Source organism: Rhodococcus rhodochrous (assembly GCF_900187265.1).
Classification (GTDB): Bacteria; Actinomycetota; Actinomycetes; order Mycobacteriales; family Mycobacteriaceae; genus Rhodococcus; species Rhodococcus rhodochrous.
In genome coordinates, this window is sequence record NZ_LT906450.1 from 1 (window position 1) to 57,671 (window position 57,671).

At 67.7% G+C, this 57,671-nt stretch carries 51 protein-coding genes, 3 tRNA genes and 1 pseudogene (1 of these 55 running past the window's edge); 31 read left to right on the plus strand and 24 right to left on the minus strand.

The window, feature by feature from the left end; translation table 11 throughout:
* From CKW34_RS00005 to CKW34_RS00020, 4 genes are all read left to right on the plus strand, one after another.
* Nucleotides 1–1,200: an NADH:flavin oxidoreductase gene (locus tag CKW34_RS00005; RefSeq protein ID WP_059381942.1), complete on the plus strand. Its 1,200-nt coding sequence runs from the start codon at nt 1–3 to the stop codon at nt 1,198–1,200.
* A 200-nt stretch (nt 1,201–1,400) separates the two neighbouring features.
* On the plus strand, nt 1,401–2,366 hold the full coding sequence (trxB, locus tag CKW34_RS00010; RefSeq protein WP_059381943.1) for a thioredoxin-disulfide reductase: 966 nt from the start codon (nt 1,401–1,403) through the stop codon (nt 2,364–2,366).
* Nucleotides 2,367–2,412: 46 nt separating this feature from the next.
* Nucleotides 2,413–2,742, plus strand: a complete 330-nt coding sequence (gene trxA / locus CKW34_RS00015) for a thioredoxin (RefSeq protein WP_006550900.1) — start codon at nt 2,413–2,415, stop codon at nt 2,740–2,742.
* Nucleotides 2,743–2,877: 135 nt separating this feature from the next.
* Nucleotides 2,878–4,056: an N-acetylmuramoyl-L-alanine amidase gene (locus tag CKW34_RS00020; RefSeq protein WP_059381944.1), complete on the plus strand. Its 1,179-nt coding sequence runs from the start codon at nt 2,878–2,880 to the stop codon at nt 4,054–4,056.
* A gap of 105 nt (nt 4,057–4,161) precedes the next feature.
* Here CKW34_RS00020 and CKW34_RS00025 read toward each other — a convergent pair whose 3' ends face one another.
* The 9 genes from CKW34_RS00025 to rpmH form a co-directional block, all read right to left on the minus strand.
* Nucleotides 4,162–4,851: a hypothetical protein gene (locus tag CKW34_RS00025; RefSeq protein WP_059381985.1), complete on the minus strand. Its 690-nt coding sequence runs from the start codon at nt 4,849–4,851 to the stop codon at nt 4,162–4,164.
* Between the two features lie 58 nt (nt 4,852–4,909).
* Nucleotides 4,910–6,118, minus strand: coding sequence for a ParB/RepB/Spo0J family partition protein (locus CKW34_RS00030; protein ID WP_095091996.1), 1,209 nt, complete (start codon nt 6,116–6,118; stop codon nt 4,910–4,912).
* Nucleotides 6,115–7,086: a ParA family protein gene (locus CKW34_RS00035; RefSeq protein WP_059381945.1), complete on the minus strand. Its 972-nt coding sequence runs from the start codon at nt 7,084–7,086 to the stop codon at nt 6,115–6,117. The genes CKW34_RS00030 and CKW34_RS00035 overlap by 4 nt, the downstream gene beginning before the upstream one ends.
* A 625-nt stretch (nt 7,087–7,711) precedes the next feature.
* Nucleotides 7,712–8,392: a 16S rRNA (guanine(527)-N(7))-methyltransferase RsmG gene (gene rsmG / locus CKW34_RS00040; protein ID WP_059381946.1), complete on the minus strand. Its 681-nt coding sequence runs from the start codon at nt 8,390–8,392 to the stop codon at nt 7,712–7,714.
* Nucleotides 8,393–8,501: 109 nt separating this feature from the next.
* Entirely contained in the window at nt 8,502–9,050 is a 549-nt protein-coding gene (locus tag CKW34_RS00045) for a Jag family protein (protein WP_059381947.1), read from the minus strand.
* Nucleotides 9,051–9,073: 23 nt separating this feature from the next.
* Nucleotides 9,074–10,162: a membrane protein insertase YidC gene (yidC, locus tag CKW34_RS00050; protein ID WP_059381948.1), complete on the minus strand. Its 1,089-nt coding sequence runs from the start codon at nt 10,160–10,162 to the stop codon at nt 9,074–9,076.
* Between the two features lie 69 nt (nt 10,163–10,231).
* Nucleotides 10,232–10,522, minus strand: coding sequence for a membrane protein insertion efficiency factor YidD (gene yidD / locus CKW34_RS00055; protein WP_080968210.1), 291 nt, complete (start codon nt 10,520–10,522; stop codon nt 10,232–10,234).
* The gene (rnpA, locus tag CKW34_RS00060; RefSeq protein ID WP_080968211.1) at nt 10,519–10,914 is read right to left on the minus strand and encodes a ribonuclease P protein component; all 396 of its coding nucleotides are present in this window, start codon (nt 10,912–10,914) and stop codon (nt 10,519–10,521) included. The genes yidD and rnpA overlap by 4 nt, the downstream gene beginning before the upstream one ends.
* 20 nt (nt 10,915–10,934) lie before the next feature.
* Entirely contained in the window at nt 10,935–11,078 is a 144-nt protein-coding gene (gene rpmH, locus CKW34_RS00065; protein ID WP_006550910.1) for a 50S ribosomal protein L34, read from the minus strand.
* A gap of 639 nt (nt 11,079–11,717) precedes the next feature.
* Between rpmH and dnaA the strand changes: the two genes are divergently transcribed.
* The 17 genes from dnaA (at nt 11,718) to CKW34_RS00155 (ending at nt 32,132) form a co-directional block, all read left to right on the plus strand.
* On the plus strand, nt 11,718–13,397 hold the full coding sequence (dnaA, locus tag CKW34_RS00075; RefSeq protein ID WP_410458054.1) for a chromosomal replication initiator protein DnaA: 1,680 nt from the start codon (nt 11,718–11,720) through the stop codon (nt 13,395–13,397).
* Between the two features lie 501 nt (nt 13,398–13,898).
* Nucleotides 13,899–15,083, plus strand: coding sequence for a DNA polymerase III subunit beta (gene dnaN / locus CKW34_RS00080; RefSeq protein ID WP_059381952.1), 1,185 nt, complete (start codon nt 13,899–13,901; stop codon nt 15,081–15,083).
* 22 nt (nt 15,084–15,105) lie between these two features.
* A complete protein-coding gene (gene recF / locus CKW34_RS00085) occupies nt 15,106–16,338 on the plus strand; it encodes a DNA replication/repair protein RecF (RefSeq protein WP_059381953.1) in 1,233 nt (410 codons plus the stop codon).
* Complete coding sequence (locus CKW34_RS00090; RefSeq protein WP_059381954.1) at nt 16,335–16,907, plus strand: DUF721 family protein; 573 nt, start codon at nt 16,335–16,337, stop codon at nt 16,905–16,907. The genes recF and CKW34_RS00090 overlap by 4 nt, the downstream gene beginning before the upstream one ends.
* Before the next feature lie 215 nt (nt 16,908–17,122).
* Nucleotides 17,123–19,159, plus strand: coding sequence for a DNA topoisomerase (ATP-hydrolyzing) subunit B (gene gyrB, locus CKW34_RS00095; protein ID WP_059381955.1), 2,037 nt, complete (start codon nt 17,123–17,125; stop codon nt 19,157–19,159).
* A 361-nt stretch (nt 19,160–19,520) separates the two neighbouring features.
* Complete coding sequence (locus CKW34_RS00100; RefSeq protein WP_064059883.1) at nt 19,521–23,180, plus strand: ATP-binding protein; 3,660 nt, start codon at nt 19,521–19,523, stop codon at nt 23,178–23,180.
* On the plus strand, nt 23,177–23,593 hold the full coding sequence (locus CKW34_RS00105) for a roadblock/LC7 domain-containing protein (RefSeq protein WP_006550917.1): 417 nt from the start codon (nt 23,177–23,179) through the stop codon (nt 23,591–23,593). Before CKW34_RS00100 ends, CKW34_RS00105 begins: the two co-directional genes overlap by 4 nt.
* Nucleotides 23,594–23,606: 13 nt before the next feature.
* Complete coding sequence (locus tag CKW34_RS00110; protein WP_006550918.1) at nt 23,607–23,981, plus strand: DUF742 domain-containing protein; 375 nt, start codon at nt 23,607–23,609, stop codon at nt 23,979–23,981.
* A gap of 13 nt (nt 23,982–23,994) precedes the next feature.
* Entirely contained in the window at nt 23,995–24,549 is a 555-nt protein-coding gene (locus tag CKW34_RS00115) for a GTP-binding protein (protein ID WP_016691076.1), read from the plus strand.
* Nucleotides 24,549–25,361, plus strand: a complete 813-nt coding sequence (locus CKW34_RS00120) for an MHYT domain-containing protein (RefSeq protein ID WP_059381956.1) — start codon at nt 24,549–24,551, stop codon at nt 25,359–25,361. The genes CKW34_RS00115 and CKW34_RS00120 overlap by 1 nt, the downstream gene beginning before the upstream one ends.
* Nucleotides 25,362–25,507: 146 nt before the next feature.
* Entirely contained in the window at nt 25,508–26,347 is an 840-nt protein-coding gene (locus tag CKW34_RS00125; RefSeq protein ID WP_059381988.1) for an MHYT domain-containing protein, read from the plus strand.
* 166 nt (nt 26,348–26,513) lie between these two features.
* A complete protein-coding gene (locus CKW34_RS00130; RefSeq protein ID WP_059381957.1) occupies nt 26,514–27,314 on the plus strand; it encodes an MHYT domain-containing protein in 801 nt (266 codons plus the stop codon).
* 148 nt (nt 27,315–27,462) lie between these two features.
* Complete coding sequence (gyrA, locus tag CKW34_RS00135; RefSeq protein WP_059381958.1) at nt 27,463–29,967, plus strand: DNA gyrase subunit A; 2,505 nt, start codon at nt 27,463–27,465, stop codon at nt 29,965–29,967.
* A complete protein-coding gene (locus tag CKW34_RS00140; protein WP_059381959.1) occupies nt 29,968–31,236 on the plus strand; it encodes a DUF3566 domain-containing protein in 1,269 nt (422 codons plus the stop codon). It abuts the gene before it with no gap.
* A gap of 75 nt (nt 31,237–31,311) precedes the next feature.
* A tRNA-Ile gene (locus CKW34_RS00145) sits at nt 31,312–31,385 on the plus strand.
* Between the two features lie 137 nt (nt 31,386–31,522).
* Nucleotides 31,523–31,595, plus strand: a tRNA-Ala gene (locus CKW34_RS00150).
* 99 nt (nt 31,596–31,694) lie between these two features.
* Complete coding sequence (locus tag CKW34_RS00155) at nt 31,695–32,132, plus strand: class I SAM-dependent methyltransferase (RefSeq protein ID WP_059381960.1); 438 nt, start codon at nt 31,695–31,697, stop codon at nt 32,130–32,132.
* Nucleotides 32,133–32,168: 36 nt separating this feature from the next.
* On the opposite strand, the gene CKW34_RS00160 is transcribed toward CKW34_RS00155, so the two are convergent.
* The 3 genes from CKW34_RS00160 to CKW34_RS00170 are packed head-to-tail and all read right to left on the minus strand — an operon-like array spanning nt 32,169 to nt 34,580.
* Nucleotides 32,169–32,741 (minus strand): TetR/AcrR family transcriptional regulator, encoded by a 573-nt coding sequence (locus tag CKW34_RS00160; RefSeq protein WP_059381961.1) that lies wholly within the window; start codon nt 32,739–32,741, stop codon nt 32,169–32,171.
* A gap of 31 nt (nt 32,742–32,772) precedes the next feature.
* On the minus strand, nt 32,773–33,453 hold the full coding sequence (locus CKW34_RS00165) for an ABC transporter ATP-binding protein (RefSeq protein WP_059381962.1): 681 nt from the start codon (nt 33,451–33,453) through the stop codon (nt 32,773–32,775).
* Nucleotides 33,450–34,580: an ABC transporter permease gene (locus CKW34_RS00170; protein ID WP_059381963.1), complete on the minus strand. Its 1,131-nt coding sequence runs from the start codon at nt 34,578–34,580 to the stop codon at nt 33,450–33,452. The genes CKW34_RS00165 and CKW34_RS00170 overlap by 4 nt, the downstream gene beginning before the upstream one ends.
* Before the next feature lie 145 nt (nt 34,581–34,725).
* On the opposite strand from CKW34_RS00170, the gene CKW34_RS00175 reads away from it, so the two are divergent.
* The 4 genes and pseudogenes from CKW34_RS00175 to CKW34_RS00190 all read left to right on the plus strand — a co-directional run bounded on the left by CKW34_RS00175 (nt 34,726) and on the right by CKW34_RS00190 (nt 38,012).
* Nucleotides 34,726–35,229, plus strand: coding sequence for a hypothetical protein (locus tag CKW34_RS00175; RefSeq protein WP_059381964.1), 504 nt, complete (start codon nt 34,726–34,728; stop codon nt 35,227–35,229).
* A gap of 74 nt (nt 35,230–35,303) precedes the next feature.
* A pseudogene (locus tag CKW34_RS00180) lies at nt 35,304–35,809 on the plus strand (copper chaperone PCu(A)C).
* Nucleotides 35,802–36,977: a Dyp-type peroxidase gene (locus CKW34_RS00185; protein WP_059381965.1), complete on the plus strand. Its 1,176-nt coding sequence runs from the start codon at nt 35,802–35,804 to the stop codon at nt 36,975–36,977. The pseudogene CKW34_RS00180 and the gene CKW34_RS00185 overlap by 8 nt, the downstream one beginning before the upstream one ends.
* A gap of 45 nt (nt 36,978–37,022) precedes the next feature.
* The gene (locus CKW34_RS00190; RefSeq protein WP_059381966.1) at nt 37,023–38,012 is read left to right on the plus strand and encodes a R2-like ligand-binding oxidase; all 990 of its coding nucleotides are present in this window, start codon (nt 37,023–37,025) and stop codon (nt 38,010–38,012) included.
* Here the strand turns inward: CKW34_RS00190 and CKW34_RS00195 are convergent, their stop codons facing one another.
* On the minus strand, nt 38,013–39,116 hold the full coding sequence (locus CKW34_RS00195) for a hypothetical protein (RefSeq protein ID WP_059381967.1): 1,104 nt from the start codon (nt 39,114–39,116) through the stop codon (nt 38,013–38,015). It lies immediately after the preceding gene.
* A 218-nt stretch (nt 39,117–39,334) separates the two neighbouring features.
* Between CKW34_RS00195 and CKW34_RS00200 the strand changes: the two genes are divergently transcribed.
* Nucleotides 39,335–40,624, plus strand: a complete 1,290-nt coding sequence (locus tag CKW34_RS00200) for a lipase family protein (protein WP_059381968.1) — start codon at nt 39,335–39,337, stop codon at nt 40,622–40,624.
* 72 nt (nt 40,625–40,696) lie between these two features.
* On the opposite strand, the gene CKW34_RS00205 is transcribed toward CKW34_RS00200, so the two are convergent.
* Entirely contained in the window at nt 40,697–42,676 is a 1,980-nt protein-coding gene (locus CKW34_RS00205; RefSeq protein WP_059381969.1) for an acyl-CoA dehydrogenase family protein, read from the minus strand.
* A 354-nt stretch (nt 42,677–43,030) separates the two neighbouring features.
* Complete coding sequence (locus CKW34_RS00210) at nt 43,031–43,495, minus strand: hypothetical protein (protein ID WP_059381970.1); 465 nt, start codon at nt 43,493–43,495, stop codon at nt 43,031–43,033.
* Between the two features lie 102 nt (nt 43,496–43,597).
* Here CKW34_RS00210 and CKW34_RS00215 point away from each other — a divergent pair, with 102 nt between their 5' ends.
* Both CKW34_RS00215 and CKW34_RS00220 read left to right on the plus strand, forming a co-directional pair.
* Complete coding sequence (locus tag CKW34_RS00215; protein WP_059381971.1) at nt 43,598–44,125, plus strand: peptidylprolyl isomerase; 528 nt, start codon at nt 43,598–43,600, stop codon at nt 44,123–44,125.
* 10 nt (nt 44,126–44,135) lie between these two features.
* The gene (locus tag CKW34_RS00220) at nt 44,136–45,062 is read left to right on the plus strand and encodes a rhomboid family intramembrane serine protease (RefSeq protein ID WP_059381972.1); all 927 of its coding nucleotides are present in this window, start codon (nt 44,136–44,138) and stop codon (nt 45,060–45,062) included.
* Here CKW34_RS00220 and CKW34_RS00225 read toward each other — a convergent pair.
* Nucleotides 45,047–45,505 (minus strand): PH domain-containing protein, encoded by a 459-nt coding sequence (locus tag CKW34_RS00225; RefSeq protein WP_059381973.1) that lies wholly within the window; start codon nt 45,503–45,505, stop codon nt 45,047–45,049. The two genes, CKW34_RS00220 and CKW34_RS00225, sit on opposite strands and share 16 nt — an antisense overlap.
* A 108-nt stretch (nt 45,506–45,613) precedes the next feature.
* Nucleotides 45,614–45,877 (minus strand): cell division protein CrgA, encoded by a 264-nt coding sequence (gene crgA, locus CKW34_RS00230; protein WP_006550938.1) that lies wholly within the window; start codon nt 45,875–45,877, stop codon nt 45,614–45,616.
* Nucleotides 45,878–45,980: 103 nt separating this feature from the next.
* On the opposite strand from crgA, the gene CKW34_RS00235 reads away from it, so the two are divergent.
* Complete coding sequence (locus CKW34_RS00235; protein ID WP_059381974.1) at nt 45,981–46,706, plus strand: DUF881 domain-containing protein; 726 nt, start codon at nt 45,981–45,983, stop codon at nt 46,704–46,706.
* Between the two features lie 102 nt (nt 46,707–46,808).
* Nucleotides 46,809–47,471 (plus strand): aminodeoxychorismate/anthranilate synthase component II, encoded by a 663-nt coding sequence (locus CKW34_RS00240; RefSeq protein WP_059381975.1) that lies wholly within the window; start codon nt 46,809–46,811, stop codon nt 47,469–47,471.
* Between the two features lie 69 nt (nt 47,472–47,540).
* On the opposite strand, the gene pknB is transcribed toward CKW34_RS00240, so the two are convergent.
* From pknB to CKW34_RS00275, 7 genes are all read right to left on the minus strand, one after another.
* The gene (gene pknB, locus CKW34_RS00245) at nt 47,541–49,445 is read right to left on the minus strand and encodes a Stk1 family PASTA domain-containing Ser/Thr kinase (protein ID WP_064059963.1); all 1,905 of its coding nucleotides are present in this window, start codon (nt 49,443–49,445) and stop codon (nt 47,541–47,543) included.
* Nucleotides 49,442–51,010: a serine/threonine-protein kinase gene (locus CKW34_RS00250; protein WP_059381990.1), complete on the minus strand. Its 1,569-nt coding sequence runs from the start codon at nt 51,008–51,010 to the stop codon at nt 49,442–49,444. The genes pknB and CKW34_RS00250 overlap by 4 nt, the downstream gene beginning before the upstream one ends.
* 1 nt (nt 51,011) lies before the next feature.
* Nucleotides 51,012–52,496: a peptidoglycan D,D-transpeptidase FtsI family protein gene (locus tag CKW34_RS00255; protein WP_059381991.1), complete on the minus strand. Its 1,485-nt coding sequence runs from the start codon at nt 52,494–52,496 to the stop codon at nt 51,012–51,014.
* On the minus strand, nt 52,493–53,941 hold the full coding sequence (locus CKW34_RS00260; protein WP_059381992.1) for an FtsW/RodA/SpoVE family cell cycle protein: 1,449 nt from the start codon (nt 53,939–53,941) through the stop codon (nt 52,493–52,495). The genes CKW34_RS00255 and CKW34_RS00260 overlap by 4 nt, the downstream gene beginning before the upstream one ends.
* The gene (locus CKW34_RS00265) at nt 53,941–55,497 is read right to left on the minus strand and encodes a PP2C family protein-serine/threonine phosphatase (RefSeq protein ID WP_059381993.1); all 1,557 of its coding nucleotides are present in this window, start codon (nt 55,495–55,497) and stop codon (nt 53,941–53,943) included. Before CKW34_RS00265 ends, CKW34_RS00260 begins: the two co-directional genes overlap by 1 nt.
* Nucleotides 55,494–55,955, minus strand: coding sequence for an FHA domain-containing protein FhaB/FipA (locus tag CKW34_RS00270; RefSeq protein ID WP_006550946.1), 462 nt, complete (start codon nt 55,953–55,955; stop codon nt 55,494–55,496). Before CKW34_RS00270 ends, CKW34_RS00265 begins: the two co-directional genes overlap by 4 nt.
* 154 nt (nt 55,956–56,109) lie before the next feature.
* Nucleotides 56,110–57,423, minus strand: coding sequence for a DUF3662 and FHA domain-containing protein (locus tag CKW34_RS00275; RefSeq protein ID WP_059381994.1), 1,314 nt, complete (start codon nt 57,421–57,423; stop codon nt 56,110–56,112).
* A gap of 202 nt (nt 57,424–57,625) precedes the next feature.
* Between CKW34_RS00275 and CKW34_RS00280 the strand changes: the two genes are divergently transcribed.
* Nucleotides 57,626–57,671: transfer RNA gene (locus CKW34_RS00280), tRNA-Leu, on the plus strand (it continues 37 nt past the right edge of the window).

The window sequence follows — 57,671 nt, forward strand, 5'->3', positions numbered from 1 at the left end:
ATGTCTTCGCCGCGACCCACCGTGTTCGAGCCGGCCCGACTCGGGCCGCTCACCCTCCGCAACCGCATCGTCAAGGCGGCGACCTTCGAAGGCGTCATGCCCCGGGGCGCAGTCAGCGACGAACTCGTCGAATTCCACGCCGAGGTCGCCCGCGGCGGCACCGCCCTCACGACCGTCGCATACTGCTCGGTCTCCCACGACGGCCGCGTCCACCGCGACACCCTCGTGCTCGACGCCGACTCCGTCCCCGGCCTGACCCGGCTCACCGATGCCGTGCACACCGCCGGCGGTCTGGCGTCCGCGCAGATCGGCCACGCCGGACTCGTCGCCAACCAGATCTCCAACAAGATGAAGACGCTCGCGCCGTCCACACGCATCAGCGCCCCCGCCATGGGGCTCGTCCGCGGCGCGACACTCGAGCAGCTCGATCGGGTGGTCGAGGACTACGCACGCGCCGCGCGCCTGGCCGTCGAGGCCGGATTCGACGCCGTCGAGGTCCACCTCGGCCACAACTATCTGCTCAGTTCCTTCATGAGCCCGAATCTCAACAAGCGCTCCGACAAGTACGGCGGCAGCATCGCCAACCGCACCGCCTTCCCGCGTCGCGTGCTCGAGGCCGTCCGCACGGCAGTGGGGGAGGGGGTGGCCGTCATCGCGAAGTTCAACATGACCGACGGCGTGCCCCAGGGTCTGTGGCTCGACGAGTCGCTGCCCATGGCCAAGCTCATCGAATCCGACGGCACCATCGACGCCATGCAGCTCACCGGCGGCAGCTCGCTGCTGAACGGGATGTACTTCTTCCGCGGCGACGTCCCGATGAAGGAGTTCCAGGAGTCGCAGCCGAAGGTCGTCGGCTGGGGACTGAAGGTCTACGGGCCGAAGATCTTCCCGAAGCTGCCGTTCGAGGAGGCATTCTTCCTGCCCATGGCCCGCCAGTTCCGGGAGGAACTGAAGATCCCGCTGATCCTCCTCGGCGGCATCAACCGGCTCGACACCATCGAGACGGCGCTCGACGAAGGCTTCGAGTTCGTCGCTATGGGACGCGCGCTGTTGCGTGATCCGTATCTCGTCCGCAAGTTCGAGGAGAAGACCGCTCGAGAAGGTCTGTGCATCCACTGCAACAAGTGCATGCCGACCATCTACACGGGCACGCGTTGTGTGATCCGCGAGACGCTGCGGGACGTGCCCGACGCGGTCTGAGACCGTCCCGGTTCGCATCGGGGGCGGGCCGGTCGGGGGACCGACCGGTCCGTACAGGGCGTCTGTGGCGGGACGCACGGCGGGAGGGGAACAACACCGTTTACCCTGGTGTTGACAGTATCTGTAGGCTGCCGTCCGGTTTCGGCCGGACCGCCCGCAGTCCTCGCGCCCCCGATCACCCAACCGGAAGGCTCCGCCGCATGACGACCTCGCCCACGATTCACGACCTCATCATCGTCGGTTCGGGACCGGCCGGATACACCGCCGCCATCTACGCGGCCCGCGCTGAACTCGCCCCGCTCGTCTTCGAGGGAACGCAGTTCGGTGGCGAGCTCATGACCACCACCGAGGTCGAGAACTTCCCGGGCTTCAAGGACGGGATCATGGGCCCCGAACTCATGGACCAGATGCGCGAGCAGGCACTGCGTTTCGGCGCCGATCTGCGCACCGAGGACGTCGACGAGATGGACCTCACGGGCGCGGTCAAGACGGTCGTCGCCAACGGCGAGACCTACCGCAGCCATGCCGTCATCCTCGCCATGGGCGCCGAGCCGCGTTACCTCGGTGTGCCCGGTGAGTCGCAGCTGCTCGGCCGCGGCGTCTCCGCCTGCGCGACCTGCGACGGCTTCTTCTTCCGCGACCAGGACATCGCCGTCGTCGGCGGCGGCGACTCCGCGATGGAGGAAGCGACCTTCCTGACGCGCTTCGCCCGCAGTGTCACCCTCATCCACCGCCGCGAGGAGTTCCGCGCGTCGAAGATCATGCTCGAGCGCGCCCGCGCCAACGAGAAGATCCGCTTCGTCACCAACGCGAAGGTCGCCGAGGTGCAGGGCGAGAACAGCGTCACCAACCTCGTCCTCGAGGACACCGTCACCGGCGAGCGCAGCGACCTGCCCGTCACCGGTCTGTTCGTCGCCGTCGGCCACGACCCGCGCAGCTCGCTCGTCAAGGGTCAGGTCGACCTCGACGACGAGGGCTATGTGAAGGTCTCGGCGCCGTCCACCGCGACCTCCGTGCCGGGTGTCTTCGCCGCGGGCGACCTCGTCGACCACACCTACCGCCAGGCGATCACCGCCGCCGGCACCGGATGCTCGGCGTCCATCGACGCGGAGCGGTGGCTCGTCGCGAACCGTGAGGTCGAGGCGCCCACGCTCGCCGAGGCCTGATCCCACCAGCCGTTCCACATTCCATCCCGAGATTCAGGAGACACCCGTGGCCGACAAGAACACCGTCACCATCACCGACTCGTCGTTCGTCGAGGACGTACTGCAGTCCGAGAAGCCCGTCCTCGTCGACTTCTGGGCCACCTGGTGCGGTCCGTGCAAGATGGTCGCTCCGGTTCTCGAGGAGATCGCGGCCGAGCACGGCGACAAGCTGACCGTCGCCAAGCTCGACATCGACGCCAATCCGTCGGCCGCACGTGACTACCAGGTCATGTCGATTCCCACGATGATCCTCTTCTCCGGTGGCAAGCCGACGAAGACGATCGTGGGGGCCAAGGGCAAGGCGGCGTTGCTTCGGGATCTCGCGGACGTCCTGTAGTACCGTCCCAGGATCAACCTCTCGGATGTGCCCGTGAGCCCGTCTTCACGGGCACATCCTTCATCCAACCCCCGTTCGATGCTGCCCAGCCCTCACGCCGGGCACCGATCCGGTCAGCACGGAAAGGCCCGATACATGCGCCCTCTTCGTCACGGCGACCACGGTCCGGCGGTCGCCGAGATCCGGAGCACCTTGGCCGGCCTGGGCTTCCTGCACAACGAGCCCGAGGAGTCGGGCGACTGGATGGGATCGGACGTCGCATTCGATCGTGAACTCGACGGAGCAGTGCGCGCGTTCCAGCAGCAGCGCGGTCTTCTCGTCGACGGGATCGTGGGACCCGCGACCTACCGTTCCCTGAAGGAAGCGTCGTACAAGCTCGGTGCGCGCACCCTGATGTATCAGCTCTCCGCTCCGCTCTACGGCGACGACGTCGCGGCCCTGCAGACCCGCCTGCAGGATCTCGGCTTCTACGTCGACCGCGTGGACGGCTACTTCGGTCCGAAGACCCACGAGGGTCTGTGCTCCTTCCAGCGCGAGATCGGACTCGCCTCCGACGGCATCTGCGGTGCCGAGACACTGCGCTCGCTCGAACTGCTCGGCACGCGCGTGTCGGGTGGGTCGCCCCACGCGATCTCCGAGGAGGAGATCGTGCGCCGCTCCGGTCCTCAGCTCAGCGGCAAGCGCATCGTCATCGACCCGGGTCTCGGTGGCAACACCCACGGCATCATCGTGCCGAGCCCCCACGGCCCGATCTCCGAGGCCGACATCCTGTGGGATCTCGCGCGCCGGCTCGAAGGCCGGATGGCGGCGACGGGCATGGAGACCTTCCTGTCGCGGCCGTACCACGTGAATCCGACCGACGTGGAACGCGCGGGCACGTCCAACGCGTTCGGCGCCGACCTCATGATCTCGCTGCGGTGCGACGCGAGCCGCAGCCCCGCCGCGAACGGCATCGCGAGCTTCCACTACGGCAACTCGCACGGTTCCGAATCGATGATCGGCCAGGTGCTGTCCGTTTACATCCAGCGCGAGATCGTCGCCCGCACGACCCTGCAGGACTGCCGCAGCCACGGCCGCACCTGGGATCTGCTGCGTCTGACGAACATGCCGACGGTGCAGATCGATCTCGGTTACCTCACCAACGAGCACGACGCCGCGCTGCTCGCCGATCCGCGCAGCCGCGACACCATCGCCGAGGCGATCCTCATTGCAGTGAAGCGGCTGTACCTGCTCGGCCAGGACGACCAGCCGACCGGCACGTACACCTTCGCCGAGTTGCTCGCCGAGGAACTGTCCATCTCCGACAGCCACTAGCCGACACCGACGAAAAAGGACCGCCCCCGCAGAGTCTGCGGGGGCGGTCCTTTTTCGTCGGTGTCGGTGGACGTATCGGCATCGGCGTCCGGTGGACGTATCGCCTCAGTGGGCGCCGACCGCCGAACCTGCGGTCAGGCTCTCGACGGTGAGGGAGGACTCCTCGAGGAGCCGGTCGAGAGCGGCCTCCACGGCGAGCTTCCATTCGTGGTCGCGGTCGAGCTCGAGACGCAGGCGCGGGTAGCGGTGGTGGGGTGCGACGACCTCGAAGCCCATGTCCTCGAGGAAGTCGGCGTCGATCATGCACTCCGTGTCGGAGCACCCGAGTGTGGCCGTCGCGTGCGGCACATCGCTCGCCTCCACGTCGGCGGTGCGCCGGATCCCGAAGGCCTCGATGGCACGGACGTTGCGGCGGACGAGGTCGGCCACGACACCGCGGATGAGGTCGGCTCCGACGTCCAGCTCGTCCGCGTGCGGTTCCGTCCGCATGGACGTCAGCAGGATCGCGTCGGCACTGACGGGGGCGGTGGGAAAGGCCCGCGAGCGGGGCACCATGCCCGGGGGAGCGTAGAGCGCACACCCGGCGGCCTTGTCGCCGATCGTCGCGATCTGGCCGCACGATCCCCATTCGAGAAGGACCATGGACAGCCATGCTTCCTTCTCGAATTCGGGGTCGGCGAAGTGTTGTACGTCGGGCGCCGCGGTGGGATCCAACTCCCAGAACACGCACCGTCGCGCATGAGCAGGCAACTGCTCGATCCCACTCAGCGTGAGCGGTGATACTCGGGTCGACACGGGATAGCTCGCCTCCACGTCCTTCGTCTACAGACTGTTGTCCTGCTCCGACGAGGAGTCAAGAAAGATCGGTCTGAGACTCCATCATCTTCACGATGCGTTCGAGGTCGTCGACCGAACCGAACTCCACCACGATCTTGCCCTTGCGCTTGCCGAGGCTCACCGTGACGCGCGTGTCGAAGGAGTTGGACAGACGGTCCGCGACGTCCTGCAACCCGGGCATCTGGATGGGCTTCCGACGCTTCTGCTGCGGAGCCTCGGGGGTGTCGTTGCGGTTGGCGAGCACGACGGCTTCTTCCGTCGCTCGCACGGACATGCCCTCCGCGACGATGCGTGCGGCGAGTGCCTCCTGGGCGTCGGCACCGGCCTCGAGCGCCAACAGGGCACGCGCATGTCCGGCCGACAACACTCCGGCCGCCACGCGTCGTTGCACCGCGACCGGCAACTTGAGCAGCCGGATCATGTTGGTGATGACCGGACGCGACCGTCCGAGCCGGCTCGCGAGTTCCTCGTGGGTGACTTCGAACTCCTCGAGCAGCTGCTGATAGGCCGCCGCCTCTTCGAGGGGGTTGAGCTGCACCCGGTGGATGTTCTCGAGCAGCGCGTCGCGCAACAGCGACTCGTCCTCGGTGTCGCGGACGATCGCGGGGATCGTGTCGAGGCCGGCCTCCTGGACGGCACGCCAGCGACGCTCGCCCATGACGAGCTGGAAGCGGTCGCCCTCGAGGCGGCGAACCACGACCGGCTGCATGAGCCCGAACTCGCGGACGGAGTGGACGAGCTCGGCGAGCGCTTCCTCGTCGAAGACCTGACGCGGCTGCTTCGGGTTGGGCTCGATCCGGTCGATCGGAATCTCGAGGTACACCGCTCCGGTGGGGGAGGGGAGGGGTTCGCTCTCGGCTGCCGCCCCGGATGCTCGTGCCGCGTCGGACTCGACCGGCTCCGCCGGGGACGCGGGCGCCGGCGTCCTGCCGTCGCCGATGATGAGGTCGGCGGCTGCCGTGCCCAGACCGGACGACGGGAGGTTCAGGACCGAGGACCCCGCGCGCCGCGCCGCGGCCGACTTGGACTGCCCACCCGAAGCCGGCTTCGACGGTGCGGACTTGGCCGGCGCAGGGGTGGCCGGAGCCGCGGTCGTGGTGGGAGCAGTGGCCGTGGAAGCGGTGGCCGGGGCGGTCGCGGGCTTCTGCTCTGCGTCCACCGGAGGACCGGTGGGGATGAGTGCTGCCAGACCTCGACCGAGCCCGCCTTTACGTGTCGCGCTCATCCGTTCCCCTGATTCTCGTGTGCCCCGCGTGCCGCCAACTCGCGCCCGGCGTCGAGGTAGCTCATCGCGCCGCGCGATCCAGGATCGTAGTCGAGAACCGTCATCCCGTAACCGGGAGCTTCGGAAACTTTGACGCTGCGGGGGATGACCGAACGCAGCACCGCGCTACCGAAGTGCGCCCGCACCTCCGCGGCGACCTGATCGGCCAACTTGGTGCGACCGTCGTACATCGTCAGGAGGACGGTGGAGACGTGCAGTTCGGGGTTGAGGTGCGACTGAACGAGCTCGATGTTGCGCAGGAGCTGCCCGACACCTTCGAGTGCGTAGTACTCGCACTGAATGGGGATGAGGACTTCCTTGGCCGCGACGAGCGCGTTGACCGTGAGCAGACCGAGCGACGGCGGGCAGTCGATGATCACGTAGTCGAACTCGCGGTCGCCGAGCGCCTCCTTGGTGAGAGCGTTCCGGAGGCGGTTCTCGCGCGCGACCATCGAGACGAGTTCGATCTCGGCGCCCGCGAGATCGATCGTGGCGGGGATGCAGAAGAGACGTTCGTTGTGCGGGCTCTGCTGCACGGCCTCGGCGGCGTTGATCTCGCCCAGGAGGATCTCGTAGCTCGAGGGAATACCGGAGTAATGCGGCACGCCCAACGCGGTGCTTGCGTTGCCCTGCGGATCGAGGTCGACCACGAGAACCGACAGTCCCTGCACGGCGAGCGCGGAGGCGATGTTCACCGCCGTGGTGGTCTTACCCACCCCACCCTTCTGGTTGGCGATCGTGAAGACGCGACGCTCGCGCGGCTTGGGCAACGAGTTGGCGTCGCTCGGGTGGAGGACCTGGGTGGCGCGATGAGCCGCCGCACCGATCGGGGTGTCGACGGTGGAGAAACCGTCGAAGGGTACGGGGGAGAAGTCGTCCTCGACGCCTCCGGTTTCACGTGAAACAGCGGATTCAGATCCACCCGTCATAGAACACTCCTTACACGTAGATCCGCTCGGTTCGCACGCTACATCCTCGTCGCTTCCCGGTCGCGACTTCGAAGACCGGGTCGAGGCGCCGAAGAGAGAATGCGATTCCCGGGGGCCCGGAGCTGTCCCCGGCCTCCCGACCACGCGCACGCATTCTCGGTTGGTTCAGTATCCCATCCGCATTCTAGGTTCCGTCGGCGACATGGCCGGGTGACGTTTCACGTGAAACGGCGCGGGGAGTTGTTTCACGTGAAACAGACGGAGGAGGGGCTCGATGGTTTCACGTGAAACAGTGCGCACTCCAGACACGGAGAGTTGCAAGCAGTGAATGCCCGGGTGGAGACACGTTGTTCCCCAACGTAATTCACCTTGAATAATGCCAATTCCATTGCATAGGAAGGTAATTCATCGCGAGTCGACCATAAGAACCAGAAACATCACAGTGACGAAACTCCCTGGGGTGATTGGGTCTGGTGTGACAACGTCCGAAACGACCGTTTCGAACCGGAAAAGTACTCGAGTAGATTCCTCGAGTCGAAACAGAAATGTCTCGGAAACGACAACACCCTCCCGACCCGGTAGGGAGGGGAGGGTGTTGCGGCGATCGTCGCGCCGACCGATTCGGTCAGCGCTTCTTGCGACGCCGCGCCGGCCGCGGAATCCGCTCGGCCTTCACGACGATCGTGGGTGTCGGCAGGAGATCACCTCCGCACTCGAGCACCTCGAGATTGCCGGCACCGAGGCGTGCGAGTTCATCGCGATCACGGTCGATCTCTTCTCGAGCGGACGAACCCTTCAACGCGAGCATCCGGCCGCCCTCATGAACGAGGGGGAGCGACCACTTGGCGAGCTTGGCGAGAGGGGCGACGGCACGGGAGGTGACGACGTCTGCGCCGCCGGCCTCCTGGAGGACACTCGGCTGCTCGGCACGGCCACGGACCACGAGGATGTTCTCGATCCCGTTGGACTCGACGAACTCCGCCAGATAGACGGTGCGGCGCAGCAGCGGTTCGACGAGAGTGACCTGGAGATCGGGGCGGGCGAGGGCAAGAGGAATACCCGGCAGTCCGGCGCCGCTTCCCACGTCGACGACCGTCTCACCGTCCTGGATGAGTTCGCCGACCACGGCGCAGTTGAGAATGTGTCGTTCCCACAGGCGCGGCACCTCGCGCGGGCCGATGAGTCCCCGCTCGACACCTGCCGTCGACAACGAGTGGTGGTACCGCTCGGCAAGTTCGATCCGATCCCCGAATACCCGTTGCGCGACCGCCGACAGTTCCGCCTCGTGCTGTTCCACGTGAAACATCCTTTCCTGTCGGCTCACCCGAAACAACATCGGGGCCCACAGCATCAGTACGAAAAGGCGAAGAGGGACCCTGACGACGCAGAGTCCCTCTTCGGTCGGCGCGGCCGACTCAATCCTTGACGATCACCACACGGCGGTTCGGCTCCGCACCCTCGCTCTCGCTGGACACACCGTCGATCTTCGCGACGGCGTCGTGCACGATCTTGCGCTCGAACGGCGTCATCGGCTCGAGTTCTTCACGCTTGCCGGTCTCGAGCACACGCTTCGCGGCCGACGTGCCGAGCGAAGAGAGCTCGGCGCGCTTGCCCGCACGCCATCCCGCGATGTCGAGCATGAGCTTGCTGCGCTCGCCGGTCGCCTGCTGCACGGCGAGACGGGTGAGCTCCTGCAGAGCGTCGAGAACCTCACCGTTGCGACCCACCAGCTTGGTCAGATCCTTGCCGCCGTCGATGCTCACGACTGCGCGGTCACCCTCGACATCGAGGTCGATGTCGCCGTCGAAATCGAGAACGTCGAGCAACTGCTCCAGGTAGTCGCCGGCGATCTCGCCTTCTTCGATGAGATAGTCGTCGTCATCGAGATCGGCATCCGCCGCAGCGTCGCTCTCCTCGGGTGCCACCGCGAGGTCCTCTTCCACCTTGTCCAGGTCACTGGCCATGTTTCAGCTCTCTTCTACTTCGGTCAGCGCCGCTTGCGCTTGGAGTTCTTGGGACGGCTGCCCGGCTTGGGAGTGGACGCACCGGACTTCGATGCCGCGGGGGATTCGTCGCCGGCCGCGGAGTCCTTCTGCAGCGACACCTCACCGGTCTCGTCGACCGAGGCATCGAGGGCATCGGGCGCGGTGGCCGAGCCCTTCTTCTTGGACTTGTCGGGGCGAGCACCCGGCTTCGGTGCGTTCTCGTTCCGGCGGGCCAGAGCCGCAGCCTTCTTCTCCCCTTCCTCCTTGTCGATACGGCGGAAGACGAGGTGCTGCTGTCCGTAGGTCCAGATGTTGTTGCTGACCCAGTAGATGATGACGGCGATCGGCAGGAACGGACCACCGACGAGCACACCGAGCGGGAAGACGTACAGGGCCAGCTTGTTCATGATCGCGGCTTGCGGGTTCGCGGCAGCCTGGGCACTCTGACGGGAGACCGAGGCACGAGCGTTGAAGTGCGTCGCGATGCCGGCGACGATCATGAGCGGCACCGCGACGGCGGCGATCTGCCAGCGCGTCGGAATGCCGCCGAACGGCTCGAACGCCTCGAGAGAGGCCATCGGCTGGGTGATCCACGACGAGATCGGAGCACCGAACAGGCGAGCGCTCAGGAACGACTGGACGTCCTCCGGGCTGAACGCGTAGTTGCCGAGCTGGGCGTTCTGTTCGGGGCTCAGGCCGAGCTGACCGACACCGGTGCCGGTGCGGTTGAACGACCGCAGCACGTGGAACAGGCCGATGAAGACGGGAACCTGCAGCAGAACGGGCAGACATCCCATCAAGGGGTTGAAGCCGTGCTCCTTCTGGAGCTTCTGCATCTCGAGCGCCTGGCGCTGCCGATCCTTGGCGTACTTCTTCTGGAGCGCCTTGATCTGGGGCTGCAGTTCCTGCATCTGGCGGGTCGTGCGGACCTGCTTGACGAACGGCTTGTACAGGATCGCACGCAGCGTGAACACGAGGAACACGACCGACAGCGCCCATGCCCAACCGCTGTCGGGTGCCAGCACGAACGAGAACACTTTGTGCCAGACCCACAGGATCCAGGACACGGGATAGTAGATGAAGTCGAGCACGGCTCTATGTACTCCTCTGGTCGTCCATGATCGCCACGAAGAGGCGTCGGTCTCGGGTCTCGGCTCCGGTCAGGTACCCACTGGGGACGACCGATGTTTCCGTTCGGGTACCGGATCCCACCCACCAGGGTGCCAGGGACCACACTTGAGCAGTCTCACCACTGCCAGGACCGAACCGACGACGACACCCCGCGTGCGCAGCGCCTCCACGGCGTACTCGCTACAGGTCGGGGTGAATCGGCAGGTCGGCATCCGTGTGGGCGACACATAGGTGCGATAGAGCTCGATACAGAAGATCAATGCCCGGGCGGGGGCAGACCGCAGGGACCGCCACCACGATCTCCGCTCGGGCTCGTTCATGTGCGAGCACTCCCACGCGAGGCGGGAGCAGCAGCGTCGAGCAGTCCGAGGCGGGCGAGGCCCGACCGCACCTGCTTGTCGAGCTCGCGGGAGTCCGCGGTGGCGGCGCCGGGTAGTGCGCGCAGCACGATGTCGGTCTCGGAGGGCAGAGCCTCGACGAGACCTGCACAGATATGACGAAGCCGGCGTGCGACTCGATGTCGAATCACCGCCGGCCCGACAGCCTTGCTCACGATCAGTCCGAAACGCGGACCGCCGACACTCACCAAGGACTCGGTGCGATCGCGTTCGAGAACGTGAACGACCAGATCCCGCCGCCCCTGACGACGCCCTCGGCGGACGGTGTCCGAGAAATCCGAGTGGCGCCGCAGTCGATACGGCTCAGGTAGCACCCCGAGCTCCCGTTAGGGAATCAGGCGGTGAGAGAAGCGCGGCCCTTACGGCGACGCGCCGAAACGATCGCGCGACCCGCACGGGTGCGCATCCGGAGACGGAAGCCGTGAACGCGCGCGCGGCGTCGGTTGTTCGGCTGGAACGTCCGCTTGCCCTTGGCCACGGTCGACACTCCTCGATAATTCTGCGACGGCGCGGAAGCACCGTCGTCCAACGTGTACGTGAATTCGCAGGATTCGATTGCTCGACTCGAGCAGGACGAACCCGTCACCTCGGTATGAGTGACTGTTCGAGGCTACTCGGACGCGGGCGCGAAATCAAACCGCGACGAACAGCGGCGATCAATGCGACACGCCGGACGCATTCGGCGAAAACTACTCGCCGAGAAGGTATGTGATCCAGGGCACAGCTCGGGTACGCTTTGGGCCATGTCTTCGACGGCGCATCGCGACTACCTGTGCAGTCCCGCGTCACGCTCCGTCCGACGACGATGTGCCGGGCCGGTGACGGCCCGCTGCCCCACGCCTCGTCGGGCGCCGTCGCGCAGCTCCTCCGGGCGCGTTCACCGAACACGGAGTCGGATCGCGTCGCACCGTGTGTCACACTGATCCCCGCAGACCGCCCGGGCCGACGAGCCCGCTGAGCGAATACACACCTCCCATCCACACATCCACCGGGTGATTCCCCCGGTTGTCCACACCTGTGGATAATCGTGTGGAAAACCGGTGATCAAAGGGAGGGAAGCTGCGTGAGCGACGAGCCGAACGCGCTGGCCGATGTGTGGACGGACGTCGTATCCGAGCTGACCATCGACGACGGAGTACTGACGAAGAGCCAGAAGGCATGGCTCGCGCTGGTCAAACCGATCACGCTCGCACAGGGATTCGCCCTGCTCTCGGTACCTTCCACACTCGCCCAGCAGTCGATCGAACGTGACCTGCGCGAACCCATCCTCCGCACCCTCAACCGGCACCTCGGTCACCGGGTCGAGGGTCTCGGTGTGCGCGTCGAACCGCGGGAACGCGTGGACGACCCCGCCGAGGATCCCTACGCCGAACCCCGCGACACGCTGCCCCTCGAGGGTCTGCCGGTCGATGCACAGCCTGTGAATCCGCGCACGGTAGAGCCCCGCAGCCGTGATCTGCGCCGCGATCCTCCGATGTCCCGCGAGGTCACCGGACCGCGCGACGGTGCCGTGACCAGGGATCCTGCAGGATCCGCAGACGCCGTCGCCTCCATGGACGGTGGATATCAGCGGGACGGCATGCTTCCCGGTGAGGGTGCGGCCTATCGGCGACGCCTGATCTCCTCCCGTGAACACGACATGCTCGAGGCCGACCACGGCGAACTCGAGGAGGTCGACGACGACCGGGAGGCGATGACCGCCGTCCGCGAGTCGTGGCCGTCCTATTTCACCCAGCCCCCGCCGCCCGAGACGCCGCCCATCGGCAGCAGCAGCCTCAACGCGAAGTACACCTTCGACACCTTCGTGATCGGTGCGTCGAACCGGTTCGCACACGCTGCGGCGGTGGCGATCGCCGAGGCCCCGGCGCGGGCCTACAACCCGTTGTTCATCTGGGGTGCCTCCGGACTGGGGAAGACCCATCTGCTCCACGCCGCCGGCCACTATGCACAGCGGCTCTTCCCGGGTATGCGGGTGAAGTACGTCTCCACCGAGGAGTTCACGAACGACTTCATCAACAGCCTCCGCGACGACCGCAAGGTCGCGTTCAAGCGGCGTTACCGCGAGACCGACATCCTGCTCGTCGACGACATCCAGTTCATCGAGGGCAAGGAAGGTATCCAGGAGGAGTTCTTCCACACCTTCAACACCCTCCACAACGCCAACAAGCAGATCGTCGTCTCGTCCGACCGGCCGCCCAAGCAGCTCGCGACGCTCGAGGAACGACTGCGGACCCGGTTCGAGTGGGGACTGATCACCGACGTCCAGCCCCCGGAACTCGAGACGCGCATCGCGATCCTGTCGAAGAAGGCACGCATGGACGGCCTGAACGTGCCGCACGACGTGCTCGAGCTGATCGCGAGCCGGATCGAACGCAACATCCGCGAACTCGAGGGTGCCCTGATCCGTGTGACGGCCTTCGCGTCGCTCAACAGGCAGCCGCTCGATCTCACTCTCGCCGAGGTCGTGCTGCGTGATCTGATGCCGGATTCCTCGGCTCTCGAGATCAATGCCGCCACGATCATGGCCGTGACCGCGGAGTACTTCGGAACGTCGATCGACGACCTGTGCGGGCCCGGAAAGGCACGACCGCTGGCGCAGGCCCGCCAGATCGCGATGTATCTGTGCCGCGAGCTCACCGATCTGTCGCTGCCGAAGATCGGGCAGACCTTCGGTCGCGACCACACCACGGTCATGTACGCGGACAAGAAGATTCGCAAGGAGATGACCGAGCGTCGCAAGGTCTACGACCAGGTGCAGGAGCTCACCGCGCGTATCAAGCAGCGGTCCAAGCGCTGATTCCTCGAGCCTCGAGTTTCCATCCACAGGGAGCGTCCACAGGGCGCTCCCTGTCCCGTATCTCGAGAAATTTCCGGTCCCCACACCTGTGGACAAGGGTGTGCAGAACGTGGGATCTTTGTGGACGAACGGTGGACAAAGAATGAACAGTCTCGAGGAATCCACATTCGTCCTCGAGAACTCCTCGAGTTCATCCTCGAGTTCGACCCCCTCGAGAACGTCGCCCCACCAGCCTAGACGGTCGTTCGTCCACAGATTCCACAGGCCCTACTACTACTTCTGTGAGTTCTCTTCAGAAATCTTCTTTCAAAACAGGTGTGTGGAGAGCGTCGGTCCACAGGCCCTCGAGTGAGGCTCACCCCTCGAGCCTCCCGGCTTTCCAAGCAGCGAGGGAAGGCATAACGTGGACCCGCATCCCCCGGCTCCGCCTCATCGGTGTCGGGGTTCTGTGACAGACTTCGTAGACTTGTCGAGACCACGATCGAAGGGATCCACCGGGCGATGGAGCTGGGAAGTATGAAGTTTCGTGTGCCTCGCGAGGACTTCGCTGATTCCGTTGCATGGGTTGCCCGAAGCCTTCCATCGCGACCCCCCGTTCCCGTCCTGGGCGGTGTCCTGCTCGGAGCCGACGAGCGCGGGCTGACGGTCTCGGGCTTCGACTACGAGGTATCCGCGCAGGTCCACGTCTCGGCCGAGGTCATCACCCCCGGTCAGGTGCTGGTGTCCGGCAAGCTGCTCGCCGACATCACCCGCGCGTTGCCCCACAAGCCTGTGGATGTCGTGCTCGACGGCACCCGCGTGCTCATCACATGCGGTAGCGCCAAGTTCTCGCTCCCCACCATGCCTGTGGAGGACTACCCGCAGCTGCCCGCGCTCCCGCAGCAGACCGGTTCGCTCTCCGGCGATCTGTTCGCCGAGGCCATCAGCCAGGTCGCCGTCGCCGCCGGCAAGGACGACACGCTCCCGATGCTCACGGGCATCCGGGTGGAGATCGAGGGCACCGACATGGTGCTCGCGGCCACCGACCGATTCCGTCTCGCGGTGCGCAAGCTCGAGTGGATGCCCACCGCGGAGTCCACCAGCTCGGCCGTGCTCGTGCCCGCCAAGACCCTCTCCGAGGCCGCGAAAACCGTTGGCGGCTCGTCCAACTCCCCGGTCCAGCTCGCTCTCGGCAGTGGGTCGTCGGTGGGCGCCGAAGGTCTGCTCGGCATCGTCGCCGAGGGGCGCCGCACCACCACGCGCCTGCTCGACGCCGAATTCCCCAAGTTCCGCCAGTTGCTCCCCAACGAGCACACCGCGATGGCGACCGTCGAGATCGCGCCGCTGGTCGACGCGATCAAGCGTGTCGCGTTGGTCGCCGAGCGCGGTGCACAGGTCCGACTCGAGTTCACCGAGGGCAGCGTGATGCTGTCGGCCGGTGGCGACGATGCCGGTCGTGCCGAGGAATCCCATCCCGCGGAGTTCTTCGGTGAGCCGCTGATCATCGCGTTCAACCCCGGCTACCTGCTCGACGGACTCACGTCGCTGCACACCGACAAGGTTTCGTTCGGGTTCACCACCTCGAGTCGTCCGGCCGTGCTGCGGCCGGCGCTGGACGAGGAGCCCGTGCCGGACTCCTCGGGTACGTTCGCCGCTCCGGACAGCGATTACACCTATCTGCTGATGCCGGTGCGCCTGCCGGGCTGACCGGCCCCGAGACTGGACCCCCGTGTACGTTCGCACCTTCTCGCTGCGCGACTTCCGTTCGTGGAGAACGGTTTCCGTCGACCTCACTCCGGGGGCGACGGTCTTCGTCGGGCGCAACGGGCACGGGAAGACCAACCTGCTCGAGGCCCTCGGTTATCTGTCGACGCTGTCGTCGCACCGGGTGTCCTCCGACGGTCCGCTGCTGCGGGCCGGCACGTCGCGGGCGTTCGCCGGTGCGCTGGTCGTCAACAACGGTCGTGAGCTCGGAATCGACATCGAGATCAACGAGGGCAAGCAGAACCGGGCGCGGATCAACCAGTCGCCGGCCCGTCGTCCTCGAGAGATCCTCGGCATCCTCCGCACGGTGCTCTTCGCCCCGGAGGACCTGTCGCTCGTGCGCGGCGACCCGGGCGATCGCCGGCGGTTCCTCGACGAACTGCTCAGCACGCGTTTCCCGCGGATGAGCGGGGTGCGGGCCGACTACGACAAGGTGCTCCGCCAACGGTCCGCCCTGCTCAAGACCGCGGGTGGAGCACTGCGGCGCGGGAGCCGCTCGAGCGACGGGGCGAGCGCTCTGGCGACCCTCGACGTGTGGGACGGCCATCTCGCGGCCCACGGAGCCGAGCTGCTCGCCGCACGCATCGCGTTGCTGAACGAGCTGGCTCCGCACGTCTCCGAGGCATATCGGTCGATCGCACCCGAGTCCCGTCCGGCGAGCCTGCGTTATCGCAGCAGTCTCGCCGACTCGTTGCCGCCGGAGTTCTCCGACCCGGCCCGGACGCCCGCGCCGGACGATCGGGAGTTTCTCGAGACCGTCTTCCTCCAGCGCCTCGCGGAGGTGCGGTCGAAGGAGGTCGAACGCGGTGTCTGCCTCGTCGGGCCCCACCGCGACGATCTCGACCTGATGCTCGGTACCGAACCCGCGAAAGGCTATGCGAGCCACGGAGAATCGTGGTCGTTCGCGCTCGCGCTGCGGCTCGGGGCGTTCGCCCTGCTTCGCACCGACGGCACCGATCCGGTCCTCATGCTCGACGACGTCTTCGCCGAACTCGATCGACGCCGCCGGTCCGCCCTGGCAGAGGTCGCCACGACGGCCGAACAGGTGCTGATCACGGCTGCCGTGCCGGAGGACGTGCCGGCCGAGCTGAACGGCGCCCGATTCCCCGTGCATGCCGAGGACACCGAAGATGGTCGTATCTCTGTGCTGGGATCGGTGCAGCGGGAGACGGACCCGATCACCGGGGAGGTCGGATGAACGACGAACACACAGGTCCCGAACGCGATGCCGGACCGGAGCGCAGCGCGGGCGAGCCGGAGTTGAAGGGCATCGATCTCGCCCGCCGTGCGCTCGAGGAGGCTCGGGCCGCCGCGAAGGCGAGCGGTAAGGCCGTCGGTCAGGGACGCGCGTCGCGCGGTCCGCTGCGCCCCAAACGCCGACGTCGTGGCTGGTCGGGGCCCGGTCCGGACGACCGCGATCCCCAGCCCCTCGGATCGCTCGCGCAGTCGCTGTCCAAACAACGGGGCTGGTCGGCGCACGTGTCCGAGGGCACCGTCATGGGGAGCTGGGCACGGGTCGTCGGCGACGACATCGCGAGTCATGCCCAGCCGACCAGGCTGCGCGACGGCATCCTGCACGTCTCGGCCGAGTCGACGGCCTGGGCCACCCAGCTGCGGATGATGCAGTCGCAGATCCTCGCCAAGATCGCCGCGGCCGTGGGACACGGGGTGGTGAAGGAACTGCGGATCACCGGCCCGACGGCTCCGAGCTGGCGGAAGGGCGAACGCCACATCCGCGGCCGCGGACCACGCGACACCTACGGGTGATCCCGGGCTCGCTCCCGGGCCGTACGAGGGGCGAAAATCGGAGCGCGTAGGAAATCACGCTGTCCGGGTCGCAAAGGGGCCGCTACGGGGACGTCAGCGGTGCGGAACACCCGCTTTCGTGTCCACCCCGGCGCAAGGCTCGCGGGCACGTAGGATGGACAGGAATGCGTCGCGCGCGTGCGCGGGGCCGATCGGAGAAGGAGAGCTACCCACCCGTGGCTGCCCAGAAGTCGAACAACAACAAGAGTGAGTACGGTGCGTCGTCCATCACCGTCCTCGAGGGTCTCGAGGCGGTGCGCAAGCGCCCCGGTATGTACATCGGTTCCACCGGAGAGCGTGGCCTGCACCACCTGATCTGGGAGGTCGTCGACAACTCCGTCGACGAGGCCATGGCCGGATACGCATCGAAGGTGGAGGTCACCCTCCTCGCCGACGGCGGCGTCCAGGTCGTCGACGACGGTCGCGGTATCCCCGTCGGTATGCACGCCTCCGGCGTCCCCACTGTCGAGGTCGTCCTCACCCAGCTCCACGCCGGCGGCAAGTTCGACTCCGATGCCTACGCCGTCTCCGGCGGTCTGCACGGTGTCGGTATCTCCGTGGTGAACGCCCTGTCCACGACCCTCGAGGTCGAGATCGACAACGACGGCTACCACTGGGAGCAGACGTACACCGCCTCGAAGCCGGGCGAGCTCATCCGCGGCGAGGCCACCAAGCGCACCGGTACCACCGTCCGTTTCTGGCCGGACCCGGAGATCTTCGAGACCACGACGTTCAACTTCGAGACCGTCGCGCGTCGCCTGCAGGAGATGGCGTTCCTCAACAAGGGACTGACCATCACCCTCACCGACGAGCGTGTCGCGCCCGAAGAGGTCACCGACGAGGACGTCCCGGAGACCGCCGAGGCACCGAAGACCGCCGAGGACCAGGCCGTCGAGGCCGCCGAGCCCGAGGTGCACAAGGTCAAGGTCCGCACCTACCACTACCCGGGTGGTCTCGAGGACTACGTGCGCCACATCAACCGCACGAAGACGCCGATCCACAACTCGGTCGTCGGGTTCACCGCCAAGGGCACCGGTCACGAACTCGAGGTCGCGATGCAGTGGAACTCGGGTTACTCCGAATCCGTCCACACCTTCGCCAACACCATCAACACCCACGAGGGCGGCACGCACGAGGAAGGCTTCCGTGCGGCGCTGACCACGGTCGTCAACCGTTACGCGAAGGACAAGAAGCTCCTCAAGGAGAAGGATCCGAACCTCACGGGCGACGACATCCGCGAGGGTCTCGCGGCCATCATCTCCGTCAAGGTCGGTGAGCCGCAGTTCGAGGGCCAGACGAAGACCAAGCTCGGCAACACCGAGGTGAAGTCCTTCGTGCAGAAGGCGTGCAACGAGCACATCTCGCACTGGTTCGAGGCCAACCCGGCCGATGCGAAGACGATCGTCACCAAGGCCGTGTCGTCGGCGCACGCCCGCGTCGCCGCCCGTAAGGCGCGCGAGCTCGTCCGCCGCAAGAGCGCGACCGACATCGGTGGTCTGCCAGGCAAGCTCGCCGACTGCCGGTCGAAGGACCCGAGCAAGTGCGAGATCTACATCGTGGAGGGCGACTCCGCAGGTGGCTCCGCCAAGTCGGGTCGCGACTCGATGTACCAAGCGATCCTTCCGTTGCGCGGCAAGATCATCAACGTCGAGAAGGCCCGCATCGACAAGGTCCTCAAGAACGCCGAGGTCCAGTCGATCATCACGGCGTTCGGTACCGGCATCCACGAGGAATTCGACATCTCGAAGCTGCGGTACCACAAGATCGTCCTGATGGCCGACGCCGACGTCGACGGTCAGCACATCGCGACGCTGCTGCTCACACTGCTCTTCCGCTTCATGCGGCCGCTGGTCGAGGAAGGCCACGTCTTCCTGGCGCAGCCGCCGCTGTACAAGCTCAAGTGGCAGCGCAGCGAGCCGGAGTTCGCGTACTCCGACCGCGAGCGCGATGTCCTGCTCGAGGCGGGTCTGAAGGCCGGCAAGAAGATCAACAAGGACGACGGCATCCAGCGCTACAAGGGCCTCGGTGAGATGAACGCCAAGGAGTTGTGGGAGACCACCATGGATCCGAGCGTCCGCGTCCTGCGTCAGGTGACCCTTGACGACGCCGCTGCGGCCGACGAGCTGTTCAGCGTCCTCATGGGTGAGGACGTCGCGGCGCGACGCAGCTTCATCACGCGCAATGCGAAGGATGTCCGCTTCCTCGACGTCTGATCGCCGTCGGCTCCGCTCGATGCGGAGACCGAATCCGCATCCGAACCCCCGCTGTGCTGTAACTCACAGCGGGGGTTCGGATGTCTGCCACCGGAAACGTGGAAGGGCCGTTAGCCTTCTTCGTTACTCGTGAGTACACTCCATTCGGCCATCTGTCCGCGTGGCTGCCGAAGAGGGGGCCGGGGCAGCGCGGGGGTGCGGGAAGGACTCACTCTTCCGTATCCGCTGTATGTCCCGATATGGTGCCCTCACCCGAAACGTCTCGTTCGACTGCACTCGATCGAAAACGCGCTCATCGGAGTGCAGTGCCGACTGGTGCTCGTCGCCCGGCGCGGACGGGGTGGAAGGAGAGCTGTAATCCATGAGTGACAAGTCGCCGCCCCAGCAGCGGTGGTGGAACATCGAGGGGTGGGGTCTTCGCAGGAAGGTCACCGCCGTTCTCGCTGTCCCCGTGACCGTGGCAATGGTCCTCGGTGGTCTTCGTGTCGAGAACGAGCTCAGCAACGCCGTCCACTTCTCGTCCGCGGCCGACCAGGTCGCGGCCGTGCCGGACATCGTCGAGTTTTCGACGGCGTTCGCGACCGCCACCGCGAGTGCCGCCGCCGGGACGGTGACTCCCGAGGAGATGGCGGCGCTCGGCGACGCCTTCGGCACCATCGCCTCGGTCACGGAGAACCCCGAACTCGATCCGGCGGTCACCGCCGACCTGAGCCGTACTGCTGCCTCCGCGCAGTCGCTCTACACGAAGCTGCAGGCCGGACCGGTTCCGGTCGAAGAGATCAGCGCCGTCACCAACGAGGTTCGTGACAGCCTGAACCGCATCGTCGAAGCGATCCTCGACGAGGTCGAGGACCGCGAGATCCTCATCTACGGCGACCAGCTGATCAACGCCTGGTATTCGCAGCGTTACCTGTTCGGCCAGGTGCTCGGTGTGCTCCAGCTCCTCGCCGACCCGAACCAGCCGGGCACCGCGCTGGTGTCCGCCTCCGGCGCCGAGCTCGCGATGCTCGACCTGCTCGCCCGCTCCTACCCGATGGCCGATCAGCAGATCGCCGAACTGCGGGCCGGCGTCCAGGAACGTGCCGACATGGTCGACGCGGCCGGTTCCGGTCCGCTCCCGATCCTCAACATCCGCGCGTCGCTGCTCAACAGTGTCGACATCTACGGCACCATCATCGACGAGGCGTCGGCGCAGGTCAGCACCACGATTCAGGACCGCGCCGCGGAAACCCGCTCGGTCGCTCTCCGCGATACCGCGATCGTGCTCGCAGCTCTGCTCGCGGCGCTCGTGCTCGCACTGCTCGTGTCCCGCTCGCTGGTCGGCCCGATCCGCCGCCTGCGTTACGGCACGCTGAAGGTCGCGCGGCAGGAGCTGCCCGAGGCCATCGACCGCATCAAGGTCGGCGACAACATCGAGGACATCGAGTTCACCCGGGTCCCGGTGCACACCACCGAGGAGATCGGTCAGCTCGCCCGCGCTGTCGACGACATGCACGGGCAGGCACTGCGCCTCGCCGGCGAGCAGGCGCACCTCCGCCTCCAGATCAGCGACATGTTCGAGACGCTCGCACGTCGCTCCAAGTCGCTCGTCGAGCAGCAGCTCGGCCTCATCGAACGACTCGAGTACGAGGAGAAGGATCCGACCCGACTCGAGAGCCTGTTCCGCCTCGACCACCTCGCCGCGCGTATGCGCCGGAACGGCGACAACCTGCTGATTCTCTCCGGTACCCGCATGCGCCGCGGCCACTCCGCGCCCGTGCAGCTCGGCGACATCCTGCGCGCCGCGATGTCGGAGGTCGAGGACTACCAGCGTGTGCAGATCGGTTCGACTCCCGACGGTGCCCTCAGCGGCGCGGTCGCGACCGACATCGTGCACCTTCTCGCCGAGCTGGTCGACAACTCGCTGCGCGCGTCGCCGCCCGACAGCAACGTCACCTTCAGTTTCGCGCGTGCCGTCGACGGCGGCCTGCTCGTCGAGATCGCCGACCGCGGTATCGGTATCCCGGCCGACGAACTCGAGTCCATCAACCAGCGTCTCTCCAAGGGTGGCGAGGTCGGTCCCGACACCGCACGCCACATGGGTCTGTTCGTGGTCTCGCGACTGGCCGAACGGCACGGTCTCACCGTGCGTCTGCGCCCGACCTTCGACACCGCACGCAACCCGGGTATCACCGCGAGCGTCCACATCCCGGACGTCCTGCTGGTCTCCCCGTTGGCGTTGTCGCACACCGGTCCTCAGACTCGCATCGAGATCGAGGCGGAGGAGTACTCGGCACCGCCGGCGCTCTCGGCGCCCGTCGCACAGCAGGGTCTGCCCGCGGGCGACGAACAGCACGAATACGCGACGTCACAGCAGGCCGACTCCGCCGACGACGTCCGTGCGGACGAGTCCGAGGATGCCTACGCCGACAACGGCTACGCGACCGACGGCTACGCCGACGGTGTCGACGAGAGTGCTTCCGCTGCATGGGATGCGGAGCCGTCCTACGACGACGAGCGACGCGACGAGCCGCAGCGCGAAGCAGGATCCGACGAGTTCTCTCGGTCCGCGTCGTCGTTCCAGGCACCGCCGCCCCGCGAGCCTCAGGGACCGCCGCAGCGCGACCCGCAGGCACCGTCGCCGCGCGACAACCAGGCACCGTCGCCGCGCGACAACCAGGCACCGCCGGCAACCCGCGAGTTCGGACCGTCGGGTCTCCCTCAGCGTCGCCCCGGTGGGACTCCGGGTCTGCCCACGCGTCAGCCGGGCGAGACGCCGGGTCTCCCGACTCCGCCCCGGTCGCCGCAGCCGCGCCGGATCGAACCGGATGCCGCAGCAGCCTTCGCGTCGTCGTTGCCTCCGCGCGGTCCTCGTCGCGGGCCGGACGAGACCAACGGTCACTCGTTCGACGGGCGCAACGGAGACGGGCGCAACGGCGACGGTCGTAACGGCGCCGGGCCGCGACCCGACGCCGACCAGGCTCGCCGGGAAGGTCTTTCGGGTCTTCCGCAGCGTCGTCCCGGTGCCACGCCGGGTCTGCCGCCGACGGACTCCGCACCTTCCCGCGACACCCGGCAGGACCAGCCGCAGGGACGGGACGCCCAGCAGGGTTCGGCGCATCGCGCACCCGCGCCGCCGCAGCGCCCCGCGTCCCCCGGTCTTCCGCAGCGCCGTCCGGGCGCAACTCCCGGCCTGCCGGGGCGGGCTGCCGGATCGTCTCCGTCCGTTCCGCAGAACCGGCCGCAGCAGCAGCCGGTGGCGGGACCGCTCGCAGGTGGCGACTCCGCGGGCCGACCGGACGCACCGAACCGTCCCGACCTGCCACAGCGTGCACCCGCGCAGGAGCCGCAGCGTGCACCCGCGCAGGCCGCGGACCGTCGGCAGCAGGAACCCTCGCCGGGTCTCCCGCAGCGTCGTCCGGGCAGCACACCCGGTCTGCCGCGTCGTCAGCCGGGCAGCACGCCCGGGCTTCCGCAGCGACCCGCTGCGTCGACCAACGGTTCCGAACCCGATTCGGCCGCAGCGGCTTCCGGTCCGAGCATCGCCGACGGCGGCTCCGTCTCGCCGCACAGCGACGCGCAGCAGGCGGCACGGCATCGTTACCGGACCAACTCGGCGAAGACGGCATCGTTCTTCCAGCCGCGGTCCGACCTCGCGTCGTCCCGTCCGCAGCCGGCGAACACCCCGATCTTCACCACGATGATGTCGGACTGGCTCGTCGACCCGACGAGCCTTCCGGAGGACCGCAGGAAGCGGGAGTGGCGCTCCGCAGCGGACGCGGGTTGGGAAGCCGCACAGCGTGCTACCGAGGCCCCCGTGGAGGAGCACACCACCGCGGGTCTTCCGCGGCGCGCTCCCGGCGAACGCCTGGTGCCGGGTGCCGTTCGGGCGCCGGCAACGGGTGAGTTGCCGAAGACCATTCGACGTCGAGACCCGGAAGCCATCCGGGCCAACTTGAGCCGCCATCAGCAGGGTGTCCGCAACGGGCGCGCCTCGGCGAATACCAGCAATCGCGAGAACGACGAACAGGGAGTTCGATGAATATTGATCATGGATCCGACGCAGCTCGTCCATTGGACTGGTTGGTTTCCAACTTCGCGCGCGAAGTCCCGGGTGTCTCGCATGCCGTGCTCGTGTCCGCCGACGGTCTGCTCATGGCCGCCAGCGCCCACCTCCCGGTGGATCGTGCCGAGCAGCTCGCTGCGGTGACCTCGGGTCTGGCGAGCCTGTCCAACGGTGTGTCGCAGCTGTTCGACGGCGGGGGTGTGCTGCAGTCCGTCGTGGAGATGCAGCACGGATACCTGCTGCTGATGAGCGTCGGCGACGGCTCGCACCTGGCGGCTCTGACCGCCTCCGAGTGCGACATTGGACAGGTCGGTTACGAGATGGCGCTCCTGGTCGATCGAGTGGGTGCTTCGGTCGAAGCCACCCCGCGGGTCGGTCTAGGGTCCTGACGTCGAGGTGGCCATGGAATCGCGGAAGCCGGAGTCGGTGCCGGACCAGCCCAGTCTGGTCCGGCCCTACTCCCTGACTTCGGGACGTACGAGTCCTGCGGTCGAACTGGCGTTGGAGGCGCTCATCCAGGCCATTCCGGGAACCGACGATCGGTCCCGGGATCTGGACAACATCAACGCCACGATCCTGGAGCTGTGCAAGGAATCACCCTCCGTCGCGGAGATCGCCGCGCGCGTGGGGGTGCCGATCGGCGTGGCACGCGTGCTCGTCGCCGATCTCGTCGAAGCCGGACACGTACAGATCCTGGCCACGCTGAAAGACGATTCGAGCGACGCGGAGCGTCGTGAGCTGATTGAAAGGGTCCTCAGTGGACTTCGCGAACTCTAACGCCACGAAGCGCGTGACCTCGACCAAGATCGTGATCGCCGGAGGCTTCGGCGTCGGCAAGACGACTCTGGTCGGGGCGGTGTCGGAAATCGTGCCGCTTCGCACCGAGGCGCTCGTGACGAACGCCAGCGACGGCGTCGACAACCTCTCTGCGACACCGCAGAAGGCGACCACCACGGTCGCCATGGACTTCGGCCGTATCAGTCTGGCCGACGACCTCGTCCTCTATCTGTTCGGTACGCCCGGACAGCACCGCTTCTGGTTCATGTGGGACGACCTGATCCGCGGCGCCATCGGTGCGATCGTGCTGATCGATACGCGTCGCCTGGACGAGAGCTTCGCCGCTGTCGACTTCTTCGAGGCGCGCAATCTCCCGTTCATCGTTGCCATCAACGAATTCGACGATGCGCCCCGGTACCCGCTCGAGGACATCCGTCAGGCGATGGCGATCTCGGCGGACGTGCCGATCGTGTCGATCGACGCGCGCGCCCGTGAGTCGGCGAAGCAGGCTCTGGTCACCGTCACCGAATACGCCCTGCGGAAGCTGCACCAGCCGGTGACCCAGTAATGGGGGAGGGCCTCGAACTCTTCACGATGGGCTCGTGGGTCACGGTCCTGGCCTATCTGACCTCGGCGATCGGGGTGTTCGTCGGTGTCACCGGTGCTCGACGGGTCCGCACCACCTCCAGTGATCGATTGCGTTCGTACTGGATGATTCTCGCTGCTCTGGTGAGTGGCGGCGTGGGTGTCTGGCTCGCCATGTTCCTTCCGATGGCAGGCTTCAACGTCGAGGACAGCGTGGTGCGGTTCGACACCGTCACCATCGTGTTCTCGATGCTCGTCGCGCTGGTGTCGGTGTACGTGGCGTTGCTCGTCGCGATTCCGAACAACGGTCCCGCCACCCTCGGCCGGACGGTCACGGGTGCTCTCGTGCTGGGCGCCGGCCTGGCGGGCGTGCCGTTCTCGGTCCTCGCATCGGTGCGGATCCAGGGCTCGCTGACCTTCGATCCCCTCTGGGTCGCCGCAGCGGTGGGACTGGCGATCGTGACGGCCGTGGGCTTCCTGGCCCAGGTGAAGACCGCGGACACGTGGCCCAAGCGCCTGCTGAGCAGCGCGTTGGCCGGTGCCGCCGTGATCGCGGTGCACTTCCTCGCCGCCGCGTCGGTTCGTGTGGAGATCGACCCCGCCGTGGTGGTCTCCGGTGGGATCGAGGTCTTCTCGATTCTCTTCCCGCTCTTCGTCGTCGGCCTGCTGCTGCTGGCCGTCCCGATCGTTCTGGTGCTCCAGGCCCCGGATCGTCTTGCGGCGGAACTGGAAGCGGAATCCGAGCGATGGGCGGCGGACGGTCCGGAAGAGCCCGTCGACGGTCGGATCTACTGAAATTCGCCCTAATTTGTTGTCACTCAACATATCTGGTTGAAATCCCGGAAGTGGAGTAGCCTTCTGTGCAGCGTCGGGGGTCGCTGTCGGTCTACTCGGCACGACACGGCCCGATGCGCCGTGCGTGCCGCTTCCTGGGGGGCAACATGTCGCACGAGGTTCACCATTTCTCCATGGGCGGTTGGCTTTTCGCTCTCGCCTACATCACGTCCGCGGTCGGGTGCTATGCCGGGCTGTCCTGCGCGCGCAAGGCTGCGAACGCGTGGACGTCGGTCGCCAGGACCCGATGGACACTCATGGCGGCGCTGTCCATCGGCGGCGTCGGAATCTGGTTGATGCACTTCATCGGCATGATGGGCTTCGACGTACCCGGCTCGACCATCCGTTACGACCTCGGGCTGACGCTGCTGTCCGTCGCACTCGCCGTGGCGGCCACCCTGTTCGGATTGCGGATCCTCGACACCGACGCGCAGTGGATCCGCGCGTTGCCGTCGGATATCCGACTCCTCGTCGGTGGCGTGATCATGGGGTTCGCCGTCGCCGGCATGCACTACAGCGGCATGGCCGCGGTGCGGATCCAGGGCGAACTCGAGCAGGGGAGGTCGTACGTCACGGCGTCCGTGGCGATCGGTGTCGTCGCGTCGATCGTCGCGTTGTGGCTGTCGCGGGTCGCGGAACGGCCCGCTGTACGGATCCCGGCCGCCGCCGTCATGGGATGCGCCGTGGTGGCACTGCACTACACGGGCATGGCCGGGATCGCGGTGACCGTCGATCCGTCCGCTCCGCATCCGGAGGGGATGACCATCATGACCCTGCTGTTTCCCGGTTTCATCATCGGTGTCACGTTGCTCGCGGTGCCGGTCGTGGCCCTGATGGCATCGGCGAGCACCCAGGACCTCGAGCAGGAGCGGGAGGTGGCGACCTGGTTCGGCGGGGGCGGAGCCGAGACGGCCTCCCGTCCTCACGGGCGACATGTGAAACGGTGATGTGATGTGAACGCCCACAGTGCGATAAGGTCTCTTACGCTGCTGGAGAATCGGGGTGCAGCTCGCATCGGGTAGGTCGTGGCGCGCGCCCACCGAGCGCGGTGGTGATAGCGCGCCGCTACGAGGACCTCACGTGTCGCACGACGTACACCATTTCTCCATGGGGATGTGGGTATTCTTCCTCTCCTACACCACCGCCGTGATGGGCTCCTTCGTCGGATTGTCGTGCGTCCGGCGGTCGCTCGAAGAACCGCGGCGCAGCGGCAACTGGTGGCTCCTCATGGCGTCGTTGTCCATCGGCGGTGTGGGCATCTGGCTCATGCACTTCATCGGCATGATGGGCTTCTCCGTGCCGGGGACGACCATCCGGTACGAACTGGCACCGACGGTCTTCTCCGTCGTACTCGCCGTCGTCGCGACTCTCGTGGGCCTGCGGATAGCCGACGTACACGATGTCAGCAAGCACCGCATTCCCGAATCGGTGCGGTTGCTCGTCGGCGGGCTGCTGATGGGCGCCGCCGTCAGCATGATGCACTACAGCGGCATGTACGCCATCCGCATCCGGGGCACGATCGAACACGAGACGGGGTACGTGATCGCCTCGGTGATCATCGGTGTCGTCGCCTCCACGGCCGCACTCGCGCTGGCCCGCCGCGCGCGTCGTCTCGAGATCCGCGTCGTCGCGGCCTTCGTCATGGGATGCGCGGTCGTGGCGCTGCACTACACCGGCATGGCCGGCGTGCGGGTCACCCTTGATCCGAGCATGCCCGCCCCGGAAGGCATGACCGTGATGTCGTTGCTGTTCCCGGCGTTCGTCCTCGGCATCATCGTCCTGGCCGTGCCGATCACCGCGTTGCTACTCGCCTCCAACCCGGAGGACGCCGTGCGCGACGCCCGGCTCGAGCAGTGGGCATCGGGGGTGGAACGGCAGGTCGACCGCGACCCGGTCACCGGATCCCACATGTGAGAGCTCGGTTCCGGACAGATCTCGGGCTGTGAAGTGCCTGTCCTTCTCGGCATCGGCTGACCTGCACCTATAGACTCGTGTGGTTGCGAGACGTCCGTCGGGCCGAAGGCCGGAGCCGGGCGTGCGAGCCGAGTAGAAGAAGGAGCTCATGACCGACACCACGTTGCCTCCGGAGGGGCCGGGGCACGACCGCATCGAGCCCGTCGACATCCAGCAGGAGATGCAGAGCAGCTACATCGATTACGCGATGAGCGTGATCGTGGGCCGTGCTCTGCCCGACGTGCGTGACGGTCTCAAACCGGTGCACCGTCGCGTGCTCTACGCGATGTTCGACAACGGCTTCCGCCCCGACCGCGGGTACGTGAAGTCGGCGCGCGCGGTCGCCGAGACCATGGGCAACTACCACCCGCACGGCGACGCGTCGATCTACGACACGCTCGTGCGTCTGGCACAGCCGTGGTCGATGCGCTATCCGCTCGTCGACGGCCAGGGCAACTTCGGTTCCCGCGGCAACGACGGCGCCGCCGCCATGCGGTACACCGAGTGCCGGCTCACGCCGCTCGCGATGGAGATGCTGCGGGAGATCGACCACGAGACGGTCGATTTCCAGCCGAACTACGACGGCCGCACGCAGGAGCCGACGGTTCTCCCCAGCCGTATCCCCAACCTGTTGATCAACGGTTCGGGCGGTATCGCGGTCGGTATGGCCACCAACATCCCGCCGCACAATCTCGGCGAGGTGGCGGAGGCCATCTACTGGGCGCTCGAGAACTTCGAGGCCGACGAGGAGACCACCCTCGCCGCCGTGATGGAGCGGATCAAGGGACCGGACTTCCCGACCTCCGGCCTGATCACCGGATCGCAGGGCATCCACGATGCCTACACCACCGGTCGCGGATCGGTGAAGATGCGCGGTGTCGTGGAGATCGAAGAGGATGCCAAGGGCCGCACCAGCATCGTCATCACCGAGCTGCCCTACATGGTCAACCCGGACAACCTCATCACGTCGATCGCCGAGCAGGTCCGCGACGGCAAGATCGCGGGCATCTCCGACATCCACGACGAGTCGTCCGACCGCGTCGGCATGCGCATCGTCGTCACCGTCCGCCGCGACGCGGTGGCCAAGGTGGTTCTCAACAACCTCTACAAGCACACGCAGCTGCAGACGAGTTTCGGCTGCAACATGCTGTCGATCGTCGACGGGGTGCCGCGCACGCTGCGCCTCGACCAGATGATCCGGTTGTACGTCAACCACCAGATCGAGGTCATCGTCCGGCGTACGCGGTACCTGCTGCGCAAGGCCGAGGAACGCGCCCACATCCTGCGCGGCCTGGTCAAGGCCCTCGACGCGCTCGACGAGGTCATCGCGCTCATCCGCGCGTCGCAGACCGTCGACATCGCGCGTGCCGGCCTGATCGAGCTGCTCACGGTCGACGAGATCCAGGCCGACGCGATCCTGGCGATGCAGCTGCGTCGCCTCGCCGCTCTCGAACGGCAGAAGATCGTCGACGACCTCGCCGAGATCGAGCGCGAGATCGAGGACTACAAGGACATCCTGGCCCGCCCCGAGCGGCAGCGTGCCATCGTCCGCGACGAGCTGAAGGAGATCGTCGACAAGTACGGCGACGAGCGTCGTACGCGGATCGTCGCGGCCGACGGCGACGTCAACGACGAGGACCTCATCGCACGCGAGGACGTCGTCGTCACGATCACCGAGACCGGCTACGCCAAGCGCACGCGTACCGACCTGTACCGCTCGCAGAAGCGCGGCGGCAAGGGCGTCAAGGGTGCCGAGCTCAAGCAGGACGACATCGTCAAGCACTTCTTCGTGACGTCCACGCACGACTGGCTGCTGTTCTTCACCACGAAGGGCCGCGTCTACCGCGCGAAGGCGTACGAGCTGCCCGAGGCGAACCGCACGGCCCGCGGTCAGCACGTCGCGAACCTGCTGGCCTTCCAGCCCGACGAGCGCATCCAGGGCGTCATCCGCCTCAAGACCTACGAGGATGCGCCGTATCTGGTGCTCGCGACCCGCAACGGCCTGGTCAAGAAGTCGCGCCTGTCGGACTTCGACTCCAACCGTTCGGGCGGCATCGTCGCGATCAACCTGCGTGGCGACGACGAGCTCGTCGGCGCGGTGCTGTGCTCCGCCGAGGACGATCTGCTCCTCGTCTCGCAGCAGGGCCAGTCGATCCGCTTCTCGGCCACCGACGAGGCGCTGCGTCCGATGGGCCGCGCGACCTCCGGTGTGCAGGGCATGCGGTTCAACGGCGAGGACAAGCTGCTCTCGCTCAACGTCGTCAAGGAGGGCACCTACCTGCTGGTCGCTACCTCGGGTGGTTACGCCAAGCGCACCCCGATGGAGGACTACCCGGTCCAGGGCCGCGGCGGTAAGGGTGTTCTGACCATCCAGTACGACCGCAAGCGTGGCAACCTGGTCGGGGCGCGCATCGTCGAGGACGACGACGAGTTGTACGCCATCACCTCGAGCGGCGGTGTCATCCGCACTGCGGCGAAGCAGGTGCGCAAGGCAGGCCGTCAGACCAAGGGCGTGCGGCTCATGAACCTGGCCGAGGGCGATACATTGCTCGCGATCGCGCGCAACGCCGACGAGCCGGACGAAGCCGACGCAGCCGGAGCTAAGGAGTCGTAAGTGAGCACTCCCCAGGGACCGAACGGGGCCGATCGCGGGCAACCCGGTCGGAAGCCGGAGGACCGTACAGAGAACGAGGTGAAGCCCGAGAACAAGGGCACGCAGCAGGGCCCGGCCTCGGAGCAGAAACCGGCGCCGGAGAACCGGCCGTCGCAGTCGTCCCCGACACAGCCTTCGCAGGCTCCTGGGACACCGGCGCAGGGCTCGTCCGCTCCCGCGGCGGGAGCTGCAGCGGATCCGGCACCCGCGCAGGGTTCGGCCGACCGGACGCCGGCAGCCGGGCAGAAGGCCGCCGAGCCGACGGCGAAGGCGGCGCAGGACAAGCCTGCTCGGGGCGACGCTCCGAAGTCCGGCGGTGCCTCGGCCGACGGTGGGAACGGACGGTCGGCTGCGGCCGATCAGCCGGCCACCGGACAGCAGCGCACCGCTCAGATGCCCCGCTCCGGCGGCCCGACCCCTCCCTGGCAGCGGGGAGCGGCGTCGGCGCAGTCGGGCTCTCCGCAGAACGCTCCGCAGACGAACGTTCCGGGTGTGGGTCCGGGTCTGTCGAAGCAGGGGGGCACGCCTCAGCGTCCCGCTGCGGCCTCGGCCAAGGGTTCCGAGACCGGAGGCCCGGCGCCGTCGACGCGTCCCGTCGTGACCGGCACAGCGGCTCCCAAGGCCGCCGGAGGAGCTCGCCCGGCCGGTGGCGGAGACTCCGCGCGCGGAGCGGGCGACCGGGCTGCTGCGGCGAAGGCGAAGTCCGCGGTCATCGACGGCCCGACGCGGCACATCGAGCGCAAGGATCTCGCCAAGGATCTGCCGGATCTGTCCGCGGTGAAGCATCCGTCGCCCGGCTCGCCGAGCACGGGGGAGACCCCGCAGGTGAGTGCTCCCAGCACCACCGCCGTTCCCACGGCGAGCCCCGCTGCCGGACCGCTGCGGGCCACCGTGCAGATCCGCCGCATCGACCCCTGGTCGATGTTGAAGATCTCGTCGGTGATCTCGGTGTCGCTGTTCTTCGTGTGGATGATCGCGGTCGGCCTGCTCTACGGCGTGCTGGCCGGCATGGGGGTGTGGGAACGCCTCAACAGTGCGTTCACCGACATCGTCTCCGACGCCGGTAGCGGTGCGCTCGTCTCGGCCGGCCAGGTGTTCGGCTACGCGACGATCATCGGCATCGCCAACACGGTGTTGCTGACGGCTCTCGCGACCCTCGGTGCGTTCATCTACAACCTCTGCACCGATCTCGTGGGCGGTGTCCAGGCCACCCTCGCAGACCCGGATTGACCTGCAGGAACACTGCCCCGCCGAGGCGATTTGTTTCCGGCGGCCCCGGTGGGGTAGTGTTCCATCTCGGTTCGAGGGCCTATAGCTCAGGCGGTTAGAGCGCTTCGCTGATAACGAAGAGGTCGGAGGTTCAAGTCCTCCTAGGCCCACTCCCGTGCCGGAAGGATGATCGGAATGAGGGTTCTCGCGCTTGTGGGAACCGGGATTCTGATCGTTCTCGGAATCGCTCGCATGCTTCGGAGCGAAGACGAATGGCACGCGGTTCCCAGCCGCTGATGCGGCGGACGGGGCCTTAGCTCAGTTGGTAGAGCGCTGCCTTTGCAAGGCAGATGTCAGGAGTTCGAATCTCCTAGGCTCCACAATCACATGAATACGGTTAGAGGGCGTTTCCGATCCTTCGGAAGCGCCCTTTCTCTGTTGCTGCACCACACTGTGTGCCCACATTCCACACTCGAAGGGTGACCGCCCGCCTCTCTCCACGACTCGCCGGAATCGTCGCCGCGCTGCCGCTGGAGCCGCACCTGCGGGTGCTGGAGATCGGGTGCGGTCCCGGTGCTGCAGCGCGAGCCGTCGCCGAACGGCTGACCACCGGGCACATCCTCGCCATCGACCGCTCCCGGGCGGCGATCGATCGACTGATCGTCTCGTCGGGCGACCTCATCGCGTCGGGACGGCTGAGTGCGCGCTGCGTGGCCGTCGAGGACTTCGTCGTGGAGGAGGACGAGGAGCTGTTCGACCTCGTCTTCGCGATCAGGGTGGGTGCACTCGATGGTCGGCATCCCGAAGCCGGCAGGGCCGCTCTGAGGCGGATTGCGGTGGCGACACGGCCGCAGGCGCGCCTGTTCGTCGACGGTGGTGACCCGCTCAGGGAGCTTCCGATTCCGAGGCGATCGTGAACGGTCCCGAATCGACGGTCCGTTTCACGTGAAACATCAGGACAGCGCGGTGGTGAGGACCCTGCGGATCGAGGTGCGCACCTCGTCGAGCCCGCGGCCGGATTCGATCAGTTCCGTGCCCTTGTGCACGAGAGCTGTGACGAGTTCGGCGTCGAGTTCGGGGTCTGCGACTCCCCGGGCGCGCAGCGCCTCGAGAAGTGGGAGGACCAGATCCTGGTGCATCGCGTGCATGCTCTCGTCGCTGAACGCCTGCGGTGTGAAGGTGGCGAGAGCACCGACGATCGCGTGTTCCCCCTCGGCGACCAGTTGCAGATTGACGTCGATGTACATCAGCACCCGCTCGGTCGGATCGGAGACCTCGTCCATCGCCTCGACCACGCGTTTGTTCCAGCGGGGGAACAGATCGACGACGACTGCGTGCAGCAGGTCGTCGCGGGAATCGAAATAGTTGTAGACGCTCGACCGTGCCAGACCGGCACGGCGGGCTACGTCGCCGAGAGAAGGCGCCTGTTCCGGCGTCTCGGCGAGGAGTTCGAGTGCTGCGTCGAGGAGGGCACGGCGCTGCGCGGCGCGATGCTCCGCGACCGTCGCTGCGGAAATCTTCGGCACCGCCGGCCCTCCTCGTTCAGCTGTCGACTTCTCAGTCGTGTGGTCGAAGTCTTCCGTCGACCATTTCCAATACGCGGTCGCAGTGCCGCAGGACTTCGTGGTCGTGGGTGACCATGATCGTAGCCACCCCACTGGTGTGGGTTTCGCGTGCCAGCAGTTCGACGACCTCGTGGCTGCGTTTGCGATCCAGCGCCGCGGTGGGTTCGTCGACGAGCAGCAGCGACGGTTCGGCCATCAGGGCACGGGCGATGCCGACCCGCTGACGCTCACCACCCGAGAGCTGACCCGGCCGACGGTCGGCGCGGTGCTCCATGCCCACCGAGGCGAGCAGTTCGGCGGGATTCCGCCCGGGCCGTCCGGTGATCTTCTCGACGAGGAGCAGTTGATCACGCGCCGTGAGGGCAGGGAGGAGGTTGCCGGACTGGAACACGAAACCGATGCGTTCGCGCCGCAGCTTCGTGGTGGCCTTCCGGTCGAGTTCGGTCAGTTCGATCCCGTCGACCTTCACGGCGCCGGAGGTGGGTCGGCTCAGGCCGCCCGCGACCGCCAGCAGGCTCGACTTGCCGGCGCCGGACGGGCCGACGATCGCGACGAGTTCACCGGGGGCGACGTCCAGATCGACGTGGTCGAGGGCGTGGACCGTGCTGTCACCGTCGCCGAAGGACAGGCAGACGTCGGCCAGGCTCAGACCTGTGGTGGTGGTGACGGTCATCGGTTCTCTCCCAGTGCTGCGAGCGGGTCGACGCGGACGATGCGGGCCACGGCGAGCGCGGCGCCGACGAGGCCGAGGACGACGAGCAGGACGGCGCCCTGCACGATCGGCCCGGTCTCGAGGACGAACGGCATACCGCTGCCTTCGAGGCCCGATCCGAGACCGAGGCCGATGAGCACGCCGACGGCCACGGAGCCGACGAGCACGATCACAGCCTGCAGGAGCGAGTCGCGCAGGAGGAAGCCGGTGGAGGCGCCCATCGCGCGGAGCACGGCGATCTCACGGCTGCGCTGCACCGTCCAGATCGTGAAGAACGCTCCGACGACGAGGGCGGAGATCGCGTAGAGGAACGCGATGATCATCGACATCGTCATCATCTCGGCGCTGTAGCCGGGGGAGGCGTCGAACGATTCCTCGAGGGTCTTCGCGGCCGTACCGGCCTCTGCGTCGCCGGCGGCGAGGTCGGGCAGTGCTCCGTCGACGCCCTCGATCGCGATCACGCTGGCTTCGGTGTACGCGCTCGGGGGGACCTGCTCACCGAGCCGGACGCCGGCGTGGATCTCCTGCCAGGTGTTCAGGGGCAGGTAGGCGACGTCGACGTGTCCGAAGGTGCGCTTGTCGGAGGTGAATCCGACGACGTTCAGCCGGGTACCGAGACGGTCGACGACGATGGTGTCGCCGAGTTCGACACCGGTGGCGCGGGCGCTGTCGCTGAGGACGACGTCGGTGTCACCGCCGATCGGTGTCCCCTCGGCGACCGAGGGTTCGAGGAACGAGCCCGGCCGGATGCCGAAGAGGGTGAGGTCGACGGGGGTTCCACCGTCGGTCTTCGCGTTGACGATGGTGTTGCCGAACAGTTCGGCCCGGGCGACGTCCGGGCGGGCACGCCAGGCGTCGGCCTGGTCCTCCGTGACCACGGATCGGGAGAACGCGGAGTCGGTCTTGGTCCCCTCGGCGAAGGCGAACGCCTGGACCGGTGTGCGCTGCAGGGCGGAGACACCGTCGACGACGAGACCGGACGACAGGCCGGACAGGATGACCATGAGGATCGAGATGAGCGCGACGACCGCGCCCATCAACAGAAAGCGGGTGCGCGCAAACCATAGTTCGCGCATGGCAAGAAACATGTGGAGTCCTTCGTGGGCTGGACCGGACAGGTACCCCCGATCTTCTCGACGGCACGTCGATATCTTACCGACATGCTGTCGGCATCTTTACGTGACGGTTACTACATTAGGTAGTAATTGCAGGTGAGGGAAGTATTCTGACCCCATGGCCGTCGACGTGGAGACCGTGAGGCGCATGCGCGCGGTCTTCGTGGGCGCAATCTCGGTCACCCTGAGCACCGCCGCGCACGCAGTCGCGGGCGGCGCCGTGCCGCATCAGGACGTGCTGGTGCTCCTCGCCGGTTCGGCTGTCGCCTCCGGTCTGCTCGCCGCGGAGACCCGCCTTCCGGTGCCGCTGCTCCTCGTCCTCGCTCAGGTGACAGGGCACCTCGTGCTCGGACTGCACGACGGCCATCTGCACACCCCGACAGCCGGGATGCTCGTCGCCCACGTCGCCGCGGTCGCCGTGGCGGCTCTGCTCCTGCGCGGCGCCGAGAAGGGCTGCGAGGTGGCGCTCGCGGCCCTGCACCGGATGGTCCCCGAGCTGTTCCGCGCGCTGCCCGTGGCCGTCGTGGAGCCCACCCGCATCGCCCACCGGCCCCGCGTGGGCCCGGGGGTCCTGCTCGTCGGTGGGGTGGGAAGTCGCGGGCCACCCGCAGTTCTCCGTTAGATCCCTCATTCGGTCGTCTCCCGACGACCGTTCGTTCGGCGTGCCCGTATGCCGCCACCGATCCACGGAGAATCATGAAGAAGACCCTGCTCTGCACCGCGAGCGTCGCCGTCGCCACCGCACTGTTCGCGACCGCCTGCGGATCCGAGACCACCACGACCTCGGCGGATGCCGTCGTCGTCGCGATGCCTGGGTGAAGGCCTCCGACACCGGGATGACCGGAGCCTTCGCCGAGATCGAGAACACCGGAAGCGACGACGTGCACATCGTGGGCGCGTCCAGCCCCTCGTCCGCCTCCACCGAACTGCACGAAATGGTGTCTGCGGAGGGCACCTCGATGGTCATGCAGGAGATGGGCGACGGGCTCGTCGTTCCTGCCGGGACCACCCACACCCTCGCTCCCGGCGGTGATCACCTCATGCTCATGGACCTCGCCGAACCCCTGAGGCCCGGCAGCACGGTGAGCTTCACGCTCGAGTTCGCGGACGGTTCCACCGAGGAGTTCACCGCCCAGGTCCGCGACTTCGCCGGAGCGCAGGAGGAATACGTGCCGGCCGACGGAGCGGCGCACGATGGCTAGGTTCACCCGACGCGCTCTGCTCGGTGGCGGTGTCGCCGCACTGGGTGCCGCGGGACTCGGCGCGGTCGGTGGCGGGACGGCGGTCGCGTCCCGCATCCCCGAACCGATCGGCGCGCGGACCGTGGAGATCCACGGCGCTCATCAGGCCGGTATCGACACCTCCGCGCAGTCGTTCGCGTCGTTCGTGGCACTGGACCTCGCCGACGGTATCGATCGTGACGGGCTCGTCGGGATCATGCGGGTGTGGGCCGAGGACGCCCGGCGCCTCACCACCGGCATGCCCGCGCTGGGCGACACCGAACCCGAACTCGCCGTCGACCCGGCCCGGCTGACGGTCACCGTCGGCTACGGTCCCGCGGTCTTCGACGCCGCTGGTCTGACCGATCTGCGGCCGGCGTGGCTGAAGCCGCTGCCGGCCTTCCCGATCGACCGGCTCGAGGAACGATGGTCGGGCGGCGACCTGCTGTTGCAGGTCTGCGCCGACGACCCGGTGACCGTCTCGCACGCGGTGCGCACACTCACCAGGAGTGTGCGCTCGCTGGCGACGGTCCGCTGGATCCAGCGCGGATTCCGGCGTGCGGCCGGCACGCGGCCCGACGGGACGACGATGCGCAACCTCATGGGTCAGGTCGACGGCACCGTCAATCCCGTCCCGCACAGCCCGGACTTCGACCGGCAGGTGTGGAATCCGGGCGACCCGCCGTGGATGGCCGGCGGTACCTCGCTGGTGCTGCGCCGGATCCGCATGGAACTCGACACGTGGGACGAGCTGGACCGTCCGGCTCGCGAGCTCGCGGTCGGCCGGCGACTGTCGAACGGTGCTCCCCTGACGGGTTCGGAGGAATACGACGACGCCGATTTCGAGGCCACCGACCGGTTCGGCATCCCGGTGATCCCACCGGAATCGCACGTCGCGCGGGCACGTCCCCGCACCGGCGACGAGCAGTTCCTGCGACGGGGGTACAACTACGACGACCAGGACGGCGTCGGGCTGCTGTTCGCCGCCTACCAGGTGGACGTGGAGCGTCAGTTCGTCCCGGTGCAGCAGCGCCTCGCCGAGCACGACGCGCTGAATCCGTGGATCACCCCGATCGGGTCGGCCGTCTTCCTCCTTCCGCCGGGCTTCGGTCCCGACGGGTATCCCGGCGACGTCCTGCTGGGTGTCTGAGACAAGTCCGCGACGGATGTGGAATCGAGGTCTAGCCTCGATTGTGTGACCGAGATTACACAGATACGTCAAGGCTTCGCGTCGTTGCGGGAAGGCGGTCTGAACTGGGACGCCTTCCCGCTGCGTCTCTTCGCGAAGGGCAACGCAGCACATTGGGACCCGATGGACATCGACTTCTCCCACGACGCCGACGACTGGGCCTCGCTCAACTCCGAGCAGCGCCGCAGTTCGACCTATCTGGTCGCGTTGTTCGTCGCGGGTGAGGAGGCCGTCACCCAGGACATCCTCCCGTTCCTCCGCGCGATGGAGGCGGAAGGGCGACTGGGCGACGAGATGTACCTGACGCAGTTCTGCTACGAGGAGGCCAAGCACGTCCAGGTGTTCCGTCGCTGGATGGACACCGTGGGACTCACGTCCGACCTGCATCCCTTCGTCGCCGAGAATCCCTACTACCGGAAGCTGTTCTACGAGGAACTACCGCACAGCCTCCGCGTCCTCGAGAGCGATCCGTCGCCGGCCAACCAGGTCCGCGCGAGCGTCACCTACAACCACGTCATCGAGGGCAGTCTCGCGCTGACCGGGTACTACGCGTGGCAGAAGGTGTGCACGAAGTTCGGGATCCTTCCGGGCATGCAGGAGATCATCCGGCGGATCGGCTCCGACGAGCGCCGACACATGGCCTGGGGCACGTTCACCTGCAGACGGCATGTGGCAGCGGACGATTCGAACTGGAACGTCGTGCTGCAGCGGATGGAGGAACTGATTCCCCTCGCGACCGGCATGATCCAGTGGCAGAACGAGCAGTTCGACGAACAGCCCTACGGCCTCGACAACGACGAGTTCATCTCCTACGCGGCGGACCGGGCCCAGAGACGGCTCGGCGCAATCGAATCCGCGCGCGGGCGTCCCCTCGAGGAGATCGATCTCGATTTTGCTCCCGCGGTGCTCGAGGACCGTTTCGGCGACGAGGACGCTGCCGCTCTCGCCGCAGTGCCCACTCCCGATCGCATCCCGGCGGAGCGAGCGGGAGAGTAGTCAGAGCAGCACGCCCACGACGAGCGCGATCAACACGAGAACGGCAACGGCTGCGATGGCCACCGTTCTCGTGTTGCCGCCGCCGGTCTCCTCCTCGGTGTCGGCGGTGAGAACGGGCACGGGCGCGGACTCCTCCGCGGCGTTGCGCGCGCCCACGAGGTTCTCGGCGTCGATGCGCCGCTCGAGTTCTCGCAGTCGCGCGAGACCACCGGTGAGAACGTCGGTTTCGTCGTAGGAGGGTGGCAGTCCGATCCTGGTCTTGTTGGTCTCGCGTGCCGGGGTGAATCCGGCCGCGAGGATCGCCGCGCCGAGCGCCGCGGTCTGTTCCGGTCCCGGGCCGACGAGACTGCGCACCGTGAGCTTCGTGGCGAGGCTGTTCGCGATCCCCTGGATATGGGTGCGGTCGCGTGCGACGAGACCGTCGCCCATGACGACGACCGCCTCGAGATTGTCCGGAATCCAGCCGAACGATCCGAGGGCCGTGGCGAGTTGGGCTGCCGGGGACGGAGCGCCCTGGGCGGGAGTGCGGTAGGCCTTGCCGGCGGGCACGCCCGAACGCACGAGGGTGACGGTCGAGCCGCCGTCGTCGAGGTGGAAGACCCCGACGAGCTGGCCCGGGGTCTCGGATATCTCGGAGGCGTACCAGGCGGCGGCCGCCTGCGCGTCGGACACGAGGTCGACGTGTCGCAGATCCGCATAGTCCAGGGCCGCGCGCAAGGTCGCGATGGTGTCCGGATCCCAGTGCGACGGGTAGGTCGCGGCGTAGCCGGGGTCGCTGTCGCGGTCCATGCCGCCGAAGGTGGGCAGCGGGTGGCACTCCCGCAGCAGGCAGTGGATGGCGGTGGCCATCGCGTCCTCGGCGCGGTACATGCGACCGTCGCTCGCGGTGATGCCCGATGCGTCGCCGACCCGCGTGAGGAAGCCCGCGATCGTGCGCGCTTCGTCGCCGTGCGCCACGCTGCCGAGTGACGTGTTGCCGTCGTGGTCGACGTGCAGGACGGAGTCGCGGGCGAGGACGACAGGGTCGGGAGTGCCGGGTTCGTTGGACGCGATGACCGCCGTGGACACGACTCGCCCGATCCGGAGGCCGACACCGATTGCCATGTCTTCCCTTCCCTCGAGAGGCTGCTCGTCCGTCTTGCCGGCGAGACCCGACTCGCTCCGGGTGCGCCGGACAAATGCACCGCTTCGGGCGCGAAGAACGATTGTGGCAGACAGGGTGGGAAGTGCCGACCTTACTTTCCGGTAAGTACGTGTTACAGTCCGTACCGCCGTGACGAGGGACACACGGCTCCGGTGGATCCAGGTGGAGGAACAACACAATGGGGCGTGCTCGGAAGTGGATGGCCGCGGCGGTGACCACGACGGTCCTCGCGGGTGGACTTCTCGGAACCGCGACGACAGCGGGAGCCGAGACGGACTTCTATCTCCCGCCGGATCCGCTGCCGACGAGTGCTCCCGGCGACGTCCTGCGCACGGCACCGTCCGATCTGGCGTTGCGCGCACCCGTCGCCGACGGTGTCTTCCCCGGTCAGGGCACCAAACTGCTGTACCGCAGCAACGACGCCAAGGGTGCGCCCAACGCGGTGAGCGGCACCTACATCGAACCGTCGACGCCGTGGGACGGTCCCGGCGACCGGCCGCTCGTCGCACTGGCCATCGGCACCCACGGTCAGGGTGACCAGTGCGCGCCGTCCCGCAACCTCGGGGCGCTCGTGAACTACAACCCGCCCCTCGACTTCTTCACCGAGTACGAGGTGCTGTCGATCAACGCGCTACTGCTGCGCGGCATCGCCGTGGTCGTCACCGACTACGACGGTCTCGGTACGCCGGGGCACCACACCTACGTGAACCGCGCCGCCGAGGCCCACGCTGTCCTCGACTCGGTGCGTGCGGCGCTGAAGCTCGAGAACGCGTCGGTGACGGAGAACAGCCCGGTCGGCCTGTTCGGTTACTCGCAGGGCGGCGGCGCGTCGGGCGCTGCGGCCGAGCTCGCACCCGAGTACGCCCCCGAACTGAACCTCGTCGGCGCCTACGTGGGTGCTCCGCCCGCCGACCTGGTGGCCACGCTGAAGCAGATCGACGGCACACTGCTCACCGGTGCCATCGGATACACGATCAACGGCCTGGCCGACGCCTACCCGGAGATCCGCGACGAGATCGACGCCGAGGTCAGCGATCACGGTCGCGAGATGCTCGCCGCGGTGGCGAACCAGTGCGTCCCGGAGACGATCGCGAACTTCGCGTTCCAGCGCACCGGCGACTACACCCGCACGGGTGAGCCCCTCGACGTCGTGCTCGAGCGCCTTCCCCAGGTCCAGAAGATCCTCGCGGAGCAGCGCATCGGCAACCGCACCCCGGCCGTGCCCGTCCTGCTCCAGCACGGCACGCAGGACGACACCGTCCCTTACGGTCAGGGCCGTCAGCTGGCGCTGGACTGGTGCGACAAGGGCGCGACGGTGCAGTTCCTGCCCAACACGACCCCGCCGATCCTGCCCGGCTTCATCATCAACCATGCGGTGCCGATGATCGGCGGACTGCCCGAGTCCGTCTCGTACATCGAAGCGCGACTGCGCGGTGAGCCCGCACCGTCGAACTGCGGAGCCTTCTGACGCTCCGGCCGATCCACAACGGAGCCGGCCCGCACTCCCTTTCGGGATGCGGGTCGGCTCCGTGTGCGGGGACTACACCGAGTGTCGGGTGTCGATGATCCGGCGCGCGACGTTCGTCTCGGTCGACGGACCCGGTTCCCAGCGGGAGATCCACGGGCCGGTGCCCTCGCTCGGATCGAGCACGCCGCGCTCGAGCCACTCGTATCTACCCTCGAGAACGCCGGCCGCGGTGCGACGGTCCTCGGCGTCGGTGTTCGTCCACAGGGCGTCGAACAACTTCTCCACACGCAGCCGCGACTGCTTGCAGAAGGCGTCGGCCAGCTCGAAGGCCGCGTCGGCTCCCGGATGCCCGTCCACGCGTTGCCGTTCGGCGCGCACGCACACGGCGGTCGCGGCGAACAGTTCGGCCCCGATGTCGACGATCCGGCCGAGGAAGTTCTCCCGCTTCTCGAGCGCGGCCTGCCAGCGGGCCATCCCGTAGAAGGTCGAGCGGGCGAGCTTGCGTGAACTGCGTTCGATGTACCTCAGATGAGGTGCCAGGGAACCGAATTCGTTGTATGTCCGCGGTAACTGTCCCTTACCGGCGACGAGCTTCGGGAGCCACCGGGCGTAGAACCCGCTCGCCCGTACCGCGGCCTGCGCCTTCTCCTTCCCCGTCGAATCGGGGTCGGCGAGTTCGCCGGCCGCGCGCAGGTGGGCGTCGACCGCCTCGCGGGCGACGAGCAGACGCATGATCTCGCTCGACCCTTCGAAGATCCGGTTGATCCGCAGGTCGCGGACGAGTTGCTCTGCGGGAACGGCCCGTTCACCGCGTGCCGCGAGGGACTCGGCGGTCTCGTAACCGCGTCCGCCGCGGATCTGCACGAGTTCGTCGGCGATGAGGCATCCCATCTCGCTCGCCCACAACTTCGCCAGCGCCGCCTCGATGCGGATGTCGTTGCGCTGCTCGTCGTTCATCTGCCCCGACAGTTCCACGACGGACTCGAGTGCGTAGGTGGTCGCGGCGATGAACGAGATCTTCGCTGCGACGGCCTCGTGTTCACCGACCGGCCTGCCCCACTGCACCCGCTCCGACGACCATTCGCGGGCGATCTTCAGCGCCCACTTGCCGGCGCCCGCGCACATCGCGGGGATGGCGAGGCGACCGGCGTTGAGCGTCGTCAACGCGATCTTCAGGCCGTCGCCCTCACGCCCGATGAGGTTCTCCTTCGGAACCCGCACCTTGTGCAGTCGGGTCACGCCGTTCTCGATACCGCGCAGGCCCATGAAGGAGTTGCGGCGTTCGACGGTGATGCCCGGCGAATCCGCTTCCACGACGAAGGCGGAGATCCCGCCGCGATGGCCCTCGCTCTTCGGTACACGGGCCATGACGACGAGCAGTTCGGCGACCACCCCGTTGGTCGTCCACAGCTTGACGCCCTCGAGTTCGTAGGCGCTGCCGTCCTCGACGGGAGTGGCGGTGGACGCGAGTCGGGCGGGATCGGACCCGACGTCGGGTTCGGTGAGCAGGAAGGCCGAGATGGCGCCACGCGCGCATCTCGGCAGGAAGCGCTGTTTCTGCTCGGGGGTGCCGGCGAGCTTCAGCGGTTCCGGCACGCCGATCGACTGATGGGCCGACAGCAGCGCGCCGATGCTGGGGTGCACGCAGGCGACGACCGTCAGGGCCCGGTTGTAGGCGACCTGCGACAGGCCGAGGCCGCCGTACTCCTGGGGGATCTTCATACCGAAGCAGCCGAGTTCGGCCAGTTCACGTACGTATTCATCGGGTATCCGCGCGTCGCGTTCGATGCGGCCGCCGTCCATCGAACTGCACGCCGCGCGCAGGCGTGCGAGGAACTCCTCGGTGCGGGAGTCCTCGTCGGGTGTCGGTCGTGGGAAGGGGTGGACGAGGTCGAGGGTGAGCCGTCCGAGGAACAGTTCCTTCGCGAAGGACGGCTTGTTCCACTCGGATTCGCGGGCCTGCTCTGCTACTTCGCGAGCCTGCCGCTCGGTTACTTCGCGAGCCTGCTGCTCGGTGACCTGTGGGGTTCGGACATCGGCGCTGTCTGCCATGACTGCCTCCGGGTCGCGTGCCTACTGGTGAGTATGCACCCGGATGTGTCGCTTATCACAGCTTCGGCCAAGTCGATCATGAAGCGACAGGGATGTGAACGAGATCACTGCCGGGGAGGTGGTCGGAGACGTGCCGGTACACCCGGACGCGCCTCCGCTCGAATCGTCACCGACGACGTGCCCCGCCCGTCACTCGCCGATCCCACCGCGGATCGGAACGGAGGTGGCCATGGAATTCCTGGCCTTCGTCCCCGTCCTGCTCACCTTCCTCGGCGCGCTCTACTTCGCGGCGCGCCTCATCGTCGACCGCGAGATCCGATCCGCGGAACGAGAATTCGGTACCGCGGACAGCGGTCAGGCCTCCGAGGTGTCGGTGGATTCGGGGGAGACCGGGGTCGACGCGGCCTCGCCGGTCGTCGTCGCGGCGGACTCTGCGGGCCGCACGCGCGGCGGTTCCGGAGCGATCGGAGGGTGAGCCGGACGGCGTCGCCGGTAGAGCACGACCCCGCCTGCGGCTGCGACGGCAACCGCGCCCGCGACGACGAGACCGACCCGCCTGCCCGTGCGCTCCGGTTGTGAGGAGGACTTCGCGGCACACCGCTCGGCCGCGGCACGCCGGGCCGCCGTGAGCAGTCCGCCCGCGACGTCCAGGCCCTTGCGGGCTGCGAACAGTCCGGCCGCACTCGAGCCCTGCGCGAGCGCTACCGCACCCTCGCCGGCCACGCGGAGAGCACCCGCGAGATTGCCGGATTCGTCGTGGCGTCGCACGAATGCCGGAAGCCACACGTCGTCGGTCTCGGCATGGATCAGCTTGCTCATGCGTCCACTCTTCCACACCACCCGGGACCTGAGGTCGTGACCGGAGGAGCGTGTCCCGCGCCGCCTGCCCTGCCCGGAAGCGGGCAATGGCACCATGGTGGGGTGACTTCACCGCATCAGACAGCAACGGCCACGCTCCATACGAACCGCGGCGACATCGTGATTGCTCTCTTCGGCAACCACGCGCCGAAGACGGTCGAGAACTTCGTCGGCCTCGCTCAGGGCACCAAGGAGTACAAGACCCAGAACGCCAAGGGCGAGACCAGCGGTCCGTTCTACGACGGCGCGGTCTTCCACCGCGTCATCGACGGCTTCATGATCCAGGGTGGCGACCCCACCGGCACCGGCCGCGGCGGCCCGGGCTACCAGTTCGCCGACGAGTTCCACCCCGAGCTGCAGTTCGACCGCGGCTACCTGCTCGCGATGGCGAACGCCGGCCCGGGCACCAACGGCTCGCAGTTCTTCATCACCGTCGGCCCGACCCCACACCTCAACCGTCGCCACACCATCTTCGGTGAGGTCGTCGACGCCGAGTCGAAGAAGGTCGTCGACGCGATCGCGACCACCGCCACCGACCGCGGCGATCGCCCGGTCGACGACGTCGTGATCAACAGCATCACCATCTCCTGAGAGAGTTCCCATGACGAACCCCGGCTGGGGCTCCGCGGCCGAGGGTGGTGGCCCGCAGCCCCAGCCGCGGTGCGTTCGCCATCCCGACCGCCCGACCCTTCTCGCCTGCTCCCGCTGCGGCCGGCCCGCGTGCCCCGAGTGCCTGCGTCCCGCCTCGGTCGGTCAGCACTGCGTCGACTGCGTCGCCGCGGCCGAACGGTCGACACCGCAGGCCCGCACCATCGCCGGCGCACCCGTCCGCTCCGATCGGCCCTCGCCGATCGTGACGTACGTGCTCATCGCGCTGAACGTGCTCGTCTTCGGCATCACCGCCGCGCAGTCGGGCAGCGTGATGACCAACGAGCAGGGCTCGGCGCTGTTCCTCGACTGGGCGCTGTGGCCGCCCATCATCGCCGCGCACGGCGAGTACATCCGGATCCTCGGCAGCGGCTTCCTGCACTTCGGCCTGCTCCACCTGGCCGTCAACATGTTCGCGCTGTGGGTGATCGGCCGCGACACCGAACTCGTGCTCGGACGCGCCCGGTACCTCTCGGTCTACCTCGTGTCGATCCTCGGTGGGTCCGCCGCGGTGATGTTCATGGAGACCGGTGCGGTCACCGCCGGAGCGTCGGGAGCGGTCTTCGGTCTGCTCGGCGCGCAGGCCGTCATCCTGCTGCGCCTGCGTCGCAGCCCGGCACCCGTGCTGACCATCGTCGGCCTCAACGTGATCATCAGCATCACCATCCCTGGCATCTCCCTGTGGGGTCACCTGGGCGGTCTCGTCGCCGGTGCCGCCGCGACCGCGGCCCTGCTCTACGCCCCGCAGTATCTCGGTGCCGGCACCGACCGGGACCGCATCGTGCGCACCGGGTGGATCGCGCTGGTCGCGGTCGTCGTGGTGACGCTGGTCGCGATCGTGCTCGCCGTCGTGCGGCTACGCGATCAACTGGGCGTCTGATCGGGCGCGAGATCGCGCACCGCCAACGCGGCGTGCACGTTCCGCGGGTCGGTGCCCAGATCCCACCGGCCGAAGATCATCAGGTTCTCCGTGCCGGTCGCGGAGTCGATCGTGTCGATCTCGAGCATCGGCACGCGCCGCCCGAAGCGCGGGTACTCGACGATCCGCACGCGGTGCAGGGCCGCGCGCGGGAACTCGCGACGACCCGTCAACCGCATCGTCGCGATCCCCGTTCCTCCGGGGAGCACTTCGAGACGCGGACGCTGCCGCAGTGCGAGCGCGACCATCACGAGGACGAGCACCGCCGCGAACCCCACCAGCACGCGACCGGCCGCGTCGGGAACCGCAACCGCGGCCGTCACGGCCAAGGCGATCCCGGCAGCCGACAACGCCGCTATCGCGGCGGGTGGCGTCGCCCACCGCAGCGGTGTCTCGTCGGGCATCTGCGTCCTCTTCCGATCCGTTCTCCGGGGACCCGTCACCGGGTTGTGCACAGTGTTATCCCCAGGTGGGGATGAATAACATCGATGTAACCCGAGCGGGCGCGGAGGTCAGCGCCAGTTCATCGTCATGATCAGACCGACCACCATGAACCCGAAACCGATCAGGAAGTTCCAGGCACCGAGATCGTTCATCCACGTGATCTGCTCGGCCGCGAGGTAGTAGACGATCAGCCACAGCAGCCCGATGACCATCAGGGCGAGCATCACCGTCACGTACAACGTGCTCGACGGCGTGCCCTTGACCTTCACCGGGGTGCGGCTCACCGTCCGGGTCGCGGAGACGTCCTTCTTGCGAACCTTCGACTTGGGCATGGTGTCCTCGTTCTCAGGACTCCACCCGTCGTGCGCGGATGGAGTGGTCGGTCAACTACCTGTTGAGATCACGCTAACGTAAGCCCAGGATCGGAGGTACGACGTGTCGGAACGACGACTGCGCGCGCCCGTGTGGGGTGTCGCGACCCTCGTCGTCTGCCTCGTGGCCGGTCTGCTCGTGGGCACCACCCGCGGAGTGTCCGAGGGCGACGAACTGCGCGCCGGCGACTCCCCGCGACTGTCCGATCTGGTCCGGGCCGCCCAGGAGAAGGCCGACGAACTGGCCGCCACCCGCGACGATCTCACTGCCCGCATCGACGAACTCCAGGACCGTGCCGCGGTGAACGACGAGGACGTCGCCGCAGTGCTCGACGACCTGTCCGCGATCGGGGACCCGGCCGGACTCGTGGCCCGGAGCGGTCCGGGCGTGACCGTCACCCTCACCGACGCGCCCCGTGATGACAACGGGCGCTATCCGTCCGGTGCCTCACCCGACGATCTCGTCGTGCACCAGCAGGACGTGCAGAGCGTGCTCAATGCGATGTGGGCCGGCGGTGCCGAGGCCGTGGCCATGCAGGACCAGCGGATCGTCGCGACGTCGGCACCGCGTTGCATCGGCAACACGCTGCTGCTGCACGGACGCACCTACTCACCGCCCTACGTCGTCACCGCGCTCGGCGACCCGGCACGGTTGCAGGCCGCGCTCGACGCCGAACCCGGGATCCGCATCTACAAGCAGTACGCGGCCCGCTATCAACTCGGGTACACGCAGCAGGCGTCGGAGGATCTGTCGGTCCCGGCCTACACCGGTAGTTCGTCCGCGCGCTGAGACATGCCCGGGCGGGTCGCCCTCTACCGAGCACCGGGCGGGTCGCCCTCTACCGAGCACCGGGCGGGTCGCCCTCTACCGAGCACTGAGTACCCTCGTCTCATGCGCATTCTCGTCGTCGACAACTACGACAGCTTCGTCTTCAACCTGGTCCAGTATCTGGGGCAGCTCGGAACGACGGCCGACGTGTGGCGCAACGACGACGAGCGGCTCACCGCACCGGGTGCTCTCGCGCGGGTCGCGAAGGAGTACGACGGCATCCTCCTCAGCCCCGGTCCGGGCACACCCGAACGCGCCGGAGCGAGCATCGACCTGGTCAAGGCATGTGCCGACAGCAGCACGCCGCTGCTCGGTGTGTGCCTCGGCCACCAGTCCATCGGTGTCGCGTTCGGCGCGACCGTCGACCGCGCCCCCGAGTTGCTGCACGGCAAGACCAGCCTGGTCCGCCACAACGGTGCCGGAGTTCTTGCGGGTCTGCCCAACCCGTTCACGGCGACCCGCTACCACTCGCTGACCGTGCTGCCCGAGACCATGCCCGCCGAACTCGAGCCCACCGGCCACACGGAGACCGGCATCGTCATGGCCTTGCGTCACGCCGAGCTGCCGATCCACGGTGTGCAGTTCCACCCCGAGTCGGTGCTCACCCAGGGCGGTCACCGGATGCTCGCGAACTGGCTCGCGGCCTGCGGCGAGGCGCCGGACGAGACGCTCGTCGCGCGCCTCGAGGCGCAGATGGCACGCGCGCTCGACGGCGGAGCCGCCTGACCCACTCCGTATCCGACGAGAAAGGCGCCGGTCCTTCGAGGACCGGCGCCTTTCTCGTCGTCAGCTCGCTCAGCGGATGCCGAGCACACCGACTCCCACGGAGATGGGCTGTTTCTTCGAGATCTCCGATCCCGGCGGCTGGGCCTGCGTGATCACGGTGCCGACGAGATCGACGTCGAGCGTCGCCTCACGCGTCTGCTGCAGCTGGGAGGCGTTGCCCGTCCAGCCGGCGCTGCGCAGCGCGGCGAGCGCATCCGAGACCGACCGGTTGGTGATGACGGGCATCTCGATGCGGTCGCCGTTGGACACCCGCACGGTCACCGTCGACCCCTGTTCGGTGGAGGCACCGCCGGCCGGGCTCGTCGACACGACAGTGCCCTCGGTCTCGCTGGAATCGATCTGTTCGACGACGACCTTGAAACCGGCGCCCTCGATGTTGTCGCTCGCCACCTCGACGGTCTGGCCCACGACGTTGGGGACGCGCACCAGTTCGGGGCCGGATCCCAAAGTGATGGTGATGGGGCTGTCGCGGTCGACGCTGGCTCCCGCACCGGGGCTCTGGTCGACGACGAGGTCCTCGTCGTCGGCATCCGACGGAGCGCGTCCGACGTTCGGGTCGAGCCGGAGACCGACGGCGGACAGCTCCTGGGCTGCGCGTTCCTGCGTCATGCCTTCGAGCCGCGGGATCTGCACCTGTTCCGGTCCGCTCGACACCTCGAGGGTGACGGTCGAACCTTCCTCGGCCTGGCTCCCGGGCACGGGACGGGTGTTGATGACGTTGCCGTTCGCGACGACCGGATCGCTCTTCTGCTGGATCGAGACCCGGAAGCCGGCGTTCTGCAGCTGGCTCTCGGCGAGCTCGGCGGAGATGTTGCGGACGTCGGGCACCGCGACCTGGGCGGCCGTCGAACCGGGGCCGAGCGACCACAGGAAGACGCCGACGATACCGACCACGGCGACTGCGGCGATGCCGAGCAGCACCTTCTTGAGAACCGAGCCGCCGCCGGAATCCTCGGCAGGTGCCCCGGCGGCACCGGCGGCCGCGACGCGGCTGTGCCGCCCCGTGTTGTTGTCGACGGAGTCGATCAGCGTCGTGCGGTCCTCGTCGGTCATCACCATCGGCGCACTCGGACGCTGCCCGCTCAGCACGCGGATCAGGTCGCTGCGCATCTCCGCGGCCGACTGGTAGCGGTTCGCGGGGTTCTTCGCCATCGCCTTGAGGATCACCGAGTCGAGCTCGGGCGGCACCGACGAATTCACCGACGACGGCAGCGGCGGATCCTCCCGCACGTGCTGGTAGGCCACCGCGACGGGCGAGTCGCCTTTGAAGGGGGGCTCGCCGGTGAGGATCTCGAACAGGACGCAGCCCACCGAGTACACGTCGGACCGGGCGTCGACCTGTTCACCGCGCGCCTGTTCCGGGGAGAGGTACTGCGCGGTGCCGATCACCGCGGCGGTCTGCGTCATCGGGCTCGCGGCATCGGAGATGGCCCGGGCGATGCCGAAGTCCATGACCTTCACCGCGCCGGCCCTGTTGATCATGACGTTGGCCGGCTTCACGTCGCGGTGCACGATCATGTTGCGGTGGCTGAAGTCCAGGGCCGCGCACACGTCGGCGATGATCTCCATCGCCCGCTTGGGGGTCATCGGACCGTCGGCGCGCACGATGTCGCGCAGCGTGTCGCCCTCGACGTACTCCATGACGATGTACGGGAGCGGCCCGGCCTCGGTCTCGGCCTCACCGGTGTCGTAGACGGCGACGATCGCCGGGTGGTTCAGCGCAGCGGCGTTCTGCGCTTCGCGCCGGAAGCGCAGGTAGAACGTGGGGTCGCGTGCGAGGTCGGCACGCAACACCTTGATGGCCACATCCCGGCCGAGCCGCAGATCCCGCGCGAGGTGCACCTCGGACATACCGCCGAAGCCGAGGATCTCACCCAGCTCGTAGCGGGAGGAGAGCTTGCGGGGTGTGGTCATGACGTTCCTTGGTTGTTCGTACCGTTGTCGGTTTCGGATGAATTGTCGTCCCCTCCACCGGCGGCCTCGGGGTCGGTCTCGTCGTCGCCGTCACCCTCCGCGCCGCCTGTGCCGCCGTCGCCGCCACCCGTGTCCTCCGCTGTGGTGGTCGTCGCCGTCGTCGTGGTCGGGACCGTGGTGGTGGTGGGCGGTTGCGTCGTGATCGGCTCGGTCGTCGGCTCCACCGTGGTCGTCGGCGGCTGCGTCGTCGTCGTGGTCGGAGGGGGTGTGAAGGTCTCCGTCTCGACGGGCGGCGGCAGCGGCACGAACGTCGTCGTGGTGGTCTGCGGCGGACGCGTCGTCGTGGTGGTCGCGCGGGTCGTGGTGAGTTGCGTCGTCGGCGACGGAGCGCTCGGGGTCTCCTCGTCGTCGCCGCCCAACAGCACGATTCCCAGAGTGACCAGGGCGAGCACCACTGCCGCACCTGCGGCCCAGGCCAGCGCTGTGGGACTCGGCGACCGTCGTCCGTCGTCGTCGGCGGGCACTCCCGCAGTCGGCGGACCTGCCACCGGCGGTCGGCCGGCCGTGGGCGGCTGGGCCGAGCGGGGAACCGACGAATAGGCCGTCTGGTCGTACTGCGTCGGGTGCAGGGCACGGGTCGAGGACGTGTGGGCCGTCGTCCCGGGAACGCCGGGCGGAAGCACCCGGTTGGCGCTGGTCACCGGCGGCACGTTGCCGGGCGGAGGCACGGGTCGTCCGGACCGCACAGCAGCGACGGCGTTGGCGAACTCGCCACCGTTCGAATAGCGGTAGGCGGGGTCCTTCGACATCGCGATCTCGATGAGTTCGCGCACCTCGGGCGGAAGATCCGTCGGCAGCGGTGCCGGGGTCTCCTGGACGTGCTTCATCGCGACGGTCACGACGCTGTCGCCGAGGAACGGGCGGCGTCCCGACAGCACCTCGTAGCCGACGACGGCCAGCGAGTACACGTCGCTCGCGGACGTCGCCTCCTGGCCCAGCGCCTGCTCGGGAGCGATGTACTGCGCGGTGCCCATCACCATGCCGGTGCGGGTGACCGGAGAGGCGTCGACCGCCTTCGCGATACCGAAGTCGGTGATCTTCACCTGGCCCGTCGGGGTGATGAGGATGTTGCCCGGCTTGACGTCGCGGTGCACCACGCCGGCGTTGTGGGCCGCCTGCAGGGCGCGTCCGGTCTGCTCGAGCATGTCGAGCGCATGCGGCAGCGACAGACGTCCGAGTCGCGACAGCACGGCGTTGAGCGGTTCGCCGTGCACGAGTTCCATCACGAGATAGGCGATGGACTGGCCCTCGGCGTCGGTGGTCTCGCCGTAGTCGAACACCCCGGCGATGCCGGGATGGTTGAGCTGGGCGGTGGTGCGGGCCTCGAATCGGAACCGGGCGAGGAAGTCCTCGTCGCCGGACAACTCGGCCTTGAGGACCTTGACCGCGACCCGCCGGTCGAGCCGGGTGTCGAGTCCTTCCCACACCTGACCCATTCCGCCGGTCGCGATGAGTCGCTGGAGACGGTAACGGTCGGCGATCATGGCGCCGCTGCTCAGAGCCATGTCAGCCTCCCTGTAATCCGGCCGAGATGACGGCCCGTCCGATCGGGGCGGCCACCGAGCCGCCGGTCGCGGCGAGAGCTCGGTCGCCGCCGTCCTCCACGATCACCGCGACGGCGATGCGGGGTTGTTGTGCAGGTGCGAATGCGATGTACCAGGTGTGCGGCGGGGTGTTCCGCGGATCGTTGCCGTGTTCCGCGGTGCCCGTCTTCGATGCGATCTGCACGCCCTGGATGGCACCGCCACCGCCGGCGTTGTTCTCGGCACCGATCATCAGGTCGGTGAGGGTCGCCGAGACCTCCGGCGAGATCGCCTGGCCCAGCGACTCGGGCTTGGTCTCCTCGAGCACCGTCAGGTCGGGTCCCTGCCGACGGTCGACGAGATACGGCTTCATGCGCACCCCGCCGTTTGCGATGGTCGCGGCGATCGACGCGTTCTGCAACGGAGTGAGGGCCACATCACGCTGACCGATGCTCGACTGGCCGAGTGCCGCGCCGTCCGGGATGGGCCCGACGGTGCTCGCCGCGACGGGCAGCGGCACGTCGAGGGTCTCGCCGATGCCGAGCTTCTCCGCCTGCGAGACCAGGGCCTCGCGTCCGTCGTCGATGCCCATCTCGACGAAGGCCGTGTTGCACGACCGCGCGAACGCCTCCCGCAACGTCACCGTCGGTGCGTCGCCGCACGCGGCTCCGCCGTAGTTCTCGAGGGTCGTCGCGGTGTCGGGCAGGGTGATCTGCGGTGCCGCGGTGAACTGTGTGTCGGGGGTGACGCCGTTCTCGAGCGCCGCCGCCGTCACGACGACCTTGAAGGTCGAGCCCGGAGGGTAGGTCTGGGAGATCGCGCGGTTGAGCATCGGCTTCTCGGGATCGGCGTTGAGCTCGTCCCAGGCCTGCGAGGTCGCGGCGCCGTCGTGTCCCGACAACCGGTTGGGGTCGTAGCTCGGCGTGCTCACCATCCCGAGGATCCTGCCGGTGCTCGGTTCGATCGCGACCACCGAGCCCGTGTAACCCTTCGAGGTCAGCTCGTCGTAGGCCACCTGCTGCACGACCGGATCGATCGTGGACACGACGTTTCCGCCGCGCGGGTTGCGACCCGACACCAGGTCGAACAGGCGACGACCGAACAGCAGGTTGTCGGAACCGTTGAGCAGCGAATCCTCGGACCGCTCGAGTCCGGTACTGCCGTACTGCATCGAGTAGAAACCGGTCACCGGCGCGTAGGCCAGCGGGCTCATCGGCTGGGCCGGCGGCGCCGGATATTCGCGCAGGTACTTGTAGCGGCTGTCGGTGGGCACCGACACCGCGAGAGCCTGGCCCGCCGCGACGATCTGTCCGCGCTGACGGGAGTACTCGTCGATCAGCACACGCGAGTTGCGCGGATCGGTGCGGAGATCGTCGGCCTTGATGACCTGCACGTAGGTGGCGTTTGCGAGCAGCGCGACGACCATGAACATCACGGCCATCGCGACCTTGCGGAGCGGACCGTTCATTCGCGCCCCATCATTTCCGTCTTGGCCTCGGCGATCGGCGTGGGCGCCTTCTTACGGGGGATCGCGGGTTGGCGGGCAGCGTGCGAGATCTTCATCAACAGAGCCAGGAGCAGATAGTTTGCGAGCAGCGACGAACCACCGTAGGACACGAACGGTGTGGTCAGGCCGGTCAGGGGGATCAACTTCGTGACACCGCCGACCACCACGAACAGCTGGACGGCGAGGGTGAACGACAGGCCGGCGGCGAGCAGCTTGCCGAAGCTGTCGCGCACCGCCAGCGCCGTGCGCATGCCGCGGACGACGAGGATCAGGAACAACAGCAGGATGGCGGCCAGGCCGATCAGGCCGAGTTCCTCACCGATCGCGGCGACGATGAAGTCGGTCTTCGCGAACGGCACCTGTCCCGGGCGTCCGCTGCCCAGGCCGGTGCCGGCGACCCCGCCGGTCGCGAGACCGAACAGCGACTGGGAGATCTGGTAGCCGGTGTTGTTGTAGTCGGCGAGCGGATCGAGCCAGGTCTCCACGCGCACCCGCACGTGACCGAACATCTGGTACGCCGCGTAGAAGCCGACGGCGAGCAGCGAGAATCCGATGATCAGCCAGCCGACACGTTCGGTCGCGATGTAGAGCATCACCAGCACGGTGGTGAACAGCAGCAGCGACGTGCCGAGGTCCTTCTCGAAGACCATCACGCCGATCGAGATGATCCAGGCCGCCAGGATCGGGCCGAGATCGCGGGCGCGGGGGAAGTCCATCCCCAGGAAGTGCTTGCCCGCGGTGGTGAACAGATCGCGTTTCGCCACGAGGACCGATGCGAAGAAGATGATCAGCAGGATCTTCGCGAACTCACCGGGCTGGATGCTGAAACCGGGCAGCCGGATCCAGATCTTGGCGCCGTTGACCTCGGAGAACCTGCTCGGCAGCAGGGCCGGGATCGCGAGCGCGATGAGGCCGATGAGACCGAGCGTGTAGCTGAACCGCGCGAGCAGGCGGTAGTCGTGCAGGAACACGAGCACGACGATGAACAGCGCGATGCCGAGCGCCGTCCACAGCACCTGCTGCGTCGCGTCGGGCGACGGCGGCGGAAGGCCCATGTAGCGGGCGTTCTCCTGGTCGGACAGGTCGAGCCGGTGGATGAGCACGAGTCCGAGACCGTTGAGCAGCGCGACGATCGGCAACAGCAGGGGATCGGCGTACTTCGCGAAGCGCCGGACCGCGAGGTGCGCGGCGAGGAACAGCGCCGCGAAGGTCACCCCGTACTTGAGCAGGTCGAGGGTCAGCGCCTGCTCCATCGAGACCTCGACGAGCATGAGCGACACGGTCGTGACACCGATGGCCGCGATGATCAGGGCCAGTTCGGTGTTGCGCCGGGTCGACTGGACGGGAGCCGGGGCGAAACCTCCCGGAGGGCTCGGGAAGGCCCCCACACCATGGGACACCGACATCAGGCGCCCACCCTGCAGTTCTGTCCGGGGATCTGGGGCGTGGGCTCGGGAGCCGGCTCCATGTTCGGAGCAGGCGCGCCGGGAGTCGGCTCACCCGGCTGAGGTTCGCCGGGCCGGGGTTCGCCGGGGAGCGGTTCACCGGGCTGGGAGGCCGGTGCCGGTTCGCCCGGCTGCGGCTCACCGGGCGCCGGGGGCTGCACCGCTGTCTCGGTGGGCGGGGTGCCGTTCGGTCCGGGAGCCGGCTGCGGCTCACCCGGCCCGGGGGCCGGTGCGGGAGTGGGCTCGGGTTCCTCCGGGGTGCACACCGGCAGCAGGTCCAGTTCGGCGAGCCGCTGCATCTGCTCGCGGGTGTCGTCGAGCGACCCCGACGGAAGACCGGCACGGACCTGCTCGCGGGCGGCGGGCCACAGATCGTCGACGAGCATCACCCGGCACGACGCGTTGGCGGGGTCGACGAGCGTGAGGTCGCCCTCGTCGGTGACGCACCCGACGCGCGCGGCCTCCTGCAGCGAGTAACCGAAGACGTCGCCGGGGATACCGCGCAGCACGGTCACACGACCGTCGTCGGCGCCGACGTAGTAGTTGTTGCGGATCAGCTGGCGGCCGACGAACAGGCCGCCGACCAGCACCGCGATGATCACGATGGCGGCGGCGGGCCACCACAGGCGGCTGCGCTTCTTCTTCGGCTCGGGCTCCGCGGTCTTGTTGATGACCCGCTTCGGGGTGGCGCGCGGCGGTCGCATCGCGGCGGCGCGACCCGCTGCGGTGTTCGGCGGGGGAGTGTCCTCGTCGTCGTCCGCCGATGCCGCACCGGCGACGATCGGGTGCGACTGGCCGTAGTCGAGATCGATCACGTCGGCGACGACGACGGTGACGTTGTCGGGGCCGCCGCTGCGCAACGCCAGCTCGATGAGCCGGTCGGCGCACTCGTCGTGCGTGCCCTGCCGCATGGTGTCGGCGATCGTCTCGTCGCTGACGACGTCGGACAGGCCGTCGGAGCACACGAGGTAGCGGTCGCCGGCGCGGGCCTCGCGCACGGTCAGGGTCGGTTCGACCTCGCTGCCCGTCAGGGCGCGCATGATCAACGACCGCTGCGGGTGCGTGTGCGCCTGTTCCGGGGTGATACGGCCCTCGTCCACGAGCGACTGCACGAAGGTGTCGTCGCGGGTGATCTGGGTGAGCTGACCGTCGCGCAGGAGATAGGCGCGGGAGTCGCCGATGTGCGCGAGGCCGAGCTTGCTGCCGGCGAACAGGATGGCTGTGAGCGTCGTGCCCATACCGTCGAGTTCGGGCTCTTCCTCCACCTGGTCGGCGATCGAGGCGTTGCCTTCGCGGACGGCCGCGGCGAGCTTGCCGAGGAGGTCGCCGCCCGGCTCGTCGTCGTCGAGGTGGGCAAGCGCCGCAATCATCAGTTGCGAGGCGACCTCACCGGCTGCGTGGCCGCCCATGCCGTCGGCGAGGGCGAGCAGGCGGGCACCGGCGTAGACGGAGTCCTCGTTGTTGGAGCGCACGAGGCCGCGGTCGCTGCGGGCGGCATATCGGAGTACGAGGGTCACGGGCGGAGCTCGATCACGGTCTTGCCCACACGGACCGGGGTTCCGAGCGGGACACGGACAGCGGTGGTGACCTTCGCGCGGTCGAGATACGTGCCGTTCGTCGACCCGAGGTCTTCGACGTACCAGTCGGAACCTCGTGGCGACAGGCGTGCGTGGCGCGTGGACGCGTAGTCGTCGGTCAGCACGAGTGTGGAGTCGTCGGCACGGCCGATGAGAACCGGTTGGGTGCCGAGCGTGATCCTCGTGCCTGCCAGCGCGCCCTGCGTGACCACCAGGTACTTGGCGGTCTTGTTGCGGCTCAGCGTCGGCAGCACCGACTGCTTGGGGGAGTAACGCGGGAGCGGTCGCGCGGCACCGGCATAGATGTCGGACCGGAGCGTGCGCAACACCGCCCATACGAACAACCACAGCAGGAGGAGGAATCCCGCTCGGGTCAGCTGCAGAATCAGCCCCTGCACGGTGCATCCTCCTTCGGGGTAGTCGACCGGTCGTGTTCCTGGTCGTGCGGTCACTCACAATACGGACACCGGACGACTCCATGCAGCGTCCGACGCGCTGTCACACGCGTCGGACGGTATGAACGGGTCCGGTCGGTCCTTCGATACCGGCTGATCAGAGGATGCGCACGAGGATCTCGGAGTGCCCGGCGCGAATCACGTCACCATCGGCGAGCTGCCAATCCTGCACCGAGGCGCCGTTGACCGTCGTGCCGTTCGTCGACCCGAGATCGGAGAGCATCGCGACCTGGCCGTCCCAGCGGATGTCGATGTGGCGACGCGAGACGCCGGTGTCGGGCAGGCGGAACTGTGCGTCCTGGCCGCGGCCGATGATGTTGCTGCCCTCGCGGAGCTGGTAGTAGCGACCGCTGCCGTCCTCGAGCTGGAGCGTCGCGGTCAGCACCCGACCGGCAGTCGGAGACTGGTAGCCGGCCTGCTGGTAACCCTGGTCGTAGCCGGGGGCCGCGGCGGCGTAATTCTGGTCGTAGCCGCCCTGCTGCGCGCCGTACTGCTGGTCGTAACCCGGCTGTGCGTAGCTCTGCTGACCGTAGGCCTGCTGGTCGTAGCCGCTCTGCTGGTAACCCTGGTCCTGGTAGCCCTGGTCGTAGCCGGGCTGGGCGTAACCCTGCTGGCCGTAGGCCTGCTGGTCGTAGCCCTGCTGCGGGTAGTCCTGGCCGTAGTCCTGGCTGTACGCCTGCGGCTGGGCGCCCTGAGCACCGTAGGCCTGCTGGTCGTAACCGCCCTGGTCGTAGCCGCCCTGTTGGTAGTCCTGCTCGCTGTAGGCCTGGCCGTAGGCCTGCTGGTCGTAGCCACCCTGCTGGTCGTAACCGCCCTGAGCCTGGTCGTAGCCGGCGTTGCCGTAGCCCTGGTTGTAGCGCTGCTCCTGGCCGACGTGCGCGTGACCGTTGCGTGCGTACTGCGGTTCCGCCTCGGCGGGGTCACGGCTGGGGTCGTAGCCGGGGTTCTGCGTCATTGGGCCAGCTCCTGGTTCAGAGGTCACGGGTGGGCGGTTCTGTGGGTTCCGCGGTGACGGAGCACGCGTCGCTGAGCGCCCCGCATCGGGATCTACCGAGCCGCGAGTCCGGAACTGCCCGGTGTGCAGTGCCGACGACGACTCGAAGACGACTTGGATCTCACCGTATGTCTGCCATCCCTGTTCTCGGATGAAGTCCTCAAGGTGACGGGAGAATGCCTTCACAGTCAAGTCCCGATCCGCTGCGAGGGCGTCGTGATCGGTTTCGCTGATCGTGATGACGTAGTGATTGGGGGCGAGTATGTGGCCCCGATCGAGCTGTTGGACGCCGTCCGTTGCCTCCTGCTGCAGCGCCGCCTCGACTTCCTGGGGCACGACGCCGCCGCCGAACACGCGGGCGAAAGCGTCGCCGATCGCGGCCTGGAGTTTGCGCTCGAAGCGCTGGGCGATACCCATGGCGACCCCCTTTCCGTACTCAGCGTGTCGCAATGCAGATCTCGTCACTGCATGGTATCCACTTTTCCCCGGATTCGACCCTGCGGTATTCGGCACGTCTCCGACGGATGTGCTCGGCGAGCGAGCCGGTGGCGCTCGCAGCCCTCTGACCAGGCGAATAGTCGTTTGGCTTCGGTGTGTGTTACTGTTTTCGGCGTTGCTCGGGCGAGTGGCGGAATGGCAGACGCGCTGGCTTCAGGTGCCAGTGT

Excerpts from the sequence above, each read along its gene's own strand:
- CKW34_RS00130 (WP_059381957.1), top strand. The coding sequence starts at position 26,514 with ATGTGGGTATTCTTCCTCTCCTACACCACCGCCGTGATGGGCTCCTTC.
- CKW34_RS00045 (WP_059381947.1), bottom strand. The coding sequence starts at position 9,050 with ATGGCCAGTGACCTGGACAAGGTGGAAGAGGACCTCGCGGTGGCACCC.
- CKW34_RS00225 (WP_059381973.1), bottom strand. The coding sequence starts at position 45,505 with ATGCCCGACGAGACACCGCTGCGGTGGGCGACGCCACCCGCCGCGATA.
- CKW34_RS00125 (WP_059381988.1), top strand. The coding sequence starts at position 25,508 with ATGTCGCACGAGGTTCACCATTTCTCCATGGGCGGTTGGCTTTTCGCT.
- CKW34_RS00250 (WP_059381990.1), bottom strand. The coding sequence starts at position 51,010 with ATGGCTCTGAGCAGCGGCGCCATGATCGCCGACCGTTACCGTCTCCAG.
- CKW34_RS00020 (WP_059381944.1), top strand. The coding sequence starts at position 2,878 with ATGCGCCCTCTTCGTCACGGCGACCACGGTCCGGCGGTCGCCGAGATC.
- CKW34_RS00105 (WP_006550917.1), top strand. The coding sequence starts at position 23,177 with ATGAATATTGATCATGGATCCGACGCAGCTCGTCCATTGGACTGGTTG.
- CKW34_RS00200 (WP_059381968.1), top strand. The coding sequence starts at position 39,335 with ATGGGGCGTGCTCGGAAGTGGATGGCCGCGGCGGTGACCACGACGGTC.
- CKW34_RS00185 (WP_059381965.1), top strand. The coding sequence starts at position 35,802 with ATGGCTAGGTTCACCCGACGCGCTCTGCTCGGTGGCGGTGTCGCCGCA.
- CKW34_RS00220 (WP_059381972.1), top strand. The coding sequence starts at position 44,136 with ATGACGAACCCCGGCTGGGGCTCCGCGGCCGAGGGTGGTGGCCCGCAG.
- CKW34_RS00035 (WP_059381945.1), bottom strand. The coding sequence starts at position 7,086 with ATGACGGGTGGATCTGAATCCGCTGTTTCACGTGAAACCGGAGGCGTC.
- CKW34_RS00165 (WP_059381962.1), bottom strand. The coding sequence starts at position 33,453 with ATGACCGTCACCACCACCACAGGTCTGAGCCTGGCCGACGTCTGCCTG.
- CKW34_RS00175 (WP_059381964.1), top strand. The coding sequence starts at position 34,726 with ATGGCCGTCGACGTGGAGACCGTGAGGCGCATGCGCGCGGTCTTCGTG.
- rsmG (WP_059381946.1), bottom strand. The coding sequence starts at position 8,392 with ATGTTTCACGTGGAACAGCACGAGGCGGAACTGTCGGCGGTCGCGCAA.
- CKW34_RS00110 (WP_006550918.1), top strand. The coding sequence starts at position 23,607 with ATGGAATCGCGGAAGCCGGAGTCGGTGCCGGACCAGCCCAGTCTGGTC.
- CKW34_RS00005 (WP_059381942.1), top strand. The coding sequence starts at position 1 with ATGTCTTCGCCGCGACCCACCGTGTTCGAGCCGGCCCGACTCGGGCCG.
- CKW34_RS00120 (WP_059381956.1), top strand. The coding sequence starts at position 24,549 with ATGGGGGAGGGCCTCGAACTCTTCACGATGGGCTCGTGGGTCACGGTC.
- CKW34_RS00090 (WP_059381954.1), top strand. The coding sequence starts at position 16,335 with ATGAACGACGAACACACAGGTCCCGAACGCGATGCCGGACCGGAGCGC.
- gyrA (WP_059381958.1), top strand. The coding sequence starts at position 27,463 with ATGACCGACACCACGTTGCCTCCGGAGGGGCCGGGGCACGACCGCATC.
- trxB (WP_059381943.1), top strand. The coding sequence starts at position 1,401 with ATGACGACCTCGCCCACGATTCACGACCTCATCATCGTCGGTTCGGGA.
- pknB (WP_064059963.1), bottom strand. The coding sequence starts at position 49,445 with ATGACCACACCCCGCAAGCTCTCCTCCCGCTACGAGCTGGGTGAGATC.
- dnaN (WP_059381952.1), top strand. The coding sequence starts at position 13,899 with ATGGAGCTGGGAAGTATGAAGTTTCGTGTGCCTCGCGAGGACTTCGCT.
- CKW34_RS00255 (WP_059381991.1), bottom strand. The coding sequence starts at position 52,496 with ATGAACGGTCCGCTCCGCAAGGTCGCGATGGCCGTGATGTTCATGGTC.
- CKW34_RS00030 (WP_095091996.1), bottom strand. The coding sequence starts at position 6,118 with ATGAGCGCGACACGTAAAGGCGGGCTCGGTCGAGGTCTGGCAGCACTC.
- CKW34_RS00195 (WP_059381967.1), bottom strand. The coding sequence starts at position 39,116 with ATGGCAATCGGTGTCGGCCTCCGGATCGGGCGAGTCGTGTCCACGGCG.
- yidD (WP_080968210.1), bottom strand. The coding sequence starts at position 10,522 with ATGAACGAGCCCGAGCGGAGATCGTGGTGGCGGTCCCTGCGGTCTGCC.
- CKW34_RS00100 (WP_064059883.1), top strand. The coding sequence starts at position 19,521 with ATGAGTGACAAGTCGCCGCCCCAGCAGCGGTGGTGGAACATCGAGGGG.
- CKW34_RS00260 (WP_059381992.1), bottom strand. The coding sequence starts at position 53,941 with ATGTCGGTGTCCCATGGTGTGGGGGCCTTCCCGAGCCCTCCGGGAGGT.
- CKW34_RS00210 (WP_059381970.1), bottom strand. The coding sequence starts at position 43,495 with ATGAGCAAGCTGATCCATGCCGAGACCGACGACGTGTGGCTTCCGGCA.
- CKW34_RS00240 (WP_059381975.1), top strand. The coding sequence starts at position 46,809 with ATGCGCATTCTCGTCGTCGACAACTACGACAGCTTCGTCTTCAACCTG.
- CKW34_RS00170 (WP_059381963.1), bottom strand. The coding sequence starts at position 34,580 with ATGTTTCTTGCCATGCGCGAACTATGGTTTGCGCGCACCCGCTTTCTG.
- CKW34_RS00205 (WP_059381969.1), bottom strand. The coding sequence starts at position 42,676 with ATGGCAGACAGCGCCGATGTCCGAACCCCACAGGTCACCGAGCAGCAG.
- crgA (WP_006550938.1), bottom strand. The coding sequence starts at position 45,877 with ATGCCCAAGTCGAAGGTTCGCAAGAAGGACGTCTCCGCGACCCGGACG.
- CKW34_RS00275 (WP_059381994.1), bottom strand. The coding sequence starts at position 57,423 with ATGGGTATCGCCCAGCGCTTCGAGCGCAAACTCCAGGCCGCGATCGGC.